50 protein-coding genes and 4 tRNA genes (2 of these 54 cut by a window edge) are annotated in these 57,671 nt (G+C 40.3%); 39 read left to right on the plus strand and 15 right to left on the minus strand.

Translation table 11 applies throughout. From position 1 onward, the window contains the following. Positions 1-1,056 carry the 3' portion of a hypothetical protein gene (locus tag CYQ88_RS03220; protein WP_101839911.1) on the plus strand. Its footprint begins 219 nt before the window's first position, so 1,056 of the gene's 1,275 nt are visible here — the last part of the coding sequence; its start codon lies off the left edge, out of view; the stop codon is at positions 1,054-1,056. Positions 1,057-1,102: 46 nt separating this feature from the next. Here CYQ88_RS03220 and nth read toward each other — a convergent pair whose 3' ends face one another. The 9 genes from nth to folD all read right to left on the minus strand — a co-directional run bounded on the left by nth (position 1,103) and on the right by folD (position 10,485). Further along, positions 1,103-1,735: an endonuclease III gene (gene nth / locus CYQ88_RS03225; RefSeq protein ID WP_101839912.1), complete on the minus strand. Its 633-nt coding sequence runs from the start codon at positions 1,733-1,735 to the stop codon at positions 1,103-1,105. An 8-nt stretch (positions 1,736-1,743) separates the two neighbouring features. After that, on the minus strand, positions 1,744-2,493 hold the full coding sequence (locus CYQ88_RS03230; RefSeq protein WP_101839913.1) for an electron transport complex subunit E: 750 nt from the start codon (positions 2,491-2,493) through the stop codon (positions 1,744-1,746). Beyond that, on the minus strand, positions 2,468-3,148 hold the full coding sequence (rsxG, locus tag CYQ88_RS03235; protein ID WP_101839914.1) for an electron transport complex subunit RsxG: 681 nt from the start codon (positions 3,146-3,148) through the stop codon (positions 2,468-2,470). Before rsxG ends, CYQ88_RS03230 begins: the two co-directional genes overlap by 26 nt. 2 nt (positions 3,149-3,150) lie before the next feature. Then, complete coding sequence (locus CYQ88_RS03240) at positions 3,151-4,179, minus strand: RnfABCDGE type electron transport complex subunit D (protein WP_233188797.1); 1,029 nt, start codon at positions 4,177-4,179, stop codon at positions 3,151-3,153. Between the two features lie 51 nt (positions 4,180-4,230). Further along, positions 4,231-6,135, minus strand: coding sequence for an electron transport complex subunit RsxC (rsxC, locus tag CYQ88_RS03245; RefSeq protein WP_199170153.1), 1,905 nt, complete (start codon positions 6,133-6,135; stop codon positions 4,231-4,233). Further along, on the minus strand, positions 6,135-6,749 hold the full coding sequence (gene rsxB, locus CYQ88_RS03250) for an electron transport complex subunit RsxB (RefSeq protein ID WP_101839915.1): 615 nt from the start codon (positions 6,747-6,749) through the stop codon (positions 6,135-6,137). The genes rsxC and rsxB overlap by 1 nt, the downstream gene beginning before the upstream one ends. Next, positions 6,746-7,324: an electron transport complex subunit RsxA gene (gene rsxA / locus CYQ88_RS03255; protein WP_101839916.1), complete on the minus strand. Its 579-nt coding sequence runs from the start codon at positions 7,322-7,324 to the stop codon at positions 6,746-6,748. Before rsxA ends, rsxB begins: the two co-directional genes overlap by 4 nt. A gap of 21 nt (positions 7,325-7,345) precedes the next feature. Beyond that, positions 7,346-9,388, minus strand: coding sequence for a methionine--tRNA ligase (metG, locus tag CYQ88_RS03260; protein ID WP_101839917.1), 2,043 nt, complete (start codon positions 9,386-9,388; stop codon positions 7,346-7,348). Positions 9,389-9,630: 242 nt separating this feature from the next. Further along, complete coding sequence (gene folD / locus CYQ88_RS03265) at positions 9,631-10,485, minus strand: bifunctional methylenetetrahydrofolate dehydrogenase/methenyltetrahydrofolate cyclohydrolase FolD (protein WP_101839918.1); 855 nt, start codon at positions 10,483-10,485, stop codon at positions 9,631-9,633. Between the two features lie 173 nt (positions 10,486-10,658). Here folD and CYQ88_RS03270 point away from each other — a divergent pair. The 3 genes from CYQ88_RS03270 to CYQ88_RS03280 all read left to right on the plus strand — a co-directional run bounded on the left by CYQ88_RS03270 (position 10,659) and on the right by CYQ88_RS03280 (position 10,996). Further along, positions 10,659-10,735 (plus strand) — tRNA-Pro (locus CYQ88_RS03270). Positions 10,736-10,816: 81 nt separating this feature from the next. Beyond that, positions 10,817-10,893, plus strand: a tRNA-Arg gene (locus CYQ88_RS03275). 27 nt (positions 10,894-10,920) lie between these two features. Beyond that, a tRNA-His gene (locus tag CYQ88_RS03280) sits at positions 10,921-10,996 on the plus strand. Positions 10,997-11,185: 189 nt separating this feature from the next. On the opposite strand, the gene CYQ88_RS11700 is transcribed toward CYQ88_RS03280, so the two are convergent. Then, positions 11,186-11,413 (minus strand): helix-turn-helix transcriptional regulator, encoded by a 228-nt coding sequence (locus CYQ88_RS11700; RefSeq protein WP_101839919.1) that lies wholly within the window; start codon positions 11,411-11,413, stop codon positions 11,186-11,188. A gap of 351 nt (positions 11,414-11,764) precedes the next feature. On the opposite strand from CYQ88_RS11700, the gene CYQ88_RS03295 reads away from it, so the two are divergent. From CYQ88_RS03295 to CYQ88_RS03310, 5 genes are all read left to right on the plus strand, one after another. After that, positions 11,765-13,069, plus strand: a complete 1,305-nt coding sequence (locus tag CYQ88_RS03295; protein WP_101839921.1) for a site-specific integrase — start codon at positions 11,765-11,767, stop codon at positions 13,067-13,069. Then, positions 13,066-13,404 carry a hypothetical protein gene (locus CYQ88_RS03300; RefSeq protein WP_101839922.1) on the plus strand — a complete coding sequence of 113 codons (339 nt, stop codon included), beginning with the start codon at positions 13,066-13,068 and terminating at the stop codon, positions 13,402-13,404. Before CYQ88_RS03295 ends, CYQ88_RS03300 begins: the two co-directional genes overlap by 4 nt. Beyond that, on the plus strand, positions 13,404-14,366 hold the full coding sequence (locus CYQ88_RS03305; RefSeq protein WP_101839923.1) for a TraI domain-containing protein: 963 nt from the start codon (positions 13,404-13,406) through the stop codon (positions 14,364-14,366). The genes CYQ88_RS03300 and CYQ88_RS03305 overlap by 1 nt, the downstream gene beginning before the upstream one ends. Before the next feature lie 424 nt (positions 14,367-14,790). After that, positions 14,791-14,952, plus strand: a complete 162-nt coding sequence (locus tag CYQ88_RS11490) for a hypothetical protein (protein ID WP_158235998.1) — start codon at positions 14,791-14,793, stop codon at positions 14,950-14,952. Positions 14,953-15,000: 48 nt separating this feature from the next. After that, positions 15,001-15,273 (plus strand): transcriptional regulator, encoded by a 273-nt coding sequence (locus CYQ88_RS03310; protein WP_101839924.1) that lies wholly within the window; start codon positions 15,001-15,003, stop codon positions 15,271-15,273. 75 nt (positions 15,274-15,348) lie between these two features. Here CYQ88_RS03310 and CYQ88_RS11495 read toward each other — a convergent pair whose 3' ends face one another. Further along, positions 15,349-15,507 carry a hypothetical protein gene (locus CYQ88_RS11495; RefSeq protein ID WP_158235999.1) on the minus strand — a complete coding sequence of 53 codons (159 nt, stop codon included), beginning with the start codon at positions 15,505-15,507 and terminating at the stop codon, positions 15,349-15,351. Positions 15,508-15,555: 48 nt separating this feature from the next. On the opposite strand from CYQ88_RS11495, the gene CYQ88_RS03315 reads away from it, so the two are divergent. From CYQ88_RS03315 to CYQ88_RS03355, 9 genes are all read left to right on the plus strand, one after another. After that, positions 15,556-15,942, plus strand: a complete 387-nt coding sequence (locus CYQ88_RS03315) for a hypothetical protein (RefSeq protein ID WP_101839925.1) — start codon at positions 15,556-15,558, stop codon at positions 15,940-15,942. A gap of 133 nt (positions 15,943-16,075) precedes the next feature. Next, the gene (locus tag CYQ88_RS03320) at positions 16,076-17,950 is read left to right on the plus strand and encodes a copper resistance system multicopper oxidase (protein WP_101839926.1); all 1,875 of its coding nucleotides are present in this window, start codon (positions 16,076-16,078) and stop codon (positions 17,948-17,950) included. 27 nt (positions 17,951-17,977) lie between these two features. Next, positions 17,978-18,685 carry a copper resistance protein B gene (locus tag CYQ88_RS03325; RefSeq protein ID WP_101839927.1) on the plus strand — a complete coding sequence of 236 codons (708 nt, stop codon included), beginning with the start codon at positions 17,978-17,980 and terminating at the stop codon, positions 18,683-18,685. Positions 18,686-18,757: 72 nt separating this feature from the next. Beyond that, positions 18,758-19,189, plus strand: a complete 432-nt coding sequence (locus CYQ88_RS03330) for a c-type cytochrome (protein WP_101839928.1) — start codon at positions 18,758-18,760, stop codon at positions 19,187-19,189. A 158-nt stretch (positions 19,190-19,347) separates the two neighbouring features. Continuing rightward, positions 19,348-19,575, plus strand: a complete 228-nt coding sequence (locus CYQ88_RS03335; RefSeq protein ID WP_101839929.1) for a hypothetical protein — start codon at positions 19,348-19,350, stop codon at positions 19,573-19,575. Further along, the gene (locus tag CYQ88_RS03340; protein WP_101839930.1) at positions 19,568-21,919 is read left to right on the plus strand and encodes a heavy metal translocating P-type ATPase; all 2,352 of its coding nucleotides are present in this window, start codon (positions 19,568-19,570) and stop codon (positions 21,917-21,919) included. The genes CYQ88_RS03335 and CYQ88_RS03340 overlap by 8 nt, the downstream gene beginning before the upstream one ends. Before the next feature lie 307 nt (positions 21,920-22,226). After that, positions 22,227-22,724, plus strand: coding sequence for a cytochrome c (locus CYQ88_RS03345; protein WP_233188798.1), 498 nt, complete (start codon positions 22,227-22,229; stop codon positions 22,722-22,724). A 118-nt stretch (positions 22,725-22,842) separates the two neighbouring features. Beyond that, a complete protein-coding gene (locus CYQ88_RS03350; RefSeq protein WP_101839931.1) occupies positions 22,843-24,300 on the plus strand; it encodes a multicopper oxidase family protein in 1,458 nt (485 codons plus the stop codon). A gap of 202 nt (positions 24,301-24,502) precedes the next feature. Continuing rightward, positions 24,503-24,772 carry a transcriptional regulator gene (locus tag CYQ88_RS03355; RefSeq protein WP_101839932.1) on the plus strand — a complete coding sequence of 90 codons (270 nt, stop codon included), beginning with the start codon at positions 24,503-24,505 and terminating at the stop codon, positions 24,770-24,772. Positions 24,773-24,851: 79 nt separating this feature from the next. Here CYQ88_RS03355 and CYQ88_RS03360 read toward each other — a convergent pair whose 3' ends face one another. Next, positions 24,852-25,571, minus strand: a complete 720-nt coding sequence (locus tag CYQ88_RS03360; RefSeq protein WP_101839933.1) for a hypothetical protein — start codon at positions 25,569-25,571, stop codon at positions 24,852-24,854. A 256-nt stretch (positions 25,572-25,827) separates the two neighbouring features. On the opposite strand from CYQ88_RS03360, the gene CYQ88_RS03365 reads away from it, so the two are divergent. Beyond that, a complete protein-coding gene (locus CYQ88_RS03365) occupies positions 25,828-26,061 on the plus strand; it encodes a helix-turn-helix domain-containing protein (RefSeq protein ID WP_101839934.1) in 234 nt (77 codons plus the stop codon). Between the two features lie 324 nt (positions 26,062-26,385). Continuing rightward, positions 26,386-26,655, plus strand: coding sequence for a DUF1778 domain-containing protein (locus tag CYQ88_RS03370; protein WP_101839935.1), 270 nt, complete (start codon positions 26,386-26,388; stop codon positions 26,653-26,655). Positions 26,656-26,817: 162 nt separating this feature from the next. Here CYQ88_RS03370 and CYQ88_RS03375 read toward each other — a convergent pair whose 3' ends face one another. Further along, entirely contained in the window at positions 26,818-27,570 is a 753-nt protein-coding gene (locus CYQ88_RS03375) for an autoinducer binding domain-containing protein (protein ID WP_101839936.1), read from the minus strand. 295 nt (positions 27,571-27,865) lie between these two features. On the opposite strand from CYQ88_RS03375, the gene CYQ88_RS03380 reads away from it, so the two are divergent. The 3 genes from CYQ88_RS03380 to CYQ88_RS03390 all read left to right on the plus strand — a co-directional run bounded on the left by CYQ88_RS03380 (position 27,866) and on the right by CYQ88_RS03390 (position 30,263). After that, positions 27,866-28,546 carry a hypothetical protein gene (locus CYQ88_RS03380; RefSeq protein WP_101839937.1) on the plus strand — a complete coding sequence of 227 codons (681 nt, stop codon included), beginning with the start codon at positions 27,866-27,868 and terminating at the stop codon, positions 28,544-28,546. Positions 28,547-28,730: 184 nt separating this feature from the next. After that, positions 28,731-29,489, plus strand: coding sequence for a hypothetical protein (locus tag CYQ88_RS03385; RefSeq protein WP_101839938.1), 759 nt, complete (start codon positions 28,731-28,733; stop codon positions 29,487-29,489). Between the two features lie 72 nt (positions 29,490-29,561). Continuing rightward, on the plus strand, positions 29,562-30,263 hold the full coding sequence (locus CYQ88_RS03390) for an SDR family oxidoreductase (RefSeq protein WP_158236000.1): 702 nt from the start codon (positions 29,562-29,564) through the stop codon (positions 30,261-30,263). Positions 30,264-30,565: 302 nt separating this feature from the next. Here CYQ88_RS03390 and CYQ88_RS11460 read toward each other — a convergent pair whose 3' ends face one another. After that, complete coding sequence (locus tag CYQ88_RS11460; RefSeq protein WP_158236001.1) at positions 30,566-30,796, minus strand: autoinducer binding domain-containing protein; 231 nt, start codon at positions 30,794-30,796, stop codon at positions 30,566-30,568. Positions 30,797-30,904: 108 nt separating this feature from the next. On the opposite strand from CYQ88_RS11460, the gene CYQ88_RS03400 reads away from it, so the two are divergent. The 14 genes from CYQ88_RS03400 to CYQ88_RS03465 all read left to right on the plus strand — a co-directional run bounded on the left by CYQ88_RS03400 (position 30,905) and on the right by CYQ88_RS03465 (position 50,056). Next, complete coding sequence (locus tag CYQ88_RS03400; protein WP_101839941.1) at positions 30,905-32,092, plus strand: nitrate regulatory protein; 1,188 nt, start codon at positions 30,905-30,907, stop codon at positions 32,090-32,092. Positions 32,093-32,338: 246 nt separating this feature from the next. Beyond that, on the plus strand, positions 32,339-33,721 hold the full coding sequence (locus tag CYQ88_RS03405; RefSeq protein WP_101839942.1) for a CmpA/NrtA family ABC transporter substrate-binding protein: 1,383 nt from the start codon (positions 32,339-32,341) through the stop codon (positions 33,719-33,721). A gap of 61 nt (positions 33,722-33,782) precedes the next feature. After that, the gene (locus CYQ88_RS03410) at positions 33,783-34,781 is read left to right on the plus strand and encodes an ABC transporter permease (protein ID WP_101839943.1); all 999 of its coding nucleotides are present in this window, start codon (positions 33,783-33,785) and stop codon (positions 34,779-34,781) included. A 20-nt stretch (positions 34,782-34,801) separates the two neighbouring features. Continuing rightward, positions 34,802-35,596: an ABC transporter ATP-binding protein gene (locus tag CYQ88_RS03415; RefSeq protein ID WP_101839944.1), complete on the plus strand. Its 795-nt coding sequence runs from the start codon at positions 34,802-34,804 to the stop codon at positions 35,594-35,596. Positions 35,597-35,611: 15 nt separating this feature from the next. After that, positions 35,612-36,823 (plus strand): NAD(P)/FAD-dependent oxidoreductase, encoded by a 1,212-nt coding sequence (locus CYQ88_RS03420; RefSeq protein ID WP_101839945.1) that lies wholly within the window; start codon positions 35,612-35,614, stop codon positions 36,821-36,823. Between the two features lie 36 nt (positions 36,824-36,859). Beyond that, positions 36,860-39,400, plus strand: a complete 2,541-nt coding sequence (gene nirB, locus CYQ88_RS03425; protein ID WP_101839946.1) for a nitrite reductase large subunit NirB — start codon at positions 36,860-36,862, stop codon at positions 39,398-39,400. Between the two features lie 33 nt (positions 39,401-39,433). Beyond that, positions 39,434-40,660, plus strand: a complete 1,227-nt coding sequence (locus tag CYQ88_RS03430) for a hypothetical protein (protein WP_101839947.1) — start codon at positions 39,434-39,436, stop codon at positions 40,658-40,660. Positions 40,661-40,799: 139 nt separating this feature from the next. Continuing rightward, positions 40,800-41,120, plus strand: a complete 321-nt coding sequence (nirD, locus tag CYQ88_RS03435; RefSeq protein WP_101839948.1) for a nitrite reductase small subunit NirD — start codon at positions 40,800-40,802, stop codon at positions 41,118-41,120. After that, a complete protein-coding gene (locus tag CYQ88_RS03440) occupies positions 41,121-43,844 on the plus strand; it encodes a nitrate reductase (RefSeq protein ID WP_101839949.1) in 2,724 nt (907 codons plus the stop codon). 9 nt (positions 43,845-43,853) lie between these two features. After that, positions 43,854-45,296 (plus strand): siroheme synthase CysG, encoded by a 1,443-nt coding sequence (gene cysG / locus CYQ88_RS03445; RefSeq protein WP_101839950.1) that lies wholly within the window; start codon positions 43,854-43,856, stop codon positions 45,294-45,296. Beyond that, on the plus strand, positions 45,293-46,333 hold the full coding sequence (locus CYQ88_RS03450) for a glycosyl transferase family protein (protein WP_101839951.1): 1,041 nt from the start codon (positions 45,293-45,295) through the stop codon (positions 46,331-46,333). Before cysG ends, CYQ88_RS03450 begins: the two co-directional genes overlap by 4 nt. Beyond that, complete coding sequence (locus tag CYQ88_RS03455) at positions 46,317-47,561, plus strand: molybdopterin molybdotransferase MoeA (protein WP_101839952.1); 1,245 nt, start codon at positions 46,317-46,319, stop codon at positions 47,559-47,561. The genes CYQ88_RS03450 and CYQ88_RS03455 overlap by 17 nt, the downstream gene beginning before the upstream one ends. After that, positions 47,555-48,145 carry a molybdenum cofactor guanylyltransferase gene (locus tag CYQ88_RS03460; RefSeq protein WP_101839953.1) on the plus strand — a complete coding sequence of 197 codons (591 nt, stop codon included), beginning with the start codon at positions 47,555-47,557 and terminating at the stop codon, positions 48,143-48,145. The genes CYQ88_RS03455 and CYQ88_RS03460 overlap by 7 nt, the downstream gene beginning before the upstream one ends. 1,056 nt (positions 48,146-49,201) lie before the next feature. Continuing rightward, complete coding sequence (locus CYQ88_RS03465; protein WP_101839954.1) at positions 49,202-50,056, plus strand: hypothetical protein; 855 nt, start codon at positions 49,202-49,204, stop codon at positions 50,054-50,056. 96 nt (positions 50,057-50,152) lie between these two features. On the opposite strand, the gene CYQ88_RS03470 is transcribed toward CYQ88_RS03465, so the two are convergent. Continuing rightward, positions 50,153-55,429, minus strand: coding sequence for a site-specific integrase (locus tag CYQ88_RS03470; protein WP_101839955.1), 5,277 nt, complete (start codon positions 55,427-55,429; stop codon positions 50,153-50,155). Positions 55,430-55,766: 337 nt separating this feature from the next. On the opposite strand from CYQ88_RS03470, the gene CYQ88_RS03475 reads away from it, so the two are divergent. Both CYQ88_RS03475 and CYQ88_RS03480 read left to right on the plus strand, forming a co-directional pair. Continuing rightward, positions 55,767-55,842: transfer RNA gene (locus CYQ88_RS03475), tRNA-His, on the plus strand. 641 nt (positions 55,843-56,483) lie between these two features. Beyond that, positions 56,484-57,671 carry the beginning of a bifunctional diguanylate cyclase/phosphodiesterase gene (locus tag CYQ88_RS03480; protein ID WP_199170154.1) on the plus strand. Its footprint extends 1,527 nt past the window's final position, so only the first 1,188 of its 2,715 coding nucleotides appear in the window; it begins with the start codon at positions 56,484-56,486; its stop codon lies off the right edge, out of view.

Raw genomic sequence — 57,671 nt, forward strand, 5'->3', positions numbered from 1 at the left:
GTGGTGACAAACTATACGTTACATAAGGACATGACTCATTTTACCAGTCAAAGCAAGGTCTCTAACTTTGCGATTGTTGAAGAAGGGGTAAAATCGCCGGAATTCGATGACTTATTTGACAAAACGGGTCAGAAAATTGAAGATCCCTCTGCTTTAAGAAAACTGAAAACTTATCAAGTTAAGCTGGAAGTCTGCTTAACGGAAAATCCTCAAGCCTGTAATAGTGTTCCTGGTAATCATTTACAACCCAAATTGGCTATTGCGAGACCCGTGATTTCGGATAGCTATCAAGCACGTGATATTTCGAACTTATTAATTGGTTATCAGTCGGAATTAGAACGCCGGTTGCAAAAAGAAGGCTATCAGAACCTGGTCGCGATCGAAGAAGCTTCGGTGGTGGATACGCGTCAGCCGATTGCGCCTAATTTATCGCCTGAAGTGTTAGAGCCGATTCGAGAAACCACTGGCGCAGAATATGTCTTGCTAACGGTTATTCGTTCTGTTTCTGCACACAATGAAGACTCTGCCGCTTGGAATAAAATTAAGCGTTTTTATAATCATGAAATAGAACCAAATGCTCGCTATTTGGAAATTGAGTTTTTCGTTGTTGATTTAATTCACTATGAAGTGATCTCTCAATATCGAGAAGGGTTTGATGTTAAAGGGGATGTTAAGGTGGGTCGAGAAAGGCCCTTTGGCACCAGCGCTTTTTTTGCGACAGATACGGGAATGGTATTTGATGCGATTTTGCGACAGCAGACTCAGGCCGTGTTCAAGCGTTTAAAATGCCAGCCCGTTGAGACCCAAATTATTGATGTGAGAGATGGCGAATACATTCTCTATTTGAGCAGAGCATCGGGCGCGCGCGTTGGGGATGAGTTTGCCGTTTATCATCGCCAAGGGCGTCCCGTCCGTTACCAAGGTGTTTTACTCGGTGCAGACTCAATGCCGAGTGGATTCTTAAAAGTTACTCGGATTCACGCTAAGTTTGCGGTTGCTGAAGTTCTGGCAAAGCAGGGCTTAATGGAAGTGGGCGATTCAGTTAAATCTTGGTAAATTCAAGTCCACCTTTTCAAAAAATGACCAGGCCTGGTTAAAAAGGTTATTCGGTTTTTTCTGAGTATTCACATAAATCGTATATACAGCAGGCTCCGCAACGGGGTTTGCGAGCGGTACAGGTGTAACGACCATGTAAAATCAATAAATGATGTGCCGGAATCAGGTAGCGTTTAGGAACCGTTTTCACCAACTTCTTTTCCACTTCCAGTACGGTTTTGCCTTTTGCTAAGTGGGTTCGATTTGCAACCCGAAAAATATGTGTATCGACGGCAATTGTGGGTTGACCAAAAGCCGTATTTAAGACGACATTGGCGGTTTTCCTGCCAACCCCTGGTAACGCTTCCAGTTCTGCACGTGTCTCAGGAACTTGGCTGTTATGACGTTCGATTAATAGTTGACACGTTTTAATAATATTAGTGGCTTTGGTATTAAATAGCCCAATGGTTTTGATATAGCTTTTTAATTGTTCTTCGCCTAAAGCCAAAATGGCTTCAGGGGTATTGGCCACAGGGAAGAGTTTTGCGGTGGCCAAATTAACCCCTTTGTCCGTCGCTTGAGCTGATAAAACCACCGCAATCAATAGTTCAAAAGTCGATTGATAGTTTAATTCGGTTTCGGCAACCGGAATCGCTTCCGATAACCGTTCAAAAATTTCCAGTCTTTTTTGTTTATTCATGGTGTTAATTAAGGGGACGATGTTGATTTAATTTCAGCAGAAACTTCTGTAATGTTGGGGAGTTGTTTATTCAGCTCAGATTGGCGTTGCTCAAAGGTATTTTTGAGTGCGACCAACAGTCCTAAGCCAATAAAGGCACCAGGCGGTAAAATTGCCATCAAAATCGGGTGGTAATCATCCGGTAAACTCATTTTTAATGAACGAGCCGTTTCACCAAATAATAAATCCATTTGGGCGAATAGTGTGCCGTTGCCAATGAGTTCACGAAAACTGCCTAAAACCACTAAAACGATGGTAAACCCTAAGCCAATAAAAAATGCATCCACTAAAGATTTATCAATGGAATTCTTAGAAGCAAAAGCTTCTGCCCGACCTAGAATTGCACAGTTGGTAACAATTAATGGGATGAAAATGCCGAGAATGCCATGTAATGTGTGTAAATAAGCTTCCATCCATAAATCAATGGCGGTGACCGCCGAGGCAATAATGGCAATAAATACCGGAATTCGAATTTCAGCCGCCACATGATTGCGCACCAGTGATACCAGAAAGTTTGACGTTAATAATACCGCCATGGTTGCCAACCCCAGCCCTAAACCATTAACAGTGTTATTCGTCACCGCAAGTAATGGACAGAGCCCAAGCAATGCAACCAATGCTTGGTTGTTGTCCCAAATACCATTTTTAGCAATTTGCTGGTACTGATTAAGTTTATTAGACAAGCTAAAACGGTCATTCTGGTGGTTGGGCTGACTCATATAGTCGATCTCCTTGTTGTTGAACAAAGTGGAGTGCATTTTTGACAGCTTTGACAATCGCTCTTGGCGTGATGGTGGCCCCGGTAAATTGATCAAAATGGCCACCATCTTTTTTAACGAGCCAATAATACTGCTGGTCTGGGCGCAACTTTTCACCATTAAATCCTAGTACCCAGTCCGTTTTACGAATGTCTACTTTATCTCCTAATCCAGGGGTTTCACGATGTTTCAATACCCGAACACCGGCAAGCGTGCCATCTTGATATATTCCGGTAATGATATGAATTTTGCCACTATAACCCTCGGTTGCAATCACTTTCATAATAACCGCCACCGGCTTTTGATTCAGTCTAGCGCGGTAAATGGTCACCGGTTCATCCGTACCTAAGTGCTCTGAATCAGTCACTGAAATGGTATCGGTAAAGAGGTCATTGTTATATTGAGTCTTAGGTAGAATTTGGTCAATAGTTTTTAAGAGCACTTGTTTTTCCGCTTTTTTAATCGGTTCAGCGGTAATGTATTGCGTCATTAATAAAAAACTAATGCCTGCCAAGGTAAATAGCGCTAGGTAAAAAGCAGATTGCAACATCTTTTGACGTAAAAGATCACCAGGCCTGGTGTTTTTTGACTGGGTTTCGGCGTTATGTTGATCCATAGTTATTTCCGATAGCCAACCACTCTGGGCTGGGTATATTGGTCGATAAAGGGCACAAACATATTCATAATGAGTACGGCAAAGGCAATGCCTTCCGGAAAGCCTCCCCAATTACGGATAACGTAGACCAGCACTGCAATGCCAGAGGCATAGATAAAACGTCCCAACGGCGTTGTACTGGAGGTCACTGGGTCGGTGATAATGAAAAAAGCCGCTAACATTAATCCACCAGTGAGTAAATGAAATCGAACCGGTGCATAGTTTTCTGGGTCGAACCAATTAAATGTCGCAGATAAAATAATCATGGTAATGAGAAAGCCCGCAGGGTATTGCCAACGAATACTTCGGCTCATTAACATCCAAATACCGCCAATAAAGAAAGCAATATTGACGGCCGCCCAACCATAGGGAATTCTAAATCGATTGAAGCTTTCACCTTCCAAAGTGACCGGTACAGGGACGCCAGTCGATAATGCGGTTTTGACTTCATCTAATGGGGTTGCACCCGTGATTTGGTCTAGTGGGATGGTATGAATATGCCCCGTAAAAATTAAATTGAAGGAATCCATAAAAGATAAAAAATGCCCTGAAACCTGAGTTGGCAATGTCCATTGCGTCATTTCATACGGGAATGAAATTAATAAAAATGCAAAGCCTAGCATCGCCGGATTAAAAGGGTTGTAGCCCAGTCCACCATAAAGATGCTTGCCAAAAATAATGGCAAAAGTAATCCCTGTGACAATTATCCACCAAGGTGCCTCTGGCGGAATACAAAACACCAGTCCTGTGACGGTAATAAGGCCACTAAAATCGGTTAAGTAAGGCCAAACAGGACGGCTCCGAAGCTTTAACATAAGGGTCTCAACCGCAATCAAAGTGAACATCGCCAAAGTCCATTGAATCGTAATGCCAAATCCAAAGAAATAAATGTGGGTAAAGAGCGCAGGCAATGCAGCTAACTGCACATTTAGCATCACTTTGCGGACACTATTATTGTTATGGGTAAAGGGTGAAGAAATGGGAGCCATCATTGGTGAATTCCTAATAATAGAGCACAAGTCATCCCGGTCTGATGCGATTGGTTAGGTATCATCATTCGACTCCTGTTTTTCAGTTGTCTTCTTAGCTCTTTTCTTTGCAGCGGCTACTGCTGCTGCACGTTTTGCCGCGGCTTGAGCCGATTTAGAATCTTTTGGAGCTGCTTTATCGGTTGAATCCTCAGCAGTTTTGGCTTGATTGCGTCTTTGGCGAGCGGCTTCCATTGCTTTTTGTCGAGCATCAGGCTGTTTATCAGAAGGGGCTTTTGACTCCGTTCCGGTCGAAGGTTTTGCCTTCTGGGTTCGTTTTTTAGCAGCCGCAATGGCTTTGTCTCTTGCTGATAAGACTGGTTGGCCTTCGGTAGTGGCTGACGGTTTTTTCGCTTTTAAAGCTGCCGCCTTTGCCGCAGCGGCGGCTGCAGCAGAGCTTTTAGCTTGTGGTTTTTGTGCAGTTTTTTGTTTAACAGCTGCTTTTTTAGCCTTGATTCTTGCCTCCCGTTCGGCTTTTTCTCGTGCAATCCGGTCTAGTTTAAATTCATGGCGTTTTTGTGCCAATTCCGCCATCGCTTCTTTTTGTCGGATGTCTTTAATGGTTGATTTTGCATGACGATAATATTGAACGAGTGGAATATGACTAGGGCAGACAAAACTACAGCAACCACATTCAATACAATCGAAAACTTTTAATTTTTCTACCTGGTCGAATTCATGGTTACGGCTATGCCAGTAGAGTTGTTGCGGTAATAAATTAATCGGACAAGCATCCATACACTCACCACAGCGTATACAGGGCATGACTGTTTCGACAGGTTTAGGCGGATTTGCCAGTACACAATTGGTGGTTTTAATGATGGGGACATTATTATGGTGTAATGCTGTCCCCATCAAAGGTCCGCCTTGAACGAGTGGGTAGTCAATGGGCTGTTTCGGTTTAGCCATTTCTGCTAACTCGAGGAAAGAGGTTCCCAGCAGGGCTTCGGCATTAAAAGGTTCTTCGAGCCCTAAGCCTGAAATCGTGACAAACCGAGAAATTAAAGGGTTGCCGAAAGTGACGGCATGATAAATTGCTCTAAGTGTTGCAACGTTCATCATTAACACGCCAACATCAATGGCATGATGTTCACTTGGCACTTCAATGCCCAATAATTCTTGAATTAACTGGGTCTGCCCACCCATTGGATAGACCGTCATCACCGGGTGGACTTGAATTTCTGTGTCTGCACAAGCCTTGCTAAAAGATTGGATGGCTTTTTGTTTATTGTCTTCAATGCCGCAGATGATTTGTTCAACTCCCAAGGCATGGCCCACAATTTGGGCACCTTTCACGATTTCATCAGCATGGGTTTGCATCAGCATATCATCACAGGTGATGAAGGGTTCGCATTCTGCACCATTGACTAACAGGGCTTTTACGGTATTACGTTTTTCCGGCAGTTTTGCAAAAGTGGGAAAACCGGCGCCACCCATTCCAACAATGCCCGCCTGATGAACGATTTCTTTGAGTGCAACCGGAGAATCAGGGTGGGCACCATCAACCGCTAGCACATTTTCAATTGACTCATCTAAGCCATCTGTTTCAATAATAATCGACAGTTTTTTAAGTCCTGATGGGTGAGGCTTGTATCTCGGTTCTATGGCGACAACGGTTCCCGATGTAGGTGCATGAATCGGCGCTGATAAACCTTTTTCAGTGTCTGCAATGCATTGGTTTTTTAAAACTCGGTCACCGACCTTCACTTTGGCCTCAGTCCGAATGCCAAGATGTTGACGTAATGGCAGTACCAGTGTTTTAGGGATAATGCCTCTCTTAAGCGGGTGCGATAAAGAGAGCTCTTTATGATATTGCGGGAAGATTCCACCGTGAAATTGATATAGGTTTCGTTTCGCCATCGGGTAGAGGCGTGAAACCCATTTTATAAATGCTACCTTCAGGGATGACAGCACTTGCATTAGCTTTCTCCCTTGGTTGATTTATTGAGCAAAAGGTGCGCATTTTCAGTTGAATCATAACGATTTAATCGGCCCCGAGTCTGTTGTGATGGCTCTGGCCAAGACCAATTATGTAAGGTAACCGGCTCGGCAACCATTTCAACGCAATCGACAGGGCAGACCGGCACACAAAGTTCACAGCCTGTGCATTCCTGTTCAATGACCGTATGCATTTTTTTGGTCGCACCAAGTATGGCATCTACAGGGCACACCTTAATGCAATGGACGCAACCGATACAAATCGATTCGTCAATTTTGGCCACTAATTTTTGCTGACTCGTCGGGGCAGTTTCTGCCATCTCTTTAGGTTCACGATGGGTGATTTCAGCAATTTCAATCATGGTTTTATGGCCACCTGGAATGCATAAATTCACCTCAGATTCGCCTTCGGCTAAAGCTTCAGCATAAGGCTTACAACCCGGAAAGCCACATTGACCACACTGGGTTTGAGGCAACAGTTGGTTGATTTGTTCGGCCAACGGGTTGCCTTCAACTTTAAAGCGAACAGAAGCATATCCCTGCAGTAATCCAAAGAGGATGGCCATCACTAGAAAAATAATTAAAGCTGCAATCATTTAACTAGGCCACCAAATCCCATAAATGCGATAGACATCAACCCAGCGGTGATCAGTGCGATAGGAGCCCCTTGAAAGGGTTTTGGCACATCTGCATACGCCAAGCGTTCACGAATGGATGAAAACAACACCATTACTAATGTAAAGCCAACGGCAGCCCCAAAGCCATAAAATGCAGATTCCACTAAATTGTGTTTTTCACCGACATTTAATAAGGCAACCCCTAAAACAGCACAATTGGTGGTAATCAATGGAATATAGATTCCTAAAACTTGATAGAGTACCGGGCTGGTTTTGTGAATGGCCATTTCAGTAAATCCAACAATGGCGGCAATGGCGAGAATAAAACCGATGGTTTGTAAAAACTCCAAACCAAATGGTACCAACAGGTAGGTATGAATTAAGTAGCTGAGAATAGAAGACAGTGTCATAACAAAAGTGGTTGCCAATCCCATTCCCAGTGCGGCATCGGTTTTTTTGGATACGCCCATAAAGGGGCAGAGTCCTAAAAACTTGACCAAAACAAAGTTATTGACCAATACCGTACTGATAATAATGAGAATGTAATCTGTCATGTAAATGATAAAGCTCTTCTGTTATTTGACACGCATCCCAGGTGTAGCACCGTCGTCGGGGTTGAGTAAAAATAAATCTTTTCCACCCGGTCCTGCGGCTAAAACCATTCCTTCTGAAAGGCCGAAACGCATTTTTCGAGGTTTTAGGTTGGCAACCATCACGGTATGCTTACCAATCAACTCACTTGGGTCGTAAGCGGACTTAATGCCAGCAAACACTTGACGCTCACCCAAACCGATATCAAGGGTTAATTTGATTAGTTTATTGGCTTTTGGCACGGATTCAGCGTTGACGATTTTAGCAATTCTCAGGTCGATTTTGGCAAAGTCGTCAAATTCGATTTCATCTGAAATGGGATCCAAATCCTCCGCTTCATTATTCTGGTTTCCTTCTTTAGGCGCTTGAGCAGCAATATCGGTTTTGGAAGCGTCCATCATTTTGGTCAAACTTTCTGGTTCGATCCGAGTCATTAACGGTTTGAATTTGGTAATGGTATGGCCGACGAGTGGCTGTTCAATATCGTGCCATTGTAATGAAGAAAGTTGTAAAAAATCGGCTGATTTAGCTGAGGTTGTCGGTAAAACAGGCGCTAAATAAGTGATTAGTACTCGGAATAGATTGATACCTAAGCTGACTGATTCGTGCAAAGCTTCCTGCTGTTCTGGGTCTTTGGCCAATACCCAAGGCGCAGTGTCATCAATATATTCATTCGCCTTGTCAGCCAAGCCCATAATCTCACGCATGGCTTGAGCATATTCGCGTTTTTCATAGAGTCCAGCAATGTCCTCTGACTTGTCGATAAAGGACTGATAAAGTGCCAACGCAAGAGGGGACCAAGTTTCACATAGTTTGCCATCAAATTTCTTCACCACAAATCCGGCACAACGGCTGGCGATATTAACCACTTTACCAATTAAATCGGAATTGACGCGTTGTGCAAAGTCCTCTAGGTTTAAGTCAATATCATCAATCCGACCATTCAATTTGGCTGCAAAGTAGTAGCGTAAATATTCTGGGTTAAGATGATCCAAATAGGTTTTTGCCATAATAAAGGTGCCACGGGACTTGGACATCTTCTGGCCATCAACGGTTAAAAAGCCGTGTGAAAAAATGGCATTTGGTGTTTTAAAGTCAGCACCCGAAAGCATGGCCGGCCAGAACAGCGCGTGGAAATAGATAATGTCTTTACCGATAAAATGGTAAAGCTCAGTGTCAGCATCTTTGCCCCAGTATTGATCAAAGTCCATGCCCTTACGGTCACACAACGCTTTGAAACTGGCCATATACCCAATCGGTGCGTCTAGCCAAACATAGAAAAACTTATCTTTTTCGCCAGGAATTTCAAACCCAAAGTAGGGCGCATCTCTAGAAATATCCCAAGCACGCAATCCTGATTCAAACCATTCGTCCAGTTTATTGGCAATTTGAGTTTGTAAGTGACCTTTGTGTGTCCAAGTTTTCAACTCATCTTCAAAGTGTGCAAGCTCAAAAAACAGGTGTTCCGTTTCTTTTTCAATTGGCGTAGCACCTGAAACCACAGACTTAGGATCAATTAAATCCGTAGGGCTATAAGTCGCACCACAAGCTTCACAGTTATCACCATATTGATCGGTTGCCTTACATTTTGGACAGGTACCTTTGATAAAACGGTCTGGCAAAAACATCGACTTTTCAGGGTCGTAGAATTGGGTGATGGTTTTTCGAGAAATATGATTTTTGGCTTTTAAACGTTCATAAATGGTCGTTGCAAAATAATGGTTTTCTGTCGAGTGGGTGCTGTGATATTGATCAAAAGCAATGTTAAACCTAGCAAAATCCTGCTGATGTTCTTCTGAAATTCGAGCAATGAGCGTCTCTGGTGTAATGCCCTCTGCTTGAGCACGAAGCATAATCGGCGTGCCATGTGCATCATCGGCGCAAACGTAATAACATTCATTGCCACGCATTTTTTGAAACCGTGACCAAATATCCGTTTGAATATATTCAACAAGATGGCCTAAATGAATAGGGCCATTGGCATAAGGTAAGGCGCTGGTAATGACGATTTTTCTTGGTTGTGGCATGACGAAACTCTTGCTATAAAAATAATCGGCACATTATACGCTTTTTCAAGTCATTTGGCTTGGGATATCCCAAATTAGAACACTAAAAAATACCCATAAAAATAGTAGTTAATTCTGAGGCTTGGTTTTTGAGTTTAGATTTTGAGAAGGAGCGGAGGGAGGTCGTGGATACACACCCAAAAATGAAAAAGCCCGGTCAGAAAATTGACCAGGCCTGGTTGTTTTAACGGCGGATCTGACTGTTAAGCTTTAACGCCGTAAGCAGCCTGTAAGGTGTTTTGTAACAAGGTTGCGATGGTCATGGGACCAACGCCACCAGGAACCGGGGTAATCCAGCTCGCTTTTTCTTTAGCGATATCAAACTCGACATCTCCAACCAATTTTCCGCTTTCAAGACGATTCATGCCGACATCAACAACAATTGCGCCTTCTTTGACCCAGTCGCCTTTGACCATTTCAGCAATGCCAACCCCAACAACCAGTATGTCAGCTTCAGCGACTTTCGATGGCAGATCCTTCGTTGCGCTGTGACACACCGTGACGGTTGCACGGGCATTGAGCAGTTCTAGAGTCATTGGCATTCCGACAATGTTTGATGCGCCGACAACAACGGCATTGAGTCCGCGCAAATCAATTCCTGTTTTTGCCAACATGGTCATGACGCCATGCGGTGTACAAGGTGCCAATGCTGGCATTCTGGTTGCTAAGCGTCCAACATTGTAAGGGTGAAATCCATCGACATCTTTTTTGGGGTCTATGCGTTCAATCACCACTTCAGAGTCAATATGTTTAGGAACAGGCGATTGAACAATAATGCCATGTACATCTTCACGGGCATTTAACTCGTCAATGATTGAAAGTAATTTTTCTTGTGTGGTTTCAGCAGGTAGTACCATTGATACGTCATTAAACCCAGCTTTTTCACAAGCAATCTTTTTATTACGAACATATATCTGTGATGCAGGGTCTTCGCCTACCAAAATAACGGCCAGGCCTGGTGGTTTTTTGCCGAGAGCAACCTGCTTTTCGACTTCTGCTTGAATATTCGCTCTTAATTCTAGTGCGATGGCTTTACCATCTAAAATTTGTGCTGACATGATATTATCCTAAAGCTAAAGAAAGGTAACGATTTGAATTGTCGATATAATACAACAATCATGGCGAGGAATCATTAATATCCTATTTAAGCCATTTGAAAAATAAATTCATAATTTGCATTTTTAATGATTGACAGCCATAGCTCTCATCTATAAAATACGCCGCATCTTTTCGGAGTATAGCGCAGCCTGGTAGCGCACCTGTTTTGGGTACAGGTGGTCGGGGGTTCAAATCCCTCTACTCCGACCAATTTTCTGATTGTTGTGAAGCATTGGCTAAACAGTACTCAAAAAAACTGCGAGTTAAATCGCAAACTCCCAGCAAGACTGAGCGCCCATAGCTCAACTGGATAGAGCATCGCCCTTCTAAGGCGAGGGTTTCAGGTTCGAGTCCTGATGGGCGTACCATTACAATTTAGATTTAATTACACCATGGCGGATGTAGCTCAGTTGGTAGAGCCCAGGATTGTGATTCCTGTTGTCGCGGGTTCAATCCCCGTCATTCGCCCCATTTTTCAATAAGTTACAAATTATTAACTCCATCTATACATTTGTAATTTATCTCAAAGATCTACTTCAAATCAATAAATTCCTACCACCTTTATAGAATCAAAAAATTGTATTCGTATCTATTAGATAATTGCTTCGTGCCCAAATTGTGCCCAAATTGTGCCTATTTACATTAAATTGATCTTCGCCCTTATATATCCTCTCTAATATACTTCATTAGGTCTTCTACTTCACAATCGAAAAACTTACACAATCTGTCAATATTTTCTGTTGTTGTGCTATGTCCAGGATGATTCAATATTTTTGATAAAGTCATCCTGTTGATATTGGTTTTATCAGATATTTCCTTGACGGTAATTCTTCGTTTCTCACTGAACTCTTTTTCAGCAATCATTTCTTTTAGTTTAAATCTAATCATCGAAGTCCAAATTGATAATATTTATTATCATAAAAGTTGACATTGGCTTTAAATGTGATATAAATAGTACATAGTGATAATATAAATTATCATTTGACGCTTTATATTTCTACATTGAGGTTTGAATTATGAGTTTAACATATCTAACAACGACGGAGTTAGCCGTTCGTATCAAGTATCACCCTCGGACTATTCGTGAGACTCTACTTGATAAAGTTTTATTCGAAGGTCGGCATTATATTCGTCCATTTCACCAACGTAAACTTTTGTTTATTTGGGAGCATATTGAAAAGGACATGAAGGAAGTGCACGATACATTCGAAATTCCTATGGCCAATGGAGGTTACTGTTATGGCTAGTATTAGAAGTAGAGAAGGAAAACTTTTTTTCGATTTTTATTATAGAAAAAAGCGGTGTCGTGAATTGACTCTATTGTCATCAACGCCATCTAATCAGAAAAAACTGGCTCAGGTTCTAAGGAAAATTGAAGCTGAGATTGCACTGGGAACATTTGTATATAGCAAATACTTTCCAAACAGTCCAAGAGTAGCAGAGTTCGAGGAAATGGATCGCATTTCTAAGCGTAAAGCTGGAAAAGGGCAGTTGTTTTCAGAGTTCGTCGCTATTTGGTATGAAGAGGTAAAGATTGGCTGGAGAGACAGCTACGATCAAACCGTTGTTAAAATCTTAAATGGCCGAATAATGGAGACTTTCGGTGATATGGATGTCAGCGAAATCACCAAAGCTGACCTTTTACAATTTCGAGCACGTCTTGGGGAAGAACCGGGTCGAAATGGTAAAAAGATGTCACCTTCACATATCAATCGACATATGTATCTCATGCGTATGATTCTTAGGGAAGCCGCTGACAGGTTTGATTTTAATACGCCTTTCAAAGGAATAAAAGCGTTACGAAACAATAAACCTGATATTCATCCATTTAACTTGGAAGAAGTTAATAAAATCATTAATGGTGTGGATCCTTGGTATCGATATTACTATACGGTTCGGTTTTTGACCGGAATGCGTACTGGCGAAATTGATGGTCTAAAGTGGAAATACGTTGATTTCGACAATCGTCTAATCAAGGTACGAGAATCACTGGTTAAGAATAAACAGACCTATACCAAAAATGATTTTTCGCAAAGAGACATTGAAATGTCATCCACTGTTTTTACCGCCTTACAAGAACAATTCAAACGCAGTGGCCATTTGGACTATGTGTTTGTTAATTCTCGTGGGGATCATTTCAATTATCACAACATTTCTAGGCGCATCTGGCACCCGCTATTAAAAGAACTGGGTTTAGAAAGACGAAACCCTTATCAAACTCGACATACGGCTGCCACGCTATGGTTAGGCGCTGGAGAAAATCCAGCCTGGATTGCAAAACAAATGGGGCACTCAACAACCGAGATGCTGTTTCGGGTATATGCGCGTTATGTACCTAATTTAACCCGTAAAGATGGCTCTGCCATGGAGAAACTCATTTCCGGTTCGGTAGTGGTTAATAGTATTGACGATGATCTAAATACAAATCCATATCAAGACAAGTATGCAGATCAAATAGATTCTGGTTTGGATGAATCTCACGATGAAAGTTTCTGGGGTCAGCTCTTAAACTCAGAATCGTCTGAACTAGGAGGTGAATTATGATGCCACTTTCTAATGACTATTCTCATCGTTTTTCAAGCAACTCAACCCCGAGCATGAACTCCATTGCTGGTATTTATCCTGATTACCAGAATATACCTGACATTGAAGACCCTAGAATGGTCAAACGGTTGATTAATAACTTAGCCTATTTATTCAATATTGAAGGGGGAGATTATTTAACGTTTATTCTTGGATATGGTCATTGCACCAGAAATGAAGATGCCTTGCGCTATTGGGTGATTGATCAATTACAAGATATTTCAATCAACCAAGATGATGTAATGAATGTTCTAGTCGATCACTTAAGAACTGAGTTAATGCGGGAGGATTTTTAATGGAAGATTTAACCTATGAAAATGCACTTTCATATCATGATAATGAAATCCAAATAAGCCGCACTGAAAAAACTCATTTTGGACGAACGGGATTATTTAGTTCGACCTTGGGCTATCCAACCCCACAAGTGAATTACATTAGCTTAGTTAAGTCGGATGGTTCTACCCGTGAATTTTCGGTGTGTCTTGATACTTATTCATCAATCAAGCATCAACAAGAATCAATCGACTTAAAACCAGATGAATACATGTATTTATGGGTATCAGAAAATATTTATGGAGAAGTTGAACAGTGGCGGTTATTTAAAAGCTGTTTAACAATAGATTACCTAAGCAAGCTTTATCAAAAAAGCTATCACTTCGATTCTGTCATTCAACTCATCAACTTGATTGAAAATTTACGGGTTCAGAGCTTAAGATCTTTCTGTCTTGAGATTTTGCTTGATCAAGACTTGATGGGAAAATTCATTTCAATTGGTGCAAGCAAACATCATCACCATAGCTTTCCAGGAGGGCTATTAATTCACTCGTTAGAAACGGCAATGATTACCGCTCAAAATATCAAACTGTTGCCTGATGAATTTTCTGTACATGAGAAAGAAGTAACCATTGTTGCGGCACTGTTTCATGATATTGGAAAAACCCTAACATTGGGCACTCAGGTTCATACGAACCTAGGCCACATGGTTCATCATGACAAATTAACGCTGCTAGTATTATCTAATGCTTTAGTGCAACTTAATATGACCTGGCAGAAGGGTGCTGAAACACTGCAATATTTATTGACCTGGAATCCGAGTGATCACTATTGTAAATTTGTTGGAGGCAATATCATCAAAACGGCAGATCAACTCAGTACGAGCTGGTCTTTAAGGCGCATGGCCTTTGCGGATAAACCACAGTACTTTAACTTCTCAAGCATCAGGACTGGCCACAAGACGCATTATGTAAATAGGTTGTAAAGAGTATTGCAAAAATAGAAATGATTGAGCGCCTGAAAGGGCGCTTTTTGCTTAAAAAAACATCACTTCTATTAACTCATTAATTCTAAGTGCAATTATTAATGTTTCCCCAAAGTTATTAACAGAAAATGTTAACAAAGATTGCTAAAACTGACGGAACAAGAGGTTTTCGAAAACTATCTAATCTTTTAAAGCCCGGCGGTAAATTAGTCATTACGCTTCGACAGGGGGGATCATCAGATAAAAGGGTTATGCGCTGACTTTCTATTGAGGAACTAAAAGCATTATCCAATGATTTTGGTTTGGCTTTACCGGAAACAATTACTGACAGTGATCAACTAAACCGTCCAGAAGTCAGTTGGAAACTGCTGTTTTGCAATTGCCTGACGATGGTTCAGGTGCCTTCCTAATAATTAGGAATATCTTGCTTAATGATTTTAAGTCCTCGACCTATAAACAGGTGTTGGTTCGAGTTTTACTCAGAATCGCAGATGGGCATCCAGGTGTAGTGATTGATGTATTTATGAGAAAGCAGAGGTTGGTGATAGAATTATCAGAATCAATTTATCGTTTTGATTTTCATTAGTTTTTGAAAGATTTTGTAAAAAGACGATACTTCAACAAGGATATTGTGATGAGTTTAAAAATAGACGCGAAAATTCAAAAATGGGGGAGTGGGCTTGGCTTAAAGATTTCTGGTCCTATGAAAGATATTCCACACTTTTTTGAAAATACCCCAGTAACTGTAGAGGTCTTTGAGGATGGATTTACGATTAAAAAAGTAACACCTCCCATTGCGATTAACCTACCGTACTCAGAAGAACAACTTCTTGAGGGGCTTAACCCTTATACCGCTCATGCTGATCTTTTGGCAACCCCATTAGATAGCGAGTGGTTGAATGAATAACCGTTTTTGGTCATACTCCATGTTAAGGTCTGAAAAATTGGCTCTGCACTGTTAACCGTGCAGAACCATGGATTATTAATACGTTAAGGAATAAACGGTTTTCCCTGCTAGACCAGAATGGGAATCAATATAACCACCTTCTTCTTTTCTTGGGAATGCTTTTATTTTAATATTTTTATTTTTATAATTCATTGCATTTGCTGTCATTAATGGAGTAAGATGAAATACATTCATTGTATTACTGTTACCTAGAGCGGCAATAAACCTTAGGAAGCGCCCTAAATGTTAAAACGTTTATTTTTAGTCATTTTTATTCTTCAAAGCTTCGCAACAACTGCGTATGCGGGGATGGATATGTCTAATTTAAACCAAGCTGACAAAATCAAAATGCAATTTATGCACCAAGTCATGGACAAGAATAATATCCATTCATCTGATGGCGCAGGGCAAAACTCTAAAATCCATTCGATGATAGATTGCAGTGAATGTGATCAGAATTCAAATTGTCATGACTTGATGTGTAGCTCTATTCACGCAACAACTGCATTTTATCCACAAAAAGAGATGAGTATTACAGAAGTGTTAGTGGGAGGCTTTTTAAAACCGAATCTAACCATTCTAGTTCAATACTCTAATTCCCAGCCAGAAACTCCGCCACCTTCCATCTAACTCGGGCGAAAAGCGTTCAAATAGATGCTGGCTGAGCTTACCTCTTTCTAGAAAAAAGTAGCCATTCTGTTGATTTAGCGCTTTCGCCTTAAAAATTAATCCCGTTATTGATTATTTTTTTAAGGAGTTAGAGATGACTTATTCTACTAAAAATACACAAAAAACCATTAGCCGCCGTCAATTTGTACGCGGACTTGCTTTAACCTCTATTGCAGCGGCAGTTGCTTCACATATACCTAGTGCTTTGGCATATAAGGATACACATTCTCACGATTCCAGAACCGATAATCCAAAACAGCCTGTATTGTCAGGAACCGAGTTTGATTTAACCATTTCAGAAAAAATGGTCAATGTGACAGGCTCTCCCAAAATGGCAACATTGGTGAATGGTTCATTACCTGCGCCGACCCTAGTTTGGAGAGAAGGCGAAACAGTGACGTTGCGGGTTAAAAATGAACTGTCTGTCGATAGCTCAATTCACTGGCACGGTATTGTTTTGCCCTCCAACATGGATGGTGTGCCAGGTTTTAGTTTTGATGGCATTAAGCCGGGTGAAACCTATACCTATCGATTTACTTTAATGCAAAGTGGCACTTATTGGTACCACAGTCACTCTGCCTTTCAAGAGCAAACGGGACTGTATGGGGCAATTGTCGTGTTGCCGAAAAAAGAAGAACCTAGGCATGTTCACGCCGATTATGACCATGTTATTCAATTATCAGATTGGTCTGATACAGATCCAGAGCAACTTTACGCTAATCTTAAAAAAATGGGGAGCTATTACAACTATAACAAGAGAACTGTCAGTGATTTTTTTAGCGAAGTGAAAGAAAAAGGGTTTTCAAAAGCATGGTCAGATCGATCTATGTGGAACAATATGAAAATGTCAGATCGTGATTTGTCAGATATTTCTGGTGCAACCTATACATATTTAATGAATGGTCTATCGCCAAATGCTCATTGGAGAGCAGTGGTTGAGTCAGGTAAAAAAGTCCGGTTACGCGTTATTAACAGCTCTGCTATGACTTTCTTTGATGTTCGTATCCCTGGACTGAAAATGACGGTTGTTGCAGCGGATGGTAATCTAATCCAACCGATTGTGGTAGATGAATTTCGTATCGGTGTTGCAGAGACTTACGATGTTATAGTGGAAGCAGATACCAATAAACAATCATATGCAATTTATGCTCAAGCTATTGACCGTTCTGGTTATGCAATCGGATCAATCACTTCTGATGCCTCAAAAATAGCGGCTACTCCAGCAATGGATCCATTACCAATTTTAAGTATGACCGATATGGGGATGGATCACTCAATGCCTGGAATGAATCACAGCAATCAAGCTATGTCTAGCCGCATGTCAATGGGAGGCATGGATCACCGTGGTCAGGAAGTTAGGGATGACAGTCATTCAAAACATGCTCGCAATATGTCGAGTATGAATGTCAATTTGGATGAAATGCAAATTCCAATGGATATGAATCCAAAACTGCCTCTTATTGAGGTGCCTAAAAAAGAAGGCCCTCAAATCGACATGCGTGCTACTGGTGCAAAATATCGTTTAGACGACCCGGGTGTTGGCCTACGCAATAATGGGCGCAAGGTTTTAACCTATGCCGATTTAAAAAATCTTTATCCAACTCGCCATGCCCCAAAGCCTACTAAGGAATTGTTATTGCACTTAACGGGTAATATGGAGCGTTATATGTGGTCTATTGACGGTATTCCTTTTGATGAAGCGCCACCATTGAAGTTTAACTACGGCGAGCGCATACGCGTTACCTTTATTAATGACACTATGATGAATCACCCCATGCATTTACATGGAGTATGGAGTGATTTAGAAACAGGAGATGAAAATCATATACCTAGAAAACACACCATCGTTGTACAACCAGGTGCAAAAATAAGTTATCGAGTGACCATGGATGCTCGAGGAGACTGGGCTTATCACTGCCACATGCTTTATCACATGTTGGGAATGTTTCGACGTGTACAAATCCGGTAGTCAAACTCAATTTCTAGGAGAAATAAAATGAAAAATTCAGTCAAAAAATATTTTAAGGCCATTTTTGTCTCATCAATCCTGGTTACTTCACAGGTTTATGCAACTGGAGAGAGAGACCCTTTATTAACTTACTTATTAATGGATCAGATGGAAATCAGTAATCAATCGAATAACCCAGTCTCTTGGGACGCGATAGCCTGGGTAGGCAAAGATTGGCATAAATTTTATCTTAAAACAGAAGGGGAGATTGTTCATGGTCAAACAGAAACCGAAAATCAGCTTCTTTACAGTCGCCCCATTGAAAAATTTTGGGATATTCAAATGGGGCTAGGTTATGACACGACTCCTGAAGAAAGCAAAACATGGGGTGTCATTGGTTTACAAGGGCTTGCCCCTTATTTCTTTGAAACCAATGCAGTCATACTGGCAAACGATAAAAATATGGGCTTTAGGCTCGATACTGAATATGAAGCGTTGTTTACCCAAAAGTTGATATTAACCCCAAGCCTAAAATTAAGTGCGTATGCCTCTGATGATGAATCTATGGCAATTGGGTCTGGAGTGTCATCGACTGAATTGGGTTTGCGTTTACGTTATGAGTTCTCCCGAAAATTTGCGCCCTATATCGGCCTAAAGTTTAACCAAAGTTATGGAAAAACAGCCGACTATACTAAATCCGAAGGTGGAAGTTCATCTGAAGCAAGCCTTGTGGCTGGCTTAAGATTTTGGTTTTAATTGAACACTTTAAATGATGTTTATATCGGGCTTGCTCACTTTTAAGCCTGATTATTTAAATAGGAAAAGAAAATGAAATTTTTACTAATTATTCCACCACTGTTGCTACTGATGGCATGCTCAAATAAGAAGGTAGAACAGGTTGATCCTCCTGAAAGATGGTATTCCAGCGAACATGTGAAATTAGGACAAAACGTATTTATGCAAAATTGTGCGGTTTGCCATGGCAAGCAAGCTCAAGGGCAGGTTGATGACTGGAAGCAAATTTTAGCAGATGGCGGTAATCCAGCTCCTCCTTTAAACGGAACAGCTCATGCATGGCACCATTCTTTATCAAACCTTTTAAGAACAATACAAAACGGAGGGGTTCCGTTAGGAGGAACAATGCCAGGGTTTAAAGGGAAACTAAGTCAGTCTGAACAACTAGCAGCAATTGCGTATTTTCAAAGTCTTTGGTCAGATAAAATCTACAATGCTTGGCTCGAGCGCGATGGGTTTAAATAGATGGTTGGACTGTCCAGGTGTAACAAAAACTTCAGCTGTCATAATTGCGATTATTGAACAGGTTTTTCTGAAAAAGAATCAAAACAACCGTGCGATCTGGTCAGAAGCTTCATTCGCACCATCATTAATAACTTTTATTGAAAGCGAGGTAACAAATTATGATGATAGATACTGTTTTTAACAACACTTTCTTTGGCGGGCACGGGGTGTGGATGCTTGTGGTTTTTGCCGTGATTATTATTCCCTTTTGGCGAATTTGCCAGCGGATAGGCTATCCAGGTTGGGTCAGTGTATTGATATGGATTCCCCTGGTTAACATTATTTTTATTTACTTTATTGCATTTTCCGATTGGACAACAAATAAAGCAGGGGAGCACCATGACTGAGCATCAACACGAACATTGCAAACATGATAGTCATGAAGGGCAGGCTGCTAAGGATCCGGTATGTGGCATGTCAGTAGACCCGAATACAGCTAACCATCAAAGTATGTATGAGGGTAAAACATGGTATTTTTGCTCTGCTGGGTGTAAATCCAAATTCAACAAGCATCCAGAGCATTATCTTAGCGACAAACAAGAAACTCAAAACTCTGTCGCGCCAGGTACGATTTATACCTGTCCGATGCATCCAGAAATTCGTCAAGAAGGCCCAGGCGATTGTCCTATTTGCGGAATGGCTTTGGAGCCAGAGGAAGTCAATATAATAGAAGGAGCCTCCGAAGAGCTCAGAGACATGACCCGTCGATTCTGGATTGGCTTAGTTTTGACCTTGCCAGTGCTAATACTTGAAATGGGCGGTCACTTTTCGGGGTTGGCTGAGAGGTTTCCTGCGCAAATGTCTAACTGGATTCAATTGGTATTGGCCACGCCAGTGGTCGTTTGGGCTGGATGGCCTTTTTTTGTCAGGGGTTGGAAGTCCATCGTTAATCATAACCTGAATATGTTTACCTTAATTGCAATGGGTACGGGGGTCGCCTTGATATACAGCCTTGTGGCTACGTTAGCACCTCAAGTTTTCCCTGTTGCTTTTCAGCAAAAAGATGGTTCGGTTTCGGTATATTTCGAAGCAGCAGCAGTCATTGTCGTATTGGTTTTGCTTGGGCAGGTGCTCGAGTTACGAGCGCGTGAAAAAACCTCTGGAGCGATAAAAGCCTTGATGGATTTGGCCCCCGCAACCGCCAGAAAACTCGATGATGAAGGCAGTGAGTCTGAAGTTTCATTAGATCAAGTTGAGGTTGGAGATCGCCTGCGGGTCCGCCCTGGGGATAAGGTGCCGCTGGATGGTGAATTGCTTGAGGGGCACTCTTATGTGGATGAGTCCTTGGTAACCGGTGAGCCTTTAGCTGTAAACAAGCAAACAGGAGATCAGGTCATTGGCGGCAGTATCAATCAACAAGGTAGCTTTATCATGCGTACCGATAAGATTGGTCGAGATACTATGTTGTCTCAGATTGTTCAAATGGTGGCTAGTGCCCAGCGCAGTCGAGCTCCAATTCAGGGGTTAGCTGATAAAGTGGCTGGCTGGTTTGTTCCTATTGTGATCTTGGTTGCCGTGATAGCCTTTATAGTATGGTCGTTTGTTGGTCCATCCCCCGCCATGGCGTTCGGTCTGATCGCAGCGGTGAGCGTATTGATTATTGCCTGCCCCTGTGCATTAGGGTTAGCGACACCGATGTCAATAATGGTGGGTGTGGGACGTGGCGCTCAAAGCGGTATATTGATCCGAGATGCAGAAGCCCTAGAGCGTATTGAACAGGTAGATACGGTGGTGGTGGACAAAACGGGCACGCTAACGGAAGGTAAACCTCAGGTCACCAGAATTGTTCCTGCAGAGGGATTCAACAAGGAAGAACTGATGCGGGTTGTTGCTAGTTTAGAAATAGGTAGTGAGCACCCATTGGCACACGCTATTCTAGATAAAGCCAAAGCTATGAATTTGAGTCTGTCAGATGCTCAAGATTTTGATTCACCTAGCGGTAAAGGGGTTTCTGGCAAAATTGATGGTCAAAAAGTATTAGTCGGTAACCGGATTCTGATGGAATCAGAAGGTATTGATACAGCGACCTATGAGGGGGATGCTAACCAGTTTCGAATGGAAGGGGCGACAGTGATTTTTACCGCTATTAATGGCAAAATTGCTGGGTTGATTGTCATTGCTGATCCTATCAAGGAAACCACGCAAGAGGCTATTTTATCTCTCCAAAATGAAGGTATTCGAGTGGTTATGCTTACGGGCGATAATAAAACTTCAGCTGAAGCAGTGGCTCGTAAACTGCATATTGATGAGGTCGAGGCGGAAGTTCTGCCAGAAAACAAGAGCAAAATTGTTCAGCGATTAAAAACTGAAGGAAGAATTGTGGTTATGGCTGGTGATGGTGTAAACGATGCGCCGGCTCTAGCAACTGCAGATGTCGGTATTGCTATGGGTACTGGGACTGATGTCGCCATGGAAAGTGCTGGTATAACTCTGCTTCGAGGTGATTTAATGGGTATTGTTGAGGCGCGTCACTTATCTCTTGCAACTATGCGTAATATTAGGCAAAACCTGTTTTTCGCTTTCGTATACAATTTTGCAGGTATCCCAATTGCAGCAGGGATTTTGTATCCGTTTGCGGGCATACTTTTATCGCCAATATTCGCTGCTGCTGCCATGTCAATGTCTTCGGTCAGTGTGATTACGAATGCGTTGCGGTTGAAAGTAATTAAGTTGGGGTCAAAAAGTAGTTAGAAATGAACAAACTTCAAGCTTATAAAGTAAGGTTCACCAATTTGGTTACATTTCCCTCTAACGGTGTTTGTTTTAGTCGCCACCTAGGCAAACTACGTTTCTGGTGATGGTGTTTGTTGCTTTAATGGATCAGTTTTTTGCTTTCGAATCATTAACTCAGTAGACAGAACCAGTATCCGTGTTGTGATAGGGGAAAAGACTTTTATTTGGTGTTTATGCATTGTTTTATGTCTAGCTATCCTAGTTAGGAAGCAGGTGATGATTGACCTGAACACTTTCAACTTTAGGTGTAAAAAATGATGAGAGTATGATTTTAAATTTTAATTTGAAAGGGTTTTACATGAAGTTTTTGTCCATTGTTCCAGGTTTCTCCAAAGATCAAATTTTCTGGTGCAAACTTTTTTTTGTACCTATTTTTTTAATATGTATTTCAAGTTCAGCCTCTGCTCAGGATATGTCGCGCTGGTATTCGAACAGTGATGTCAAAGCAGGGAGACTTCTCTTTAAACAAAAGTGCGCTAATTGTCATGGAGAATATGCTCAAGGATTAGTAAAAAATTGGAAGAAAAAAGTAAATGGCCATTATCCGGCTCCGCCATTAAATGGAACAGCGCATGCATGGCATCATTCAATGAATGTGCTAGAAAGAACTATTATCCGTGGCGGAGTTCCACTTGGTGGCGTTATGCCGGCGTTTAATAACTCGCTATCGCCTAAAGAAAGAAAGCAAATCATTTCATACTTTCAAAGTTTTTGGCCTGATGAAACATACAAAATATGGATTGAACGCGGTGGACTTAATTAAAAGCATCAGCATAAAGATATTATCTTCAACAAAAAATCCAAAACCATTAGCCCTGTGACAGTATTAGGCACTCAAACTTATAGAATTATTTTGCACAAACTCGAAGGGTGGATATCAAATGAAACGACGGACTTTTTTAACGTTACCTTTACTCGGTTTAACCCCATTGTTAACCCACTGCAACTCCAGTATGGATCATCTTGGATCAAGGCGGAATTTGAGTTCAACTTTATCACTAGAGCCGAGTAGTTCAATATTACCAATTCCTGAACTAATGACAGGAACAAGTTTTGACCTCAAATTACAAAAAGGGACTCGCCAATTCTTGACAGATAAAACCACTGATACATACGGAATTAACGGAGATTTTTTAGGGCCTGCAATAAAAGTACGTAATGGAGATAACATTTCTCTCAACGTAACTAATAATCTTTCAGAGTCTTCTACACTTCATTGGCATGGTATGCACTTGCCTGGGGAAATGGATGGTGGCCCTCACCAGCTTATTCAACCAGGAGAAACGTGGCAGGCTCAATATCAAGTCAAACAGGAAGCGGCCACTAATTGGTTTCACCCTCATCAAGAAGGTGAAACAGGTCGTCAAGTATATCAAGGCCTTGCTGGTTTATTGATCGTAGAAGATGACCATATCAACACGTTAGGGCTGCCATCCACCTGGGGCGAGGATGACATTCCTCTGATTGTCCAAGACCGATATTTTACAGCAGATGGACAATTGAGTTATCTCCCGAGTGCTATGGACGGAATGAATGGTATGACAGGAGGAACATATTTAACTAATGGTGTCATTAATGCCACCACTGAATTACCAGCTCAGCTTGTGCGTTTTCGTGTTCTCAATGGTTCCAATGCTCGCTTTTATGAGCTTAAATTTTCTGATGGTCATGATTTTCAACAAATATCGACGGATGGCGGACTACTAGAAACCCCGCAAACCCTGTCACAGATTAGTTTAAGCCCAGGAGAGCGTATTGAATTAGTCACCGATCTTAGTGGCAGAACGGGACAGCAACTGTCATTAGTTGACGCTAACAATGCCAACAAGCCAATTTTAGAAATGTCCATTACAACCCCTAACGATCAGCCTGGAATATTACCTGAAATACTGGCTAGTCGAGAGCACCCTTCTGAAGCAGATGCAGCAAAGACTCGCACCTTTGAGTTAAACATGGGAGGTATGATGGGTGGTATGAATAATAACCAATCTGAGTTGTTTACGATCAATGGTCAAGCTATGGACATGAATCGAATTGATGAGCGTGTACCAATTAACACATGGGAGATTTGGAAAGTTAACAATAGAACGGGAATGAATCATAATTTTCATGTACATGGTGCTTCGTTTTACTTATTAGATCGAAATGGGGAATTCAATCAAGTGGCAGCCTATGAAAAAGGTCCTAAAGATACGGTTCAAGTAGGTGCAGGAGATAGTGTTCGTTTTATGATTCGTTTTACAGACTATACAACAGATGCCACAGCGCCTTATATGTTCCATTGCCATATATTGGAGCATGAAGATAGAGGCATGATGGGACAGCTTATCGTAATATGATTAAGTCAATTTATTATGAAATTTTGGGCTAAATTGCATTATAGCAATCAATATACAGTGAATAGCAAAACAATCAGTGATCGATGTATTTATGAGAAAACAGAGGTTAGTGATAGAATTATCAGAATCAATTTATCGTTTTGATTTTCATTAGTTTTTGAAAGATTTTGTAAAAAGACGATACTTCAACAAGGATATTGTGATGAGTTTAAAAATAGACGCGAAAATTCAAAAATGGGGGAGTGGGCTTGGCTTAAAGATTTCTGGTCCTATGAAAGATATTCCACACTTTTTAGAAAATACCCCAGTAACTGTAGAGGTCTTTGAGGATGGATTTACGATTAAAAAAGTAACACCTCCCATTGCGATTAACCTACCGTACTCAGAAGAACAGCTTCTTGAGGGGCTTAATCCTTATAACTGTCATGCTGATCTTTTGGCAACCCCTTTAGATAGCGAGTTGGGAGAATGAATAACCGTTTTTGGTCATACTCCATGTTAAGGTCTGAAAAATTGGTTCTGCACTGTTAACCGTGCAGAGCCATGGATTATTAATACGTTAAGGAATAAACGGTTTTCCCTGCTAGACCAGAATGGGAATCAATATAACCACCTTCTTCTTTTCTTGGGAATGCTTTTATTTTAATATTTTTATTTTTATAACTGTATAACCATTCATAGTTATAAGATTTATCACCTACTCTTAATTCGTAAAGAGCAATTGAAATGTTGCCTTCCGTTTTGGCATTATTATCAAAGTCACTAAAATCTAATACGCTCAAATCATAGGACTTTTGTTTTCCTGGAGTAATGATGGCAGCCGAAAATTCTTGATTAGAGCCATTAGTATTAAGAGAATTGGTTTTTCCGTCAATGTCACTTGTTAATACAGAGCTTTTCATTCGTAATACACTTTGGCTATTATTAAATATGGTCATTCTGAATTTAACATCATTACTAGAAAAATCTTTACCGTCGGATAAAGCCAGAGTAGGCGTTGTGACAATGTTTACGTAATCCTTCCCCTTAAAGTTAATAACTGCACTAGCAGGCTCATAATATTTCTGATACACAACTGTAGGTTTTCCAATTGGTTCAACCATTATGGTTACGTCACCTTGCTTGATTTTACTTTCACTAGGCAGAGCAAGTTTAAAAGCTGGGACATTCGCATCAAATTCTTTTTTTACGACTGGCTTAGTTTCATTGCCAGCACAGCCAGCGAAAGAAATTGATATAGCAACCATAATTAGTCCAATTATTTTCTTCATGTTTTTTCCTCTATTAAATTCCAACTTGTCATCATGTCGATGAAGTTAAAAATGATTATTTCATCAGTTTTGAAATATTTTGATGTAAACAGCGGCTAATTCAACAGCTAAGGCAATTGCTATTTTTAGCAGCTCGCAACCAGAAATAGCGTAAGTGGCTCATTACGAGAATAAACTTAAAATACTATTGCTCTGATATCGGAGCAATATTAGCCGAGTTATAAGGCAATATCAAGCTCTGATATCGGAGCGATAAATGAACTTAGTTGGATACGCAATAAAAACACTGCGGATAAGTAAAGGATTAACTCAGGAGCAATTAACTGCAAAGTGCAATTTGGTTGGCTGGGATATATCTCGCGGCACTTTAGCCAAAATTGAGTCTAAGGTTCGACGTGTAACTGATTATGAAGTTTCTTATTTAGCCAAAGCGCTTGGCGTTCGAGAACAAGACTTGTTTAATGAGATTCCATCGAAAAAAATTAAGTAGTTAATCGTTCAAATAATGGCAGCAGAGCCCTAATTATCTTTCCTCTTAACCTCATACCGATGATGGCCTTTTTCTTAGAAGAACCCAGCAGCGCCCATCAATTCAGCTTCTCTGCTGAAAAAGCTGATAACAATAAAAAATCTACTGAGCTATTTTTGTGGTTGTTTCAAAAAAACTATCAACCTTGCAGTCTAATAATCGTTAAAATGTAGTAATAACCTACCAGCTATTAGTGCAAGACCGATATCAACAATGTAAACCTGAAAGTACTCATTGAATATCGTTCGATACTGCAATATATGTATTTCAAAAAAGGGGCTTTCTATGACTAAATTAGATTTTCAGTTAAGTGATCAAGAAACAGAGATTTTATCCCTGGCAGCTGCTATTGAAGGTGTGTCAATATCTGATTTTGTCGTTTCTGCTGCTTTAGGAAAAGCAAATGAAGCTCTTGATCCAAATTCTGCTACAAGAATTAAAAGTGAAGATGTTCCTGCGATAGCGGAAGCAGTTTTTGAACCTAATAGTATTTCTCCTGAAATAATTCAAACGATGAAAGAGCTACAAACTTTCGAAGGTAAGTTTAGTCTTTAGGTTTTATTTTTTGATTCTAGAGATTATTTGCAAACGCCAGGTTTTAGTCATTGTCTGACAGTTTTCTTTCTTAATTCTCAGTTTTCTATTGATGCCAGGGAGAATGTTCTGGTCAACTTAAACAGGACTATTTTTAAAGTATTTTCATACTCTGAATCGCAACTAAAATTTTAGAGATTTTTTTGCATCCATTCTTCCAAGCAAATACATCAATTGATTGGTAGAGATATCGCCCAACTCTTTCTTGATAGCTCTCAAAATTCGTTCGGCATTTTTAACGCTTATCTCAGGATTCCATACTGTAATGGCCTTCATCGGTTGATTTCTGAGTAGGTGTTGAATCACCAATTTTTGTGATTCACTCAGGCATGCCATTACATTGGATACAAAAGCGTAAATACCGTCATCACCCGTCATTAAGGCAAAGTGATAATCACTTGCACAATTGATAAGCTCATCCAATTTTTCTGATTTGAGTTGCTCAAAATAGGATTGGCTTGGATTAAATGTAATTACAGAAATGCCCGCAATTGCATAGGGTCCTCTCAGAATCGGAATGGTAATTCCATTTTGGATACCAAAATTATCTCGACCATCTATTGTCACTTCTAACTCATCAGGTCTGACATTGCCATTATTTATTTCTACCCACCAATCAATACAACGCTTATGGCCTTTAAAGGCCAGGCGAATCACAAAGTCACGATTGCCATAGTCTTGCTCGATATAGTGGCGAACAAACGGCGCAAATCGATCTGAATATTGCAAAATGGGTTGTATCTCCGGTGATTTGTGTAATGTTTTCGGGTAGAAGGAATAGGTAACGCCATCAAACCCCAGTTGTTCAACCTTATCGCACAAACTAGAAAAGGCCTCTCCAAATGTAATCTGGTTAATCTTAGGTTTGTTATTCATAAATATTGAAGTTTTGGTGGTGGTTAAAAGTGGATGCTCTACATTTTAAATAAACCAAACCAATTTCTGCAAACATTATGAGTAGGAATTCCTATATAAAAGGCATCGTTATTCCCCAAGTTTATATGATATAAATTTAGCTATCGCTTCTTAATTTTGATGAAAAATATTTTAAAGGCCGCACAAATGGAGCTTAGGTTGAAATGAAATATGAATTTGGATCAATGGCGAACACACTTAAAGCTAAATTTCATTGCTTAAAATTGAAAGGCTTTAGTTAAAGTTGGGTAGGTTGGTGAATAGACAAAGTGTGATTTTATTGGGCATGATGATGACCTTACTATCATCATGCTGTTACAAGCCAGACATTTCCATTTCGAAAAATATGTATTTAGAAGGGGTTTCATCATCGACAAGAGATGTTGTTGAGAATGAAGCAGAAACATCAATTATTGATGGGACGACGTTTCCATATGAAAACTGGTTTGGTAACCAGTCCTCTTTCAGTTTTTCAGACCAATGGATGCGTAATACAGGTCTGAGTGGGGATTATGGAAAGATTTTTTTTGAAACGATACCTGAAGAACAGGATATGTTCTTAACACTTGATTTTAGCTTGGATGCAGGCCTGCCAAATAGTTACCATGTCGTTACCAAAGTATCTATCTGCGAGAGAGATGAGTTAATTGAGAATGCGCTTCTATATCAAAACCAGAGCCCATCAGTAGAAGATAACCTTTTGCATAAAAAGGCAAGCATATCCATTCCAGCATTAATTGATATGGGGGTGATTGTCGATGCTAATACGAGTGAAGACTTATGTTTTATTACGACTGGTTCACGGCTTGAAGATTATGAAATGTGCTCAAGAGAAATAGCGTGGCATTTCAATGAGGTAAGAATTAATGGTGAAGAAATTATTCAGGTCATTACAGATTTGAAGTCAAAAGGGATTAATTTTGATTATCGAAACTAACATAAGTAAGTGAATAATCTGTGGCACTCTTGTGTTCTTTTAGATTCCCCTAATGAAGCGATCAAAAAAGCCTGATTGCTAGGGTTTTATCAACTTAATGGTAGTAAATACCATATAAGGCAAAGCAAATTCATGGACATTTAACTTGCTCGACTAGCCTTATGGTTAACATGGAGAATATATTATGGTTATTTCATCAGCGAATGCGGCAACCTCTTCCTATGATGTTGCAGGCCAGAATTCTAAAGTGGCGATTTCAACTCAAAATAGCAAAATTACTCAACCTCAGCAAGCTGACTTGGTGAGTTTATCGTCTGAATCTGTAGATGCACAGCGCAAAGAAAAATATGCTTTGAAAACCGATCCCGTGGAGTTTTACAAAGCATGGCTTGATACTGAGCCGCGCTATATTTATTTAGAAGGTCCTAAACCTTATGAAGACCTACTTCCTGAAACCCAAACTTATATTGACCAATTAAATGAGCGTTTAAAAAATGCCAAATCTCCAGAGCAACGTCAAGGCATAGAAGCCTATATATCAGGGGCTTCTCGTTATGGCGATAAAGAGATGATTCAAAGTGACAGCGATCTTAAAACTCGCTTGCGGGTCGACGAGGTTTCTGTTAGCTTAATGTCTGCTCATTTAGAGATTAATAATGAAGAGCTTGCAGTACCAGAAGGCTTACAACGAGCAGAAAGTTCTGTTAATGCAGGTATAAGATCATTATCCGATGTCGCGATTCAGTTGAATGAAAAGATAGGTATTTCGAGAGAAGAAACGTTAGCAGAGTTGGCTATAGTAAAGAAACAACATCGTGCAAATTTAGAAGCTTTTTTCTATGGATGGTTAAACGGCTCAAGAACCATGGAAGATGAAATGCAAACTCGAACCAATGCAGCACAAGAATTTAATAAAGCCAGTGGAATGCCTGATAATCGCTAAGATTGATCAGGATAATTGCTCTAAGGATGTGGCCAAAAAAACTTGACCACATACAACACCACGGAGTCAGTAGTGAAAGGGAAGAATATAGTAATTGTCGGTGGTAGTTCAGGGATTGGTTTAGCACTAGCTAAGAAAGCTACTCAAGCAGGAGCTAATGTCACAATTGCATCTCGTTCATCAGCAAAACTAAAATTAGCTAGCGATGAAATTGAACAGCCTATCACTATTTATAAACTCGATGCGAGTATTGAAGAAGAGGTAATTGGCTTTTTTAAAGAGTTGGGGGTTATTGATCACTTAATCTCAACCATTAAGCCTACTCATATTTCGCAACAGTTTGTAGATACTGAAATCTGTAATCATAAATCGGCGTTTGAGGCTAAATATTGGGGGCAATATTTTTTGGCTTTACACGCGATTCGTAGCAATTCTGTTTCAGAAGGTATTATTTTAACTTCGGGTATTGCGGCTTCTAGAGGGTATGTCGGATTTTCAGGAACGGCAGCAATCAACGGTGCTATTGAATCATTAGTTAAATCATTGGCTGTTGAATTAGCTCCTATTCGTGTAAATGCAGTTTCGCCGGGCTTCATCGAACGATTTCCTAACGATTTGGCACGGTACAGTGCAATTTCAGATCTTGGCAGTAATGTTCCATTAAGACGTTTAGGTTCTAATTTAGAAGCAGCAGAAGGTTACATGTACTTAATGAAAAACAAATATACTACTGGTTCAATACTCACAATTGATGGGGGAGAGTTATGTGCGTAGTTTGGCAGTTATTGCTATGTTTTTTCTTTGCCAAACCAACCAGTACTGCCGACACATAGATGTGCTCTTGGGGCTGTTTAATCTAAAAAATCAGTTTAAACCACCCGAAAATCAAATTTTTTGCACAAAGCCCGTTAAACAACGAATCCTTGATGAAGGCTGGCTTCGATTGGTGCCAGCAAACAACTGAATCGCCACAAAACCCCTAGAGATGTTTAGTCATTTTATTATGAACGTATTCACTTGTTAAATATGAAAAGTGGTATTTTGATAATAAAAAAAGTGTCTAGTAAAGTCAGGCCTTACCAGACATTGCCATTATTTATTTCTACCCACCAATCAATACAACGCTTATGACCTTTAAAGGCGAGTCGTATTACAAAATCACGATTGCCATAGTCCTGTTCAATGTAGTGGCGAACAAACGGCGCAAATCGATCTGAATATTGCAAAATGGGTTGTATCTCCGGTGATTTGTGTAATGTTTTCGGGTAGAAGGAATAGATAACGCCATCAAACCCCAGTTGTATCAAAAAAGAGTTTAGTAAATTCAGGTTCTGCCATATGAATCCCTTTTGTTTACAGGTAAGATCAAATAACTTCGTTTTTTTGTAAAAATTTAGACTTTTTTAGGTGAATTGATGTCGGATGTGAAAAAAATCGCGCAACTTCTAAAGGCTTCTGTTCAAGCTGAAGTTCAAGGGATGGAAAGTCTTTATGAGACTTCTCAATTAGTAGGCAAGTTAAGAAAAATGATTTATTTTTTGCAGCTGGAAAGAGGGGCGTCTGCATTGCACTTGGTTTTAGGGGAAGTGGATGAGAAAGTTGACTATACAAAATATCGTGCGCTTTTTTGTGAGGAAAGGCGAGTATTTGATTCATTAATCGAACAGTGGTTGGATAATTCACAAGGTAAAGCAGTTCAAAGTGGCATTTTTATTAGTATTGCTAAGTCTTTAAATTTGATGAATTCGGTTTTATTTGATGTGCGTAGAGATGTTGATAGTCAATCAATTTCTCCTGCTCAGGCAACTTCTTTCTTTAGTCAAGTTATTAAAAGTTTTATCGATATAGTGGTGGAAATGACAGAGTTACCGCAAGAGCCTGATGTCTCAAAATTAATGGTATCGTTAATTTATATTTTGAATGCAAAAGAATTGGCAGGCCAAGAGCGTGCATTGGGTACTTACATTAAGGCGGCAAAATTGTTTAATGATGAAGTACTTGTCAGTCAGTTGAGCAGCGTTATACAAATGCAAGATTATAATTTAATAGCAGCCAAGGACTATTTGCCTCAACATCTTTTAGAAGGTTTAAAGACTTTAAGTCAAGATAAGGCTTTTTTTCAATCTAGAGAGAGTGTACTAGACCCAAGTCTTTTTGGGGTGTTGGTGGCTCGCAAGTGGTTTGAGGCGAGTACTGCTCACATTGACATCATTCAAAACCTTGAAGAGTCTTTAATGCAGTTGGTTATGAAAACTTGTGTAATTAAATTAACTCAAGCGGAGAAGCTTTTAAATAAGGATGAGATTTTTTTTGATAACCATATTACAGAACCCGATGTAAAGCTTGATGTGTCTCTTAGTGCAAAGTCTCTATTGATTGAAAAGCTTAAGCAGCAGGGAGGAGAGTTAAAAAAAACGCAAGAAGAGCTTGCGTTGACGAGACAAGCGTTGAACGAGCAGAAAATTCTACAACGAGCAAAGGCAAAACTGATGAAGCACTTCAAGTTATCAGAGGAGGTTGCACATCAAAAAATGCAACAACTGGCTATGTCACAAGGCGAAAAGATAATAACGGTTGCTGAAAAAGTTTTAAAAGCGGATTAGCTGTACTGGTGCTAGATAGCACTTTATTGGTGCTTGTTTGTTCGGTATTGGTGTTTTTAGATTGATTTTAAAAAGATGTATATTTAGTATATCGTTGAATTATAAGAATATAAGGTGTTTGGCGTGATTATAGCTTGATTTAGTAAAAATTGAATTTAGAGTAATGACGCTCACACAGGCTTTTTATGTAAAGAAGTCCGTGTGGGCGTTTTTTTTTGTCTTTTGTTTATTTTGTGAGGTTGGGTTATGTTGGAATCAAATCGAAGAAATTTATTTAAAAAATCTATAGTAGCGCTGGCAATTTCTGCCAGTATTATCAGCTCTCCTGTCTATGCAGAATTAGGCTATCCAGAAAAAGAAGATTTGAAATTTGGCTTTATTAAATTAACGGATATGGCGCCCTTAGCCGTTGCTTACGAAAAACGTTTTTTTGAAGATGAAGGGCTTTATGTTCAGCTAGAGGCCCAGGCGAATTGGAAAGTTCTATTGGACAGAGTCATTGATGGTCAGCTAGATGGAGCTCATATGCTAGCGGGTCAGCCAATTGCCGCAACTATAGGGTATGGCACCAAATCAAATGTCATCACCCCTATTTCAATGGATTTAAACGGTAATGCAATCACTGTTTCGAATAAAACGTGGGCAGCGATGAAACCCAATGTTGAAATGGAAAACGGCCAACCTAAGCATCCAATCAGTGCGTCTACATTAAAGCCTGTTGTGGAGTCTTATAAAAATGCTGGCAAAGCATTTAAGATGGGAATGGTTTTTCCGGTTTCAACGCATAACTATGAACTACGCTATTGGTTAGCAGCAGGAGGGCTTAAACCGGGTTATTATGCGCCGCATAAAGGGGATACGGCAGGAACACTAAATGCAGATGTCTTACTTTCTGTGACGCCCCCGCCACAAATGCCTTCCACGATGGAAGCCGGCACAATTGAAGGCTATTGTGTCGGAGAGCCGTGGAATCAGCAAGCGGTTTTCAAGGGCATCGGGGTACCCGTTATTTCCGACAATTCAATTCAAAAAAACAACCCAGAAAAAGTCTTTGGTTTAAGAGAAGATTTTTATAAACAGTACCCAAATACAACTATTCGTATCGTCAAAGCCATGATTCGAGCCGCTAAATGGCTGGATGAAGAAAACAACAAAAACCGTCCAGAAGCGGTCAAGATTTTATCTAAATCCAGTTATGTGGGGGCAGACTATAAAGTCATTGCCAATTCAATGACAGGGACGTTTGAATATGAAAAAGGAGACAAGCGCTCCGAACCGGATTTCAATGTTTTCTTCCGTTATAACGCAACCTATCCCTATTATTCCGATGCCATTTGGTATATGACGCAAATGCGCCGTTGGGGACAGATTTCAGAGTATAAGCCGGATACTTGGTATCAGGGTATGGCGAAAAAAGTCTATCGTCCTGATATTTATAAAAAAGCGGTTGAGGCCTTAATTGAAGACGGTGTGATGAAAAAATCCGACTTTGATAATGCCGTTTTTACAACGGATGGTTATCGAGGTGTGCAAGATGATTTTATGGATGGCATACCTTATGACGGATCAACCCCTAATGCATATATTGATAGCCTGAAGATCGGCCTAAAAGGCAAAGAAAAACTGTAAGTAAATTGTTTGCAGGTTCTTTCTTTTATGAACCTGCTTTTAAGAAATAAAGGTAAGTTATATGAACCCTTTAAAATGGTCACTTGTTGAGCCTTTTTATAAACTCCTTATTGGTGAAGACCGAAAAGGTCAAATCAATAATATTACAAAAATGATTGGATTGCCCATAGCAGGCCTGGTGGTTTTTTTGCTCATTTGGCAAGGAGCATCCTCCAATATTCATACTTCTCTGGGACAGTTTCCTGGTCCAGTACAGACCTATGAGCAATTTATCTCCTTACAAGAAGAAGCTGAGGCATCTGCATTAAAAGAAGAAAAGTTTTACGAGCGCCAAGCAGAACGTAATGCGCAAAGAGTTGAAAAAGATCCGGGCTATGTTCCGACGATTAGAGATTACACTGGGCCACCAACGTTCTTTGAACAAATAGGTCGAAGTTTGGTGACAGTGATGAGTGGGTTTTTTTTGGCCTCTATCATAGCCATTCCAATTGGGATTGTCATTGGATTAAGTGCCAATGCCTATGCCGCGGTCAATCCTTTGATCCAAATCTTTAAGCCTGTTTCTCCACTTGCCTGGTTACCGCTGGTTACTATGGTCGTATCTGCGGTTTATGTGACAGATGATCCTGCATTTGACAAAGCCTTTCTAAACTCGATGTTTACGGTTTTATTGTGTTGTTTGTGGCCGACGATCATCAATACTGCAGCTGGTGTGGCGACGGTTACTCAGGACTTGAAAAATGTAAGCCAGGTTTTACGTTTGAGCTGGTGGACACATGTCAGAAAAATCGTTTTACCGTGCTCTATTCCTATGATGTTTACAGGCTTGCGAATTTCACTAGGGATTGCCTGGATGGTGTTGATTGCAGCTGAAATGCTGGCTCAAAACCCAGGCCTGGGTAAATTTGTATGGGATGAATTTCAAAATGGAAGCTCCAACTCTCTGGGACGTATTATGGTCGCTGTCATTATGATTGGGATTGTTGGATTTATTTTAGATCGCGGCATGTTGATTTTGCAAAAAGCAGTGTCGTGGGATAAGTCTGTCACATTACGATAAACCGGGGTAGGAGAAAGAAAATGTCAGAAGTTCATTTGGAATTAACAGATGTTGGGATAGAGTTTCCAACCCCTAAAGGACCTTTTAGAGCCTTAGAAAAAGTAGATCTAAAAATAAAACAAGGTGAATTTATTTCCCTGATTGGGCATTCAGGTTGTGGAAAATCGACGGTATTAAATATTGTAGCAGGTCTTTATGAAGCCACTGAAGGCGGTGTATTGTTGGATGGGAGAGAGGTCAATGAACCAGGGCCAGAAAGGGCTGTTGTCTTTCAAAACCATTCGTTACTGCCTTGGTTAACAGCATATGAAAATGTGGAATTAGCCGTTGATCAAGTGTTTAAAAGAAGCAAAACCGCATCAGAGAAAAAAGAGTGGATTGAACATAACTTAAAACTGGTTCATATGGATCATGCCATGCATAAAAGACCTGATGAAATTTCAGGCGGGATGAAGCAGCGTGTCGGCATTGCTCGGGCATTGGCGATGCAACCTAAAATCATGCTAATGGATGAACCTTTTGGCGCTCTGGATGCACTAACCAGAGCGCATTTGCAAGACTCCTTAATGGAGATCCAGAAGGAGTTAAACAATACTGTCATTATGATTACGCACGATGTGGATGAAGCGGTTTTACTGTCGGATCGCATTGTGATGATGACTAATGGCCCAGCAGCCAGTATTGGTGAAATATTAAGCGTGGATTTACCTCAGCCAAGAGATCGTTTAGCCCTAGCAGATGATCCGACTTATAACCATTATCGTTCTGAAGTGTTGCGTTTCTTGTATGAAAAGCAGCGCAAGGTTAATCATTAAGGAACGGGTGATCTTATGAAACCGAAACTTATTTTAGTCGGGACAGGAATGGCAGGAACGCGTTTTCTTGAACACTTGCTGGAAGAAGCGCCGGATACCTATGAGATCGAAGTATTCAACAAAGAACCTGTCGGGGGATACAACCGTATCATGTTATCTCCGGTATTGGCTGGCGAAAAAACAATCCCAGATATTATGACCCATGATGAGGCCTGGTTTGAAGAACAGAGAATACGTTTGCACACTGGCAAAACGGTTTCAGCGATTGATTCAGTAGGACAAGTTCTCACAACCTTTTGTGGCGAGACATACTTTTACGACAAACTCGTTATCGCAACAGGCTCTAACCCTTTTAAATTAGAGATACCCGGTGCTGATTTACCGGGTGTTGTAACGTTTAGAGATATTCGTGATGTCGAAAATATGCTATCGGTTTCCGAGAATAAGAATAAAGCCATTGTCATTGGTGGGGGGCTACTAGGGTTGGAAGCCGCCCATGGCTTAATAAAAAGGGGGATGGATGTCACCGTTATTCATAGAAACGAAGTGCTGATGAATGTGCAGATGGATAAAGAATCCAGTCAATTGCTAAAGAACCATCTCGAACAGGACTCGAATCATTCACCTGGAATGAAGTTTCGTTTAGGCGTCAATACCACCGAAATTTTAGGGCAACAACAGGTTGAAGGCATTCGGTTAGATGATGGGGCAGAAATTGCAACCGATCTGGTGGTCATGTCGATAGGCATTCGCCCCAACATTCAGTTAGCCAAGCAAGCCAATCTTGATGTTAATCGAGGTATTTTGGTGAATGATTATCTTGAAACCTCAGCCGAAAATATTTACGCGCTAGGTGAGTGCAATGAACATCGTGGTCAAACCTATGGTCTTGTTGCGCCACTGTATGAACAGGCTAAGGTGCTGGCGAAGAGATTGGCCGGACAATACGTGTCTTATAAAGGTTCCATTACCTCTACGATGCTAAAGGTTACCGGGGTGAATTTGTTTTCTGCTGGAGATTTTAAAGGGGAAAACGGAACGGATGTGATTGTGTTTAGAGACCTAGCAAAAAATATTTATCGGAAAATTGTATTAAAAAACAATCAGGTTATTGGAGCGCTTTTATTTGGTGATACCACCGGCGCCACTTGGCTATTTGAGCTGTTACAAAAAAAACAAAATATTTCCTCAATGCGAGAAACCTTGGTTTTCGGTCCGGGTTATTGAAGCTTGTAGTCAAGAATTAGAGATTAGGAGAATGAAATGAAACAGCATATTGTTGTCATTGGTAATGGAATGGTGGGTCACAGTTTTCTCGAAAAGCTTATCGCCAGTGAAGTATTTGGAAACTTTGAGGTAACGGTTTTTGGGGAAGAGCCACGCAAAGCCTATGACAGAGTTTATTTATCCTCCTATTTCTCTGGAAAAACAGCTGAAGACTTAAGCTTGGTTAAACCGGGATTCTATGAAGAAAATGACATTCAACTGTACTTGCAAGATAAGGTTATTGATATTGATCGTACTCAAAAAACCATTACCTCCGAATCCGGACAAAAAGTATCGTATGACAAGTTGATTTTAGCAGCAGGGTCTTATCCTTTTGTACCCCCTATTACAGGAAATGATCGTGATGGCTGTTTGGTTTATCGCACCATTGAAGATTTGGAAGCCATTAAATCTGCCGCTGCTAATGGCAAAACCGGTGTGGTTGTTGGCGGTGGATTATTGGGGTTAGAGGCCGCTAAAGCGCTGAAAGATCTTGGTTTGGATACACATGTGGTTGAATTTGCGCCAAGATTAATGCCCGTCCAATTGGATGAAGGAGGCGCGGGATTACTCAAAAGGAAAATTGAGAATCTAGGTGTGCATGTCCATGTTTCAAAAGCAACGCAAGAGATTATAGAAGGAGAAAAATGTCTTAATAAAATGGTCTTTTCCGATGGGGAATCTCTGGAAACCGATATTGTTTTATTTTCAGCCGGTATACGTCCACGTGACGATTTAGCAAGACAGGCAGAGTTAGCAATTGGGCCTCGTGGTGGTGTTGAAATCAATGATCAATGCTTGACGTCAGATCCTAATATTTATGCCATCGGCGAATGTGCGCTGCACAACGGTATGATTTATGGACTGGTTGCACCAGGTTATGCTATGGCTCAAGCGGTAGTTGATCAATTGAACTTAACGCCCGCCAATTTTGAAGGTGCGGATATGAGCACCAAGTTGAAGTTAATGGGGGTCGATGTTGGTTCCATCGGAGATCCTCATGGTAACGATGAGAGTGCCTTGTCTTATGTCTATGAAAATGGACCGGAAGAGGTCTATAAAAAAATCGTAGTTTCATCAGATGGCCAAAAATTATTAGGCGCTGTTTTGGTAGGCGATGCAGAAGATTTTAGTAATCTCTTGCAAATAATGCTGAATGATATGACGTTGCCTGAACACCCAGATTCCTTAATTCTTCCTAACCGGGATGGTCAAAGTAGTGACTTATTTGGCCCTGATGCCTTACCGGAAACCGCTCAAATTTGCTCCTGTTATGACGTGTCTAAAGGCGACATCATTCAAGCGGCTGAAGCAGGGTGTTGCACAGTTTCAGATGTTAAAGCATCCACGCAAGCAGGGACTGGTTGTGGTGGCTGCGTTCAATTAGTGACCAATGTCTTAAACAATGAACTTGAAAAGCGTGGTGTGGAAGTTAATACCGACCTTTGTGAACACTTCAGCCATACCCGTCAAGAATTGTTTCATATCTGCCAGGTGGAAGGCATTAAAACCTTCGAAAATCTTATCCAAAAGCATGGTCGTGGGCATGGTTGCGATATTTGTAAACAAACCACAGGCAATATTTTTGCCTCGTTATGGAATAGCTATGCTTTGGAACCTGACAAAATCCCACTGCAGGATACCAACGATAATTATTTGGGTAACATGCAAAAAGACGGGACTTACTCTGTAATTCCTCGGGTACCGGGCGGCGAGATAACGCCCCAAAAATTAATCGTTCTGGGTCAGGTAGCGACCAAATACAAACTGTACACAAAGGTTAATGGGGGACAGAGAATTGTGTTGTTTGGGGCGCAGATGAATGACCTTCCTGCGATCTGGAAAGAGTTGATTGATGCTGGATTTGAGTCGGGACAAGCCTATGCTAAAGCGCTCAGAACGGTTAAATCATGCGTGGGTTCTACCTGGTGTCGTTATGGTTTAGATGACTCAGTGACCATGGCGATCGATATGGAAAATCGTTATAAGGGGCTTCGCTCACCCCATAAAATCAAAATGGGTGTGTCGGGGTGTACGCGTGAATGTGCCGAAGCACAGGCAAAAGACATCGGTTTGATTTCAACGGAGGAAGGTTGGAATTTATATGTGTGCGGAAACGGCGGAATGAAGCCCCGTCATGCCGATTTATTTGCAACAAAACTGACTCAAGAAGAAGTCTTCCGTTATGTTGATCGGTTGTTAATGTTTTATATCAAAACGGCTGATCGCTTGCAAAGGACAGCCAGTTGGATGGATAACTTAGAAGGTGGATTAAGTTACTTGCAAGAGGTTGTGATTCAAGATTCACTAGGTATCGGCGAGTCTCTGGAAGATCAAATGAAACGTTTGCGTGAAACTTATGAGTGTGACTGGAAGCGAGCCATTGAAACCCCGTCTTTCACTAAAAGATTCCGTTCATTTGTGAATGTGGATGATAAGGCCGAGCAGTTGTTTGTTCAGGAGCGAGGACAAATTAGACCTGCGACCGAGCAAGATAAATTGAACGGAATTGCAGTTCAAGTAAAAGAAATCGCTTAACTTAGAAAGAAATAATATAAGGAGACCATCACAATGAACAAAAAGCTTTTATTAACAAACATTCAAACCATTTTAGTCACGTCAACTATGGCATTAACCAGTTTTGGCCATACTTCTGTAGCCCATGCCAATGGCCTAGCAGAAGCCATCACTGGTGGAACCCCCTCTGTCAATCTTCGCGCTCGCTATGAAGGCGTGACACAGGAAGGTAAACAGGATGCAACAGCAATAACCGAACGACTATTAGTCGGCTATAAAACCGGCAGCTATAACGGCTTAAGTGCCTTTGTTGAAATGTCAGATACTGCAGCCATCGGATCCAGAAAGGACTTTCTCGTTCCGCTTGGACCTGATGCCGGTGGCGATACCGCAAAAGCCGTAGTACTTGACCCATCCTTAACACAACTCAATCAAGCGCTTCTTCGTTATAACACTGGAAGTTCGAGCGTGACACTGGGTAAACAACGCGTTATTTTCGACAACCGCTTTCTAGGGAATGTCGGCTGGCGTCAAACGGAACAAATCTATACAGGGCTTTCAGCCAAGTCGAAGGCGATTCCTAATGTCAATATGGATTATGCTTATATCTCTAATGTGAGCAATCCCGTTGGCGTTCAACTTAAAATGGCTTCCCATGCAGTTCAGCTCAAAACCAAACCAATGAGCTTTGGGGTTGTAACCGGATATGGTTACTTTTTAGATTATGATCTTGCTGCCAAAACGGATAGTCAAACCATCGGTGCCCGATTAAAAGGGAAAACCGGGATATCAGAGAGTCTAAAACTACACTATCACTTGGAGTATGCCTCACAAAGCGATTTTGCTGATAGTAAAAACATTGGCGGAACCTATACTCGTGGCGAAATTGCTCTTCAAACCAGTTATGCAAAATTCTTAGTTGGACAAGAAACCCTGGGTGGTGATGGCAAGAGTTCTTTTCAAACCCCACTGGGAACCGTTCACCTATTTAATGGTTGGGCAGATATGTTCATTGGTCCGGTGGGCGGAACGCCAGCCAATGGGCTAGTTGATAACTATTTAACCGTTTCAGGCAAAGCAATGGGGCTCAAACTGGCCGGTACCTATCACCAATTTAGCGCCCAAAAAGGTGGTGATCAATATGGAAGTGAGTATGACCTGCTAGTTGCCAAGAAGTTTTCGAAAACCTATCTGGCTGGCATTAAATACGCATCCTATACGGCAGATACCCATTTGAAAGATACTTCCAAACTTTGGATATGGGGACAGCTTAAATTTTAAGCGCAATTCTTTTCTTAGAGACTTTTGCACGAGAAAAGCTTGAAGCCAAGTCAAATTAATACAGTCTGTAATGCAGTTGACATGAATAAAAGCGGTCAAACCTGGCCTATCTTGAAACCTTATGGAGAGGGATAATGAGATGAATGAGTTTAGAAAAGTTTGTCAAGTGTCTGATTTAGTGAGTAACTCTGGCGTAGCGGCATTGATAGAAAGTCAGCAGGTTGCCTTATTCTACGTTGAGGATGAAGTCTTTGCCTTGAGTAACTATGATCCTGTTGGTCAGGCCAATGTGTTGTCTCGCGGTATGGTGGGTGACCTAAAAGGAGAGTTAATGGTGGCTTCTCCGTTGCAAAAACAACATTACAGCTTAAAGACTGGGATTTGTTTGGACGATGAGACGGTTTCAATTTCTAAGTTTGAAACAAAGATTGAAAACCAATCTGTCTGGGTAAAGCTATAAATGAACCGTCCTGTGTTTTTGAGCTCTGAAGATGTCGAAACAACCTGTCCTTACTGCGGTGTCGGGTGTGGTATGACTGTTTCTTCTAAAAAATCATCAACCGAGAGTGAATCGTTTGAAGTCAAAGTTACAGGTTCGTCTGCCCATCGGGCAAATTATGGCAAATTATGTGTTAAGGGATCATCTGCCGGCGAAACAGTAGACTTTACAGGTCGGATGTTACATCCACAAATTGATGGCAATATCGTCGATTGGGAAACCGCTTTGAATGATGTTGCTAAGACATTTCAAAAAACTATCTTAAAATACGGTGCCGATTCCGTCGCCTTCTATGTCTCAGGTCAGTTCTTGACGGAAGATTACTACGTTGCCAATAAATTGATTAAGGGCTTCATGGGAACGGCCAATATCGACACCAACTCCCGTTTATGTATGGCATCAGCGGTTGTCGGTTATAAACGCGCGTTTGGATCCGACACAGTGCCTTGTTGTTATGAAGATTTAGAGCACGCCGATTTGATTACCTTGGTGGGATCCAATACGGCCTGGGCGCATCCCATCATTTATCAAAGAATCGTGGCGACTAAAAAGCAAAATCCGAAACTGAAAATTGTGGTAGTCGACCCGCGCAAAACCGCAACATGCGACATTGCAGACTTGCATCTTGCCATTAAGCCGGGCATGGATGCCGCCTTATTCAATGGTTTGTTGGCGTACCTTAATCAGCAAAATGCACTGGATCTGGATTATATTCAAGAGCATACCGAAGGGTTTGAAAGCGCATTGCAAAAAGCAGATGAACTGCAAGGCAATGTATCGGATTTGGCGACACAATGCGATCTTAATGAGACGGATTTACGACAGTGGTTAGATTGGGCGTTTCACACTCCAAAGATGGTGACGATGTACTCGCAAGGTATTAATCAATCATCCTCTGGAGTAGACAAGTCAAACGCGATTATTAACTGTCATTTAGCCACAGGCCGAATCGGGAAAGAAGGTATGGGGCCGTTTTCGATTACCGGACAACCGAATGCGATGGGAGGGCGCGAAGTTGGCGGTTTGGCGAACCAACTTGCGGCGCATATGGATTTTAGTGATCCAGATAATATCGATCGGGTTGCGCGTTTCTGGCAGGCCGAAAATATGGCTCAGAAAAACGGGTTGAAAGCGGTCGATTTATTCCACGCTGTGGCTGAGGGCAATATTAAAGCCATTTGGATTATGAACACCAATCCGGTCGTCTCGATGCCGGATGCGGATAAAGTAAAACGCGCTCTGGAAAAATGTGACTATGTTGTCGTGCAAGATTGTATGCAAAATACCGATACGACCCGAACGGCGAATGTGTTGCTTCCTGCTACGACATGGGGAGAAACTGATGGTGCCGTGACCAATTCCGATCGAACCATTTCGATTCAAAGACAGTTTATGCAAGGACCGGAAAATGCCCGACCTGATTGGTGGATCTTGTCTGAAGTGGCCAAAAAAATGGGATGGAAAGACGCCTTTAATTATGACTCCGCAGTGGATATTTTTAGAGAACATGCACAGTTATCCGGCTTTGAAAATAATGGTTCGCGTGATTTTGATATTTCAGCATTTTCAAACATTACTAAACAAGAGTATGCCGACTTCAAACCGATTCAATGGCCTGTGAATGCCTCTGCTCCGAATGGAAAACAGCGTATGTTTTCAGAGGGCCGTTTTTTTACGCCTTCAAAAAAAGCGCAATTTATTGCCATCACCCCTTATGCTCCCTTGAGTCAACAAACAGAAGACAAGCCTTATGTCTTGAATACCGGTCGTGTTCGGGATCAATGGCATACGATGACTCGTACGGCTAAAACAGCTAAGTTGATGGCACATAAAAATGAACCATATATTACGCTTCATCCAGATGATGCCAGCCTCCATCAGTTATCAGAAGGTGATTTAGTTAGAGTCTCAAATGAACTTGGACAGTTGATTGGACGCGTTGACATCAGTGGGTCACAGCGTCGGGGTGAAATTTTTGTACCCATTCATTGGACCAGTCAGTATGCCAGCCATGGCCGGGTGGACACTTTGGTTAAGGATAATGTCGATCCACTATCCGGACAGCCAGAATCAAAACACGCCACCGCCAAAATCGAACGTTATTCAGCTCAGTGGCAAGGGTTTATTTTAAGCAAAACGGCGATTAACCCTGAATTGTTTGACGATGATTATTGGGTAAAGATTACAGGTAAACAGTTTTATCGGTATGAAATTGCCAGCGAGAGAGCATTGAAAAATGCCCAGGCGTGGGCAAAAACCATACTGTCTTCCTCAGAGGATACAGAATGGATTGAATATGATGACACTTCATGTAAGCAGTACCGTGCCGCATTAATTGAAAACGGTCAACTTCAAAAAGTATTGTTTATGGCTACGGATCACAAAACGCCTAGCCGAGATTGGTTGGGTCAACTATTTGCAGCCTCGGAGATTTCTCCTATAGAACGTCGCAGTTTATTGGCCGGTAAAGCGAGCGGAGCGAAAGATCCGGGGCGAACTATCTGCTCTTGCTTCGGTATCGGAATCAACACCATCATTGAAGCGATTAAAACACAAGATTTAGTCAGTGTTGAGGCCATTGGGCAAGCACTTAAAGCTGGAACAAACTGTGGTAGTTGCGTTCCGGAGCTAACAGAAATTTTAGCGATTGAATTGAATTCAGATATTTCTGAGAAAACAGGGTGAGAGGCGTGTATGGATTATTTACCGATCTTTATGAAAATTGAACAACAACATTGTTTGATTGTAGGAGGGGGGGCGGTTGCCGCAAGAAAGGCAGATTTGTTTATCAAGTCAGGTGCCATCGTCACAGTCGTTGCACCTAAGTTGGGAAATGAAATGACATTTCATTTAGCTCAGGGAAAAATTATCTGGCACATGAACACCTTTTCTACAGCCTTAGTGTCAGAGCTACCGCGACCTAGCCTGGTTATTTCCGCAACAGATGATCAGAACGTCAATTTATCTGTTTATGAAACGTATCGTGCACAGTCTATTCCGGTCAATGTGGCAGATCAAACGGATTATTGTGACTTTATTCTGCCTGCAATTGTAGATCGTTCTCCGATGACGATTGCGATTTCGACGGGAGGACGCTCTCCCGTATTAGCACGTTATATGAAAGCTCGTTTGGAATCCCTGATTCCTCACAGTTTAGCTAAAGTGGGGGACATTTTGGGTCGTTATCGTCAAGTGATAAAAGATCGGGTTAAAGATCCAGAAGGACGAAGATATTTTTGGGAAAATCTATTAAATAGTGGAACTTTTTTGAACCGAGTGTCAAAAGATCAGATTGAAGAGGCGTGTCATTATCTTGAAGAGCAAATGGCAATTACCAGTCAAGAAGATTACCAGCCTGTTGGTGAAGTTTACTTAATTGGAGCTGGTCCTGGAGACCCAGAGTTAATGACGTTGAAAGCTCATCGCTTATTGCAAGAAGCCGATGTTGTGGTTTATGACAGACTGGTTTCTGAAGAGATTCTAGATATGGCTAGACGAGAAGCAGAACGTATTTATGTGGGGAAGCGATCGCGATGGCACAAGGTTCCTCAGCCAAAAATTAATGAACTTTTATTGCGGTTAGCTCAAGAAGGTAAAAAAGTGGCTCGTTTAAAAGGAGGGGATCCTTATATTTTTGGACGCGGCGCTGAAGAATTAGAGTTATTAACTGAACATGGAGTTAGCTTCCAAGTCGTTCCTGGTATTACTGCAGCTGCTGGTTGCGCCGCATCCTGTGACTTCCCTTTGACCCATCGAGATTATTCACAATCAGTATCATTTGTAACGGGACATCAGCAAGCTGGCGCTGAAAAAATTGACTATGCTAGATTAGCGCAATCGGGAGATACGATGGTGTTCTACATGGGGATTAAAAACAGTGCTGAAATTCAAAAAGGATTGCTTACGCAGGGCATCAATCCGAATATTCCAGCTGCAATTATCGAAAACGGCACTCGAAGTAATCAGAAAATTACCATAACAACGTTAGAAAGATTATCTAAAACAATTCAAGCGCATCAGGTTAAACCGCCTTCTCTATTGGTGATTGGTGAAGTATTAAAAGTTCGCGAAAAACTACAGCAAAATTTGAAAAGCGTTTCTAAAGGGGAAACTCTGCTGGAGGTGGTAGCAGTATGAACGAATCTTACCCATTCAGTAAATATTTAAGAATTCTTGGCAAAGGACCCAAAGCGCGTAGAAACTTGACTGAGGCAGAGGCGTCTAGAGCTTTTGAAATACTATGCAATGGTCAAGTAACGGATCGCCAGTTGGGAGCTTTCTTATTGCTAATGAGGGCGAATGGTGAATCTCAAGATGAATTGAATGGATTTTTAAAACAAGCTAAGTTGTGTATGAATGATTTATCGGGTGCAGAAACGCCAGACCTTGACTGGGGTACCTATTCGGGGAAATGGCGTTATCCCCCTTACTTTTTGTTGTCATTGAAAATTCTTGCAAATAATGGGTACAAGATTCTGTTACATGGTGATCATGGGCAGTTTGAAACGAGAGCTTATGCTCAACAATGGCTTAAAGATTTGCACTTTCATGAAATAGAAGTTGCCCACTTGTCATCATGGGAGGAGAGTCAGGTTAACTATTTGGCTTTGCATAAATTTGCACCCCTGTTAAGAGATATTCTTCATTTAAAAGAAGAACTCGGGGTTCGAACAGTTTTTAATACCTTAGTGAAACTTCTAAACCCTTATCACGCACCAGTTTCTATCCAAGGGATCTATCACAAAGGTGTTGAGAGACTCCATCATTCGGCAGCAAGCAAAATCAATCAACAATATAATTTGGTTTTCAAAGGTGAGGGAGGGGAAGCTGAAATTCGTCCGGATGCCTTGACGACTCTATACTTTTCTCTTCCTAATGATCAAACCCTGGCTGAAATAAAGGTTCCAGCGGTTATAGAGCGCCAAAAACGGCCAGAAGTCTGGCATCATAAAAACCTAATTGATCTTTGGAAGGGTTCATCAAGCGATTTGTATGGAGAGCAAAGTGTGATTTGTACCACCGCAGTTGCTCTTATGAGTATTAAATTATCAAAAATTAAGGAGCCTGAGCAGGCAAAAAATTTAATTTATTCCGCTGATTTTTTTTCCGACTCATATCAACAGGCTTCATCTATGTGGGCGCAAAGAGGTAGTAGTTATGTTAAAGCAAGTTAATCCAATAAATATCGAATATCAGGATCTGCGTCAATGGCTATTACAACAAGTAACAGCGATTTCTGAGACACTCAATTTATCCTTGATTGAAGCCCATAATCGAGTCTTAGCTCAGGATATTTATTCAGATATTAATGTCCCAGCCTTTACCCAAAGTGCCATGGATGGCTATGCCTTTCACAGTGCCGATGTTTCAAAAAAAATGCAAGTAATTACAACACAATTTGCCAAAAAAAATTCTGAGCCACTTACGTTGAAACCAGGTCAAGCGGTAAAAATTATGACGGGAGGACAGCTTCCTATTGGAGCTGATGTTGTGATTCCACGAGAATATGCGATCATTGAAACTCTGGAAAATAAGAGTTGGTTGCAGAACCCTAATGCGCACGAAAAGATCTGGAATAGCGGGAAGCATATTAAAGCTGTTGGATCTGATGTTTCCAAGGGGAAATGCTTATTAAAATCAGGACAGTTTTTGGGTCCAAAGGAAATTGGACTTTTGGCATCTTGTGGGGTTCATCAAGTAGAGGTTTTTCGACAAGCTAAGGTGGCATTATTGTCAGTTGGCGATGAGCTTATCGAGCCAGGAGAAACCCTAAAAGAGGGTGAGGTTTACAACTCAAACCAGTTTTTATTGCAAAGTTTTTTGCAAAAGTTGACTGTAAAAATCAAAACTATAGAATCTTTACAAGACGATATAGCGGTTCTTGAAAAGCGTCTACTTGAATTAAGTTCTGAAGTCGATGTCATCTTAACTATTGGTTCAAGTTCAATGGGAGATAAAGATTGGTTACCAAAAATTCTAGAAGTTTGGTATCAGAAAGAGATGAATCAAATCACTTCTTTTAAGCGTTGCAAAGTGAATATGCGTCCTGCCAAACCTTTTTTATTTGCAAAGGTTAAGGGAGCGTCATTGATTTCTTTACCAGGTAATCCACTGGCTTGTTACTTCAGCTTTCAACTGTTTGCAAGGCCATATTTAGAGCAATTGCAAAACATTTATTTTCATGAAAAACCGCAACTAGCCATTATTTCGGAATCCTTTAATCCCCAGCCTTTTTGTCGATGGATTTTGGTTGTTGAGGATGGCAATATGGTGTCACCAATTCATACTTCGACGAGTAATTTGATTGCGCTGCAACAGGCTGATGGCTTTATAAAAATTGAGGATAATCAATCAATTGAAGTAGGGCAGCAAGTTGAGTTTTATGGGGATTTCTTATGTTAGGGGTTGCTATCTTGGCCGGTGGCGCTGGCAAAAGAATGGGAGGATTGGATAAGGGGCTTTGCCTTTATCAAGGTGTTTCTTTTATCGATCATGTCATAGCAGAGATAGAATTTCAAGCTCGCTTTCTGGATGAACCTGTTCAGATTGTGATCAGTGCTAATCGAAATATTGATGTCTATAAAAAAAATGGGGTTCCTGTGGTGACAGATTTAAGAGGGGGGTGTTCAGATTTTCAAGGACCCTTAGCAGGTATTGAAGCAGTTTTAAGCTATGGGGTGACACACCAAGTTTCTCATTGGATAGTCGTTCCAGTCGATTCTATTAGGTTGCCTTCTAATTATTTACAAGGACTCATCGCCACTCAGTTACAAGGCTCGCAAAAGCAAGTAGTCGTGATGAGCGTGTTAGGTATTCGCCACTATTCTCACCTTTATTTACAGGGTTCAAAATTGGCATCAATTAAGCATTATTTAGATAGAGGTGGCCGATCAATCAAAGGATGGGTTGCTGGATGTGGACATACGTTTGTTGGTATGAATTTAAAGGATTCAAACCTGTTGAATGTGAATTCTGGTAATGTCTAAAAACAGCCCTTGATTGGTATAAACAGAGCACTATAAATACATTTCAGCAATTCTATCCAGTTTGGCATAACTTGGGTTAGTTGTAATGGTCAGTAAAAATTGTAGGACTTCTGAGCCACATTTTGTAACCCCTCAGAAATAAAATTGGACGAACGCATTATCGCAATACGATGTTCCAATACAGATCAAGTATTACAAACAGAAAGTACCACTCATTAGCTTTGGTGTGTTTGTCTGTTTCCAATCGAATAATCAATCGCCCATTGGGGTTCCTTACAGAACTACTCATTTGAACCGAATCAGGCATTTCAGAATCAGATGATGCGAAGGACTCTCTCCATTCTGTCAACCCTACCTTGGCTGATTATTCCATATCCAACTTTTTTTCATGATTTATGATTTACCTGATTTGATTGCATGTGTTAAATATATCATTTAATGATTCGATTAGGGTATCTAATCGAATCAATACCTTGTATCTGATGTCATATTCACTGTTTACATGAGCAATCCACGCAATATTCTAGACAGTGGCCTAGAACAGGTCCATCAAAAAGTTAACCTCTGAGTGGCTCTGATTAAGATGTATAAATAGGGGGTTATAAAAAAAGTTTATGGCCTATCAATAAAGCTCTTTGGAAGTTTTAAAATTTCTTGCTAAGGTCTAGATACTTTGAGATAAATTTCAACTTTATATATTAAGTCAAAATGCGCTAACAAAAATTAACATTGCTAGTTTTAAACTTTCCTCGAAAACAACTCTCCCAAACAAATTGTCTTGACCTGAAACTATAAGGAACAGTTTTCCTTGTTAATTATTTACGTGCGCTAAAAAGTCTTTTTTAACCCTTTAGATAAGACGAAATAATTGATTATGTTGGTTGATGGGCTGAGCTTTTTTTTTCTTAGTTATAAACTTTGACTTTACATGTTAACTCAAATAAAAACTAAATAAAACAACATGTTATAAGATATTTTGTTTTGCTATTCCTGTTCCAGCTTAATAAAATCATTCTGGAGAATTTAAGGTTAAATTAATTTTAAAAGGAGCAAAAATTGAAAGGTTTTAAAAAATTTGATATTGTAAAAATTGACGGAAAGGAAGCCTTGATTATCGGGCTCGTTCCTAACGAGATTTTCAGCTCAACCGATGGAAAACTTTCATTCACACCTAAGACCTTGTATGATCATGCCGAATTCACATTGAAAATTCTTGGTGGAAAAAAGCACATCAACTTCGATCTGCAGGCCTATTCTTTTGGTGAAAAACTCTACATCATTTCTACAAACCTCAAACTCAAATCCGAGCAAATAAAATCGAACATCCAAAGCAAGCTAGATTCAGCGAAAAAGAATGCTAGTTTGATTCTAGAAAACAGCGGTCAGGAAAGCCAGAAAACCGTTTTCCTACCAGGAGATCTGCGCGAAGATCCAGAAAGGTCAGGTGATCCCGAGTTGATTGATGGTAAGTTGACTGTCAAAAACAACATAGAAGTTCAAACTCTTCTCGAGATTCAAACAGAGCTAAAAAAGCGTGATGTAGTAATTGACGGTCAAACTTTTGAAAAAATCCCAAAAGACGGAAATCTTTTCTTAGCAAAGGAAGATTTAAGGGATATGAATCAAACAGTTGAACTTAAAATTGAGGCAATTGATTTTTCTAAAACACGACCAATTTTTAAATTTTCAATTGTTGACAAATCGATACTAGAAAAAAACAAGCAATTGGTCAAAGTGAAGCTAGTCGAATCGCTAATGGATTCACAGGAGCTTCTTGAGCTGATCTCTGACTTAAAATTTCCACCTGATGAGCGTCCAACTTTCACCGCTGAGTGCGACCTTGAAAAAATCTATGATGAAAACAAAGGCTTGGTTACTATCAAAGCAATTACTCTCAAAAAAATTATTTAAATTTTTAACATGGCATCAAGCTTTTAAGAGCTAAAAATAGCTCTTAAAAGTTCACCAAGCTGAATTATGCCGACTCCATTTTACAGGTTATTCATCCTATAAAAGGCCTTTCAAAACACTAAAGAAAACACCATAGCCTAGGCATTTTTTACAGGTCAAACGATTTTTTGACTCATCTTTTGAAACTGCCACAGAGACTAAAAACTCTGTGAATGGGATTTGAGTATCATCAATTTTTCTTTCATCTTTCACCCAATGATCTCCAAAATGAATTGTCTCAATTTCGTCTTGACTTAATTTTATGCCAATTAATTTAATTTGTAATTTTGACTTGCCATTAACAAAGCCTTCAAACAGTCCAAGCATTTCTTCAAGTTTGTTTTGAGAGGAAAAATGCCACTCGCCATTGCGTTTAATAACTTCTTTAACCTGGGATTTCCACAGTTTGTAGAAGTTTGATTCCGTAGTGATTTTTGACTTTATTGATGAGTCTGTTATTGATGCCCTAAGATCTTCAAAGCGTATTTTTTGCCATTTTTTATGATTCAGGTTGGCGAATGTAAGTCGCTTTATGAAATCTTCCTCAAGTTTATTCGGGATTATCTGTCCATCAAATATATCCAATAATAATTGGTTGTAAGCTTCCTTGATATATGAAATCGTTTCAATCGGTACGAAGGTTGAATCATTGATTGCTTGTTGTGAATACTGCATACTTAGGAGAACAACAACTTGTTCAAGTTTTTCAATAGACACTGATGTTGTTAGAAAAGAGGTATTTATTGGGGTACCCCAATCGCAGTCTAATTGCGGATCATAGATGACTGAGCTGAAATGATGTGCGTATGTGTATTCTGGGTATCGGCGTAAATTACGAATGGTGCTTTCAGATACTTTTTTCGACGTGTTCAAACTTTTTAGTCGTCGTTTATAGTGAGCTTGCTGCTCAAGTAGCCGTTCTGAAAAATAGAAATTGGCGAGTTCTAACGTTAAGGCATAGGATTCAAAAGTTGTTTGGGGCGAAGTGTGGCCAATGTAGTTGGCTAATATCCAAAACTTTTGATGCGGCTCAGCACTTTCGATTTGTTGTTGAAAGACTGGATTTGCATCTGATTCTAAGCCAGCTTCTTTAATAATCCATTCGTTATTTTCAAGAAATGTGAGCCTTAAAAATTGAGTAGAAGCAAAGGTTTTTCTCAGCGATTTAATGGTTAAAGCTTCGCCAGTGACATTCTGCAACAGATTGGTTAAATACTGGTTTACACTCTGTTTAAGGCTTTTTGGTTTAATCCTCTCCTTAAAGGAAAATAAAAATGGTCTTTTCGGGTCATTAGAGTGGCACTTATTGATTAACTCTTCTAGCTGTTGAATTTCTTCATGATTCAAAAGCTGACTATAGGGTAGTAACCGGTTACTGGCTTGACGTTTGAGTGATTGGTTTCGATTGCCATGTAAATGAATATATTTTTCTTGGAGGTTAACATCTTCTGGTGTGATATAAAAAATTTCCGAAAGACGAAAGCCCAGTTTTGCATAAAGAATCAGTGCAACCGCCAAGTGCTGCTTGTCTTCACTTGAAATGTCGTCGTCATCTGAAATGGCTTCACAACATATCCTTAAAACTTCGGGTACTGCTATACTTTCAATTCTAGACCGTGCAATGGCTCGGCCACCTTCAAAATGTAGTGGTACAAAATCAAAGTTTTTAACCAAACACTGGTGAAAGTCTTTCAGTTCAGAGGTGTAAAGTCTCTGGTCCAAAGAAATGGTTTTTTCCATTTCCTCTAAGATTTGCGGATAGATGTCATACTGCAGTGTTTCATCATCAATATCTTCAATATCACTGTAATCTTGAAAGCCCAACAAAATAAATTTAAAAATTCGATTGTAATAATCAAGAATAGATCCCAAGCGAAGTCGCCCTTCATGAAGTCTGTCTTTCAACCAAAGCACCAATAAGCCTGTCACAAGATCGAGACTTGGGTGTTGCTTTTCGAGTTCATTAATTAAGGTTAGCGTTTTTGCATATTCCAACTTTTGCTCTCTAGCCTGGTTAAGTGTTTTTTTAAGCGATTTAAAAAAGTCTGAACTGCTGTTTTTCGAGACTGATGCTTCTAAAGTCTGATTATGGTTATTTGATTTTATTGGACTGTTTAAGGGTGTAACTGTTTTCCTGGGTAAGCCTTCAAACAGGGCGAATAGGGCATCTTTTCCAACGCCACTTTGTAAGCTAGGTGTCTGGCAATAGTGGTTGAGATAGCTGGGTAAGTGAACTTGAAAATAAGCATTAAGTTGTCTAATCAAGGAATATAGTTTGGGGAAATGATTCTCTGACAACCAGTTGTTTATATCTGATTCATCAAAAGCATTTAAAGCTTCAGAATCTTCAATATGTTGAACAATAACGGTGCTCAGGCTGCTCAGTATCCAAGGACGATCTCCAATAGGTGCGGTAATGTTGGTAGCTAAAGAGAATTTGAATTGGCTGAACGCAGCTTTTGGAATATTTAAAATCTCAACCAGATGCTCTCTAATTCTGACATTTCCTGAAAATAATGCTGATACAGCCAATATCACTCTCAATGTTTTTTGGTCTTGTATTGCTTCTAAGCTTTTAGCGCCATAAAAGAGAAGGCTTAATTTCTGATAGTGCCTTTCGCCTTCCTGATAAAGGTTTGGAAAATGCCAGTCAAAGGGACTTTTTCTGACAGTTTTCTGCTCTATTCTCCAGTCGGAATATTTTTTGTGAAAATCATAGTATTTCAAAAGCTTCCGGTGAGTATTATTCGGAAAAGAAGATTTGATGGCTTGGGAGTGTGATTTCTGTGTCGCTAAATTGACACGCACCGAGATTGGAGGTGATTTATCACGAAAGAGAATATGATTTATTTGTTGTAAATCTTCATCTGAAATCTGTGATCTTCTGTCAGATAACCGTTTAAATGGGCCAAGTTTCCAAGGTTTGTATTGATATGTTAAAGGGGTACTAATAGGGTAGAAGCGTTTTGTCCTTGGAGTAAAGGGGATAATCTTAAGCTCGTTGAAAAGTTCATCCAGATAAGGCCTCAGTATATTTTCTTGTACCACCGGACTGTAATCCAAATTTGGCGAATATGACTCTAACCCTTTTATGATGTGGCCCATTTGAGCAGCAATATGAATTCGAGGAACCTGCTTTTCTGCCATATAGCTTGATAGCAAATGGCGGTAAAAATTATCCTTTAACGCAATACCAGAAATGCTTTTGAAATAGTCTTGAATATGCTTTTTAGAAATGGGCTGAAGGGTATTGTTTTCAATATAGAAGAATAATGCTAGGCCAGACCTGAAAAGCTTTTTGGAAGACAATAGGTCTTTGAATGCATTTGTTAGTTGTTTATTCTCGGATTTTTCAAGTATGTTCTCAAATAATTTTAAATGCTTGCAATAAGCGGAAAGCTGTTCGGTGCAAGTATCATTTATCACTGATAGGCGTCCTTCGACACCTTTCTTAATAACTTTTTCTGAGATCTGAACCCATCTCTCATCAATAAAGTTTTGTAACGAGAAGTAGGGGTCTTGATGTGGCCTATGGGTCGTGGCAGTATTTAGTATTGATACAGTATAAAGTGCTAATTCATTATGGTATTCAGCCAAAGCTTCCGGCGTTGAGATTTTGACTTGATCCAGCTCTTTCAGGCGCTTGCGTGTTTCTCGAAAAAAAGTTTTGACATGATTGTCGAGTGGTCTCTTTACGGAACCCGTTAGTAACTTGTCATTCTGATCAATCTCATAAAAAACAGCCTTTTTAAAAACTTGCTTGCTGGTGTTTAAAAATAAATTTTGTAACTCTGTTATCTGAAGCTCAGTGTAGTAGGTTCCCATGTGCAGCAAAGGGTAACTTCCTCCGTGCAAATAGGCTGTTTTTACTTCATCTCGACAATTAAGCTGGATATTCTGCCATAAATAGTCATTGATTTTTTTGGGTGTAATTCTGTATTGTCGATAGCCCTCAAACTGCTTCATGCTTTTGGCATTATCAATAGACTTTGGATGAAGTACTTTGTCTAAACAGATTTCTCCAGAATCAGCTGACTCTTTGAGAGTTTGTAGCAGGTCTGCAACCCTTCTTTCTAACGGTATTGGTGTGTGAAAATAAAACACCGTTGAATCATCAATTAAATCCTGCATTGGCGATGGAAAATGGACTATCTTCAAATCAAGATCAATTACAACTTGACCAATCATTTTACTGGCTGTAAAGTCGATACCAGGCGTTCCAATTAAACAAGATTTAATATTGTTTAAAGGCATGGAGTAGTAAAGCATTAATGCCCAGCATAGCCTAGTAGAAAGCTCTTCATTTGAATCGATATTCGGATCGTTAGATGTGTCGTACTCTTGATAAATTGCATCTTCAACAGAAGCAACTTCACTGTCGGTTAATATGCTTTTTGTGTTCTTTAAAACATGAGATTCACCTTCTAACTTCTGGTACCGCTGATTAACCGTTTTCAGAAATGCAGCGTTTTCTTTTTCAACGTCATCCCCAAATATGTATTCGCTTTCAAGCTCTTTGACGACGTCTGTTTCAGTTCGAGATGGTAGATGAATAACCGGTGTTTCTAATTGAGACCTTACCGGAAAAGCTTGAAACCTTGGAGGAGAGGCATTTTCTTTTCGTTCGTTGGCAGTGTCAGTGATGGTAATGAGTTTGTTTAAGAATTTCTTTTGTAGGTCTTCGAGATGCTCGGATAATTTTTCGTTGCCTTTTAACGATTTTATTAGCTCGGAAACATCAAAGCTTTGGTTGTCAGGGTTTTCGTTGATGTAATTATTTACAAGGGTTCTAAACCCTTCTTGCCAATCAATTGCATAGGATAGTTTTCTGATCTCGTCGCAATGATTTTTTATCGTTTTATAAGGTTCCTCAATGTTTTGAGTCAAATTTATGATTACAATATTAATCATAGCGTGCGTAAGCAGCGGTATATGCGATGGGTGATTAGGGTCAATTTTTAAGGTAAAGCATTCAGAAGTGTGAGAGGGGATACCTGCAAATAGTCCAAATACAGGATTTAAATTAAATTTGTCATTTTCAACCCAGAATTCTCCTGACTTGTGACGTTTAGCAGTAGAGCCAAATTTATCCAATAATGGATTCAACTCTATCTCTTTGAAAGCCAACTCAAGCTCTTGAAAAATGACTATCTGCTTATCATGTACTGCTAGAATATTCTTGAGCGTATTGACCGCAAGTTTAAGATTATAGATATGTTCGTTTGTAAGATTTAAGGCTAGAAGTACTTGTCGAACAGAATAGGCATTGATTGGAATATTAGAAGCTTCCAGGATAGAGTTCACATGTTTAGTCAGGGCTTCTTTGGCAGTCATGTCTTATAGCTTCTGGGTAAAAACTGGTGTTAAGTGGATGTGGGGCGAGGTTCATAGTAACATAATGCTTTTTTCTATCCGAGCTCTTTTTTGATCAAGATGTGCCACATTAGACAAGATTTGGTAGTGAATTGGTGAGTAATTTGATAAATAGCATATATATCAATCATTTGTATAAATTTGGTGGGCGGATATTAGCCTATAATCAGACTTATAAATGGTTTGACCAGGGTGTAGTTGGGTGTTTTTTATTAAACTAAATCACACTTCTAAGGCGAGGGTTTCAGGTTCGAGTCCTGATGGGCGTACCATTACAATTTAGTTTTTTCACACCATGGCGGATGTAGCTCAGTTGGTAGAGCCCAGGATTGTGATTCCTGTTGTCGCGGGTTCAATCCCCGTCATTCGCCCCATATTTATGCTTTTAATTCAAAAAATTAAAAGAATCGATACTCTAAGTTCTTACCTCGTTTTAATCCCAAAAAGCTTCTCACACTGTTATTTTCTTAGTTTGGTTAAAATTTACTTATACCCACTCATTCAAAGATGCCACATTTCTGTACGAGTCTAAGCATTTATATTGTTTGCTTTTGAAAAAAACTGATTCCACAGATGTTATGGTTATGGATTATTCCAAATCGGAAATAAACTAACTTGTGCTGATCAAGTGATTGTTGATTGTTTAAAGATCAGGCGTGAACTGGCAAAAATAAATTACATACCAATTTATAAGTTCTAAGAAGTCATATTTCGTCCACGAATTTTTAATGCGGTATATAGAACCGACAAAACGGCAAATGGTGATCAGTCGCCAATAGGGTATGAGAATTCGCTAGGAAAGGTGTCATGTTTAAGTTGACTTAAAAAGTACAGTAAACTAAGTCATTAAAGGGTATTTTTAATATGGTATATTAATATTCTTGAGTATCTTATTATCAGCCATAAAGTCATGTTTCAAGTTTTGATATTGTATATTTTGGCGCAATAATGGTGCTATGAAATCCCAATTGATAGGCTACTGTGTCCATCCCTAAAACTCTATGAAATGAACAGAATGAGCGAAAAAAATAATTTTTCAGTTCCATTTAGACGTAATTATTGGTTAACGATAATCATTCTCATCGTATTAGCAATCTCTTTTGCTAACTATTCCCTAATGGAAAAACACATTAATCGTGCTAATAAGGTTCGTCAACTTTCTTTTGAGTTGATTCAAGAGTTACGTCAGTCATCAGATGACCTAAGTCGAATGGTTCGTACCTATATCGCCACGGGCAATCCAAAGTATAAAGAATATTACCAGGATATTTTGGATATCCGCAACGGAAAAAAAACACGTCCAGAAGAATATCACTCTTTCTATTGGGATTTAGTTACAGTAGATAATCCGTCACCTCGCTCCGACACTCAACAAAAAATCGCTTTATTGGACCTGATTAGGCAGGCAGGGGTGACCGCTGATGAATTCAATGCCCTAGCAGAAGCCAAATCAAAATCAGACGCTCTAGCCTCAATAGAGTATGAAGCAATGAGGTTGTTTGAAACGAATGATGAAAATAACAAAATCAAAGCATTGCAGATATTGCATGACCAAAAGTATCACCTAGCTAAATCGGCCATCATGCGTCCTATCAGTGAAGTGCTTTACAGGGTAGATAAACGCACTATCAATATGATAAACGCGACTGAATCAAATGCTTTCTGGTTTCAAATTCTATTTATCGTGTTGGGCGGGTTATTGGTTTTGCTGTTGTGGCGCAGTCATAAATCTTTGCAATCTATACTGGGAGGAACGGTTGAGCAAGTTCAATCGCAAATCAATGAAATTGGCAAAGACAATTTAGCACCTCTTCAATCGGTTACCAAACAGAATGAACACACGGTTATAGGGTGGTTAGCGAAAAAGCAGGGTGAGTTAATAGCGGCTGATATAAAACATAGAAAGGCCGAAGCATACGAACACTTCCGCAATCATATATTGGAAATTATTACCAGCAATAAAGAGCTCAGTGTTGTGCTTGAAAGCATTGTGCAAGGCGTCGAACAACTTAATCCGAGTTCATTGTGCAGTATTTTGCTGCTTGACGACACTGGGCAACATCTTCTCAATGGAGCTGCACCCAGTTTGCCAGATTTCTATAATAACGCTCTTGAAGGGATTGAAATTGGTGTCGGTGTTGGTTCCTGTGGAACAGCTGCAGCGACAGGCGAGCTTGTCATCGCCGAAGACATTTCAACTCAC

Origin of the sequence: Hydrogenovibrio sp. SC-1 (assembly GCF_002848135.1) — a bacterium.
GTDB lineage: Bacteria > Pseudomonadota > Gammaproteobacteria > Thiomicrospirales > Thiomicrospiraceae > Hydrogenovibrio.

Excerpts from the sequence above, each read along its gene's own strand:
- nth (WP_101839912.1), bottom strand. The coding sequence starts at position 1,735 with ATGAATAAACAAAAAAGACTGGAAATTTTTGAACGGTTATCGGAAGCG.
- CYQ88_RS03230 (WP_101839913.1), bottom strand. The coding sequence starts at position 2,493 with ATGAGTCAGCCCAACCACCAGAATGACCGTTTTAGCTTGTCTAATAAA.
- rsxG (WP_101839914.1), bottom strand. The coding sequence starts at position 3,148 with ATGGATCAACATAACGCCGAAACCCAGTCAAAAAACACCAGGCCTGGT.
- CYQ88_RS03240 (WP_233188797.1), bottom strand. The coding sequence starts at position 4,179 with ATGATGGCTCCCATTTCTTCACCCTTTACCCATAACAATAATAGTGTC.
- rsxC (WP_199170153.1), bottom strand. The coding sequence starts at position 6,135 with ATGCAAGTGCTGTCATCCCTGAAGGTAGCATTTATAAAATGGGTTTCA.
- rsxB (WP_101839915.1), bottom strand. The coding sequence starts at position 6,749 with ATGATTGCAGCTTTAATTATTTTTCTAGTGATGGCCATCCTCTTTGGA.
- rsxA (WP_101839916.1), bottom strand. The coding sequence starts at position 7,324 with ATGACAGATTACATTCTCATTATTATCAGTACGGTATTGGTCAATAAC.
- metG (WP_101839917.1), bottom strand. The coding sequence starts at position 9,388 with ATGCCACAACCAAGAAAAATCGTCATTACCAGCGCCTTACCTTATGCC.
- folD (WP_101839918.1), bottom strand. The coding sequence starts at position 10,485 with ATGTCAGCACAAATTTTAGATGGTAAAGCCATCGCACTAGAATTAAGA.
- CYQ88_RS11700 (WP_101839919.1), bottom strand. The coding sequence starts at position 11,413 with ATGATTAGATTTAAACTAAAAGAAATGATTGCTGAAAAAGAGTTCAGT.
- CYQ88_RS03295 (WP_101839921.1), top strand. The coding sequence starts at position 11,765 with ATGGCTAGTATTAGAAGTAGAGAAGGAAAACTTTTTTTCGATTTTTAT.
- CYQ88_RS03300 (WP_101839922.1), top strand. The coding sequence starts at position 13,066 with ATGATGCCACTTTCTAATGACTATTCTCATCGTTTTTCAAGCAACTCA.
- CYQ88_RS03305 (WP_101839923.1), top strand. The coding sequence starts at position 13,404 with ATGGAAGATTTAACCTATGAAAATGCACTTTCATATCATGATAATGAA.
- CYQ88_RS03310 (WP_101839924.1), top strand. The coding sequence starts at position 15,001 with ATGAGTTTAAAAATAGACGCGAAAATTCAAAAATGGGGGAGTGGGCTT.
- CYQ88_RS11495 (WP_158235999.1), bottom strand. The coding sequence starts at position 15,507 with ATGAATGTATTTCATCTTACTCCATTAATGACAGCAAATGCAATGAAT.
- CYQ88_RS03315 (WP_101839925.1), top strand. The coding sequence starts at position 15,556 with ATGTTAAAACGTTTATTTTTAGTCATTTTTATTCTTCAAAGCTTCGCA.
- CYQ88_RS03320 (WP_101839926.1), top strand. The coding sequence starts at position 16,076 with ATGACTTATTCTACTAAAAATACACAAAAAACCATTAGCCGCCGTCAA.
- CYQ88_RS03325 (WP_101839927.1), top strand. The coding sequence starts at position 17,978 with ATGAAAAATTCAGTCAAAAAATATTTTAAGGCCATTTTTGTCTCATCA.
- CYQ88_RS03330 (WP_101839928.1), top strand. The coding sequence starts at position 18,758 with ATGAAATTTTTACTAATTATTCCACCACTGTTGCTACTGATGGCATGC.
- CYQ88_RS03335 (WP_101839929.1), top strand. The coding sequence starts at position 19,348 with ATGATGATAGATACTGTTTTTAACAACACTTTCTTTGGCGGGCACGGG.
- CYQ88_RS03340 (WP_101839930.1), top strand. The coding sequence starts at position 19,568 with ATGACTGAGCATCAACACGAACATTGCAAACATGATAGTCATGAAGGG.
- CYQ88_RS03345 (WP_233188798.1), top strand. The coding sequence starts at position 22,227 with ATGATTTTAAATTTTAATTTGAAAGGGTTTTACATGAAGTTTTTGTCC.
- CYQ88_RS03350 (WP_101839931.1), top strand. The coding sequence starts at position 22,843 with ATGAAACGACGGACTTTTTTAACGTTACCTTTACTCGGTTTAACCCCA.
- CYQ88_RS03355 (WP_101839932.1), top strand. The coding sequence starts at position 24,503 with ATGAGTTTAAAAATAGACGCGAAAATTCAAAAATGGGGGAGTGGGCTT.
- CYQ88_RS03360 (WP_101839933.1), bottom strand. The coding sequence starts at position 25,571 with ATGAAGAAAATAATTGGACTAATTATGGTTGCTATATCAATTTCTTTC.
- CYQ88_RS03365 (WP_101839934.1), top strand. The coding sequence starts at position 25,828 with ATGAACTTAGTTGGATACGCAATAAAAACACTGCGGATAAGTAAAGGA.
- CYQ88_RS03370 (WP_101839935.1), top strand. The coding sequence starts at position 26,386 with ATGACTAAATTAGATTTTCAGTTAAGTGATCAAGAAACAGAGATTTTA.
- CYQ88_RS03375 (WP_101839936.1), bottom strand. The coding sequence starts at position 27,570 with ATGAATAACAAACCTAAGATTAACCAGATTACATTTGGAGAGGCCTTT.
- CYQ88_RS03385 (WP_101839938.1), top strand. The coding sequence starts at position 28,731 with ATGGTTATTTCATCAGCGAATGCGGCAACCTCTTCCTATGATGTTGCA.
- CYQ88_RS03400 (WP_101839941.1), top strand. The coding sequence starts at position 30,905 with ATGTCGGATGTGAAAAAAATCGCGCAACTTCTAAAGGCTTCTGTTCAA.
- CYQ88_RS03405 (WP_101839942.1), top strand. The coding sequence starts at position 32,339 with ATGTTGGAATCAAATCGAAGAAATTTATTTAAAAAATCTATAGTAGCG.
- CYQ88_RS03410 (WP_101839943.1), top strand. The coding sequence starts at position 33,783 with ATGAACCCTTTAAAATGGTCACTTGTTGAGCCTTTTTATAAACTCCTT.
- CYQ88_RS03415 (WP_101839944.1), top strand. The coding sequence starts at position 34,802 with ATGTCAGAAGTTCATTTGGAATTAACAGATGTTGGGATAGAGTTTCCA.
- CYQ88_RS03420 (WP_101839945.1), top strand. The coding sequence starts at position 35,612 with ATGAAACCGAAACTTATTTTAGTCGGGACAGGAATGGCAGGAACGCGT.
- nirB (WP_101839946.1), top strand. The coding sequence starts at position 36,860 with ATGAAACAGCATATTGTTGTCATTGGTAATGGAATGGTGGGTCACAGT.
- CYQ88_RS03430 (WP_101839947.1), top strand. The coding sequence starts at position 39,434 with ATGAACAAAAAGCTTTTATTAACAAACATTCAAACCATTTTAGTCACG.
- nirD (WP_101839948.1), top strand. The coding sequence starts at position 40,800 with ATGAATGAGTTTAGAAAAGTTTGTCAAGTGTCTGATTTAGTGAGTAAC.
- CYQ88_RS03440 (WP_101839949.1), top strand. The coding sequence starts at position 41,121 with ATGAACCGTCCTGTGTTTTTGAGCTCTGAAGATGTCGAAACAACCTGT.
- cysG (WP_101839950.1), top strand. The coding sequence starts at position 43,854 with ATGGATTATTTACCGATCTTTATGAAAATTGAACAACAACATTGTTTG.
- CYQ88_RS03450 (WP_101839951.1), top strand. The coding sequence starts at position 45,293 with ATGAACGAATCTTACCCATTCAGTAAATATTTAAGAATTCTTGGCAAA.
- CYQ88_RS03455 (WP_101839952.1), top strand. The coding sequence starts at position 46,317 with ATGTTAAAGCAAGTTAATCCAATAAATATCGAATATCAGGATCTGCGT.
- CYQ88_RS03460 (WP_101839953.1), top strand. The coding sequence starts at position 47,555 with ATGTTAGGGGTTGCTATCTTGGCCGGTGGCGCTGGCAAAAGAATGGGA.
- CYQ88_RS03470 (WP_101839955.1), bottom strand. The coding sequence starts at position 55,429 with ATGACTGCCAAAGAAGCCCTGACTAAACATGTGAACTCTATCCTGGAA.